Genomic DNA, 57,671 nt, shown 5'->3' with positions numbered 1-57,671 from the left:
TAATTTGCTTCGGACAAGGCTTGGGCGCGAGTCACAGCCAAGTCAAAGGGATGTAATTGACCGAAATGTTTTGAAAAATATGCTGCCACCAATCTCAAAACTTCGGCAGTAATCTCATCTTTTGGATAATCCAAGCGTTTTGGAAAAGAAGGGATGTGTTTTGCAGGATTACGATTTTGCGCATCATAATTCCAAGAACCCCCGATTGGACTTCCATTGTTATCAATTAAAATATGATATTTTTGACGCATCATCCGGTAAAAAAATTCCATGCGTAGTTGCTTTTTTCCTTTGGCCCAATCGTTAAATTCATTAATGGTGCATAAAAAGCGATGGTCCTCGTAAACCGTTAATGAGACCGGCAATTTACTTTTCAAATCTTCAAACATTTTAAGAACCCGCCATTCCCCTGGCTCAGTAAGGCATATTGCTGAAGGCCTTAGTTCTTCAACGGCTCGTATAAGTTCTTTGACTAGGCTGCCTTGATTGTCGGGATCATCAAATTTTGTGTAGCGGACGCGATATCCTTTTATCTTTAGTGTTTGAGCAAAATGGCGCATTGCAGAGAACAAAAATGCAATTTTTTTGGGATGATGACTGACATAAGTTGCTTCCTCTGTAACTTCACACATCAATACAACATCATCATGCATATTTATTTCACTAAGTGCAGACAAACTTTCACTCAATTGATCGCCTAAAATAAAACAGAGTTTTGCCATAAATTCGATTTTTATAAGTTAGTTAAATTTTCATCTTGGGACGAACACGGCTTAAGCCCCCATCCACCGCAAGAACTTGGCCGGTTATCCAGCTATTTTCTGGACTAAGTAAAAATACAATCGCTTGAGCAATATCGTCAGGTGTACCAATACGTCCTAAAGGGTGCATCGCTTTGGATGCATTATGAGCTAACTGATTATTTAGTAAAGGTGAGGTTAATGGGCTATTTACCATTCCTGGTGCTACCACATTGACTCTTAGATTATTGGGGGCATAAGTAGCTGCTGCTGCTTGAGCAAGACCTATAACTCCCGCTTTAGCTGCAGCAATCGCCTCATGATTTGCGAGTCCAACCAAGGCTGCTGCTGATGAAATCAAAACTACTGAGCCGCCATTTTTCATCATCAAACCAGCAGCACGAATTGTTGCAAATGCGGTAGTTAACGAAGCATTAATGCAGGTTTGAAACTCTTCAAATGTTGTCGAATGGGCACTTTTCAAGAGTAATGAACCCGCGCAATTAACAACACCATCAATGTTGCCAACCGTTCGAAACACATCGCTAACTGCATCAAAATCGCAGGCATCAATTAAAAAGTCTGGATTAATTTTATGTTTATCCCTTGCAGTGGTAAATACCGTGTCGCCGCGATTTTTCAACAAAGTAGTAACTGATTGTCCAATTGCACTACTTGCCGCAATAACCAAATAATTAGCCATAGTATGATTCGTTGAAGAGGAGTACGTTAAATATGATTGAAGCAAGTAAAAACTTCAATATTTTTGAATGAATTAACCCTCAGTCATCTAAACTTTAAAAAAAGTTGACCTCCATTTAAGCACATGAATCATTCTCACTACGAAAGCAGCTGTTTTTTAGGATTATGTTCGAAGAGCAAAGACTCATCAGTTGTGCTAATAAGTTGTCAGTCAAATATATTTGATAATTTATTGTACATATACGATAATTTCTAGTGGAGCAGTAATGCGGTCACGCTGCATTGCAAAACTCAGTTGGTTATAAACGGAGTGATGAAATGCTTGTGGAAATTCTATCACGTATCCAGTTTGGTTTTAGCATTGGGTTTCATATTCTATTTCCCACATTGAATTTAGGATTGGCTGTTTTTTTAGTCATCATGGAGCTATTTTGGCTAAAAACAAGAAAAACAGTTTATCTTGAAATATGTAAACTTTGGACTAAGATTTTTGCTCTTACTTTTGGAATGGGGGTCGTTTCGGGCATTGTGCTTGCCTATCAAATTGGAACGAATTTTGGTCCGTTTATCACTCAGTTTGGTAATGTTTTGGGGGCATTATTTGCTTATGAAACACTGACCGCCTTTTTCCTTGAGGCAGGTTTTTTAGGCGTGATGCTCTTTGGTTGGAAAAGGGTACCGCCGCTGCTGCATTTTATTGCAACTTTGCTTGTTGCTATTGGGACAACCATTTCTGCTTTTTGGATTATGTCGGCCAATTCATGGATGCAAACACCTAGTGGTTATGAGATGATTGATGGAAAGTACGTAGTCGCCAGTTGGTGGGCTGTAGTGATGAACCCATCGTTTATACCTCGTTTTATCCATATGGTCTTAGCATCTTATGTGACAACTTCTTTTGTCATTATGGGTGTGGCTTCTTATTATTTGCTTCGCAAAAAAGCAGTGGAGGCAGCAAAGAAAACCATGTCCTTTGCACTTTGGGCTGCTTTGATTCTTGTTCCTGTTCAAATTGGGGTAGGTGATGTTGTAGGGCTGATGGTTAAAGAGCATCAACCGCTTAAAACAGCGGCCATGGAGGGGCTTTGGCATACTCAGAACGGTGCGCCTTTGGTCTTATTTGCTTGGCCTTCTCAAGAACAACAACAAAATAAGTATGCTATTGAAATACCTAAACTAGCCAGTTTAATCAATACACATGATTGGAATGGAAAAATGGTTGGTTTGGATTCGGTACCAACTGACCAACAACCGAGAGTTGCTCCTGTTTTTTTCTCATTTAGAATTATGGTAGGCATTGGTCTTTTGATGTTCGCAACAGCAATTTTAGGTCTACTCCTCCGTTACAAAAACAAAGTTTATCAGGCAACATGGTTTCATTACTGGTGTTTTGCACTAACGCCACTCGGATTTATAGCTACTATTTCAGGATGGCTCACTGCCGAAATTGGACGACAGCCTTGGGTGGTGTACGGGTTATTAAAAACTCATGATGCGGTTTCAGCAATCAGTACTGAAGACGTGATTATCTCTTTTGTTCTCCTTGTTCTTGCCTATGGAATTGTTTTTGGTTTTTATCTGTATTATTTGTTGAAGCTTATCCGTTTGGGCCCCGAAGTGATTGAGCAAGACCATGTTGAACATCACGCTTTTCAGTACATGACTGATTTAAACGTGGAGAAAAAATAATGCTTCCACTTATTTTTGCTGTATTGCTTGCCTTCATTGTCATGATGTACGTCATTTTGGATGGTTTTGATTTGGGTATTGGAATTTTATTTCCTTTTACCAGCAGTGAGAATGAGCGGGATAAAATGATGAATTCAATTGCACCTGTATGGGATGGCAATGAAACTTGGTTGGTCTTTGGTGGTGCTATCCTTTATGGAGGATTCCCACTGGTTTATGGGGCTCTTCTACCTGTTCTCTACATGCCGTTAATGTTCATGCTTATTGCTTTGATTTTTCGCGGCGTCAGCTTTGAATTTCGATTTAAAGCGGATCGCTCAAAACCCGTTTGGAATTGGTTATTTGCGATAGGTTCAGTTGCTGCAGCTTTTTTTCAAGGAGTTATTTTAGGATGTTTTGTTCAAGGGTTCTCAATGGATCCCCAAACAATGACAATAAGTCAGGGTAGTTGGTTAACTCCATTTAGCTTATTTACCGGTGTTGCCTTAATTAGTGGTTATGGGCTTCTTGGCGCAACGTGGATGATTATCAAAAGTAGAGGTAGACTTCAACGAAAAATGGTTCATTATGCCCAGGGCTTATTAATTATTGTCAGTTTCTTTTTAGTCTTTGTTAGTATCTGGACTCCATTGCACAGTGCTGAAGTTTTTCATCGCTGGTATCAATTTCCTAATTTTTTATTGTTAAGCCCACTCCCTCTAAGTACTGCACTTGCGATTTATCTTACTTGGAGAAACTTATCTTTGAATTCTAATAATGAGCGCAAGCCGTTTATTTACAGCATTATCATATTCTTGTGTTCTTATGTAGGCATAGCCATCAGTGTTTATCCTTATTTGATTCCACATCAGATTACGATTTGGGAAGCGGCAGCGCCATCTTCGACACTCACATTCATATTAGTTGGTGTGGTTATTATGTTGCCGATCTTACTTGCATATACCTTGTATGCCTATTATCTTTTTAGAGGTAAAACAGAGGAGCATTACCATTAGGTGCCTAAATGGCAGCTATAATTTATCTAATATAGTTTCATGAGGAATTGAATCATGGCAAATCAAACACGTGAAGGTCTCATTAATCAGGCTAAGAATAGTTCTAAACCAATCGCTTTGATTTATTCACCAATCGAGCTGCATGAATATATAGTAGAAATTATTGCTAAAGATTCCGATGAATTTATTCATAAAGGAAAAGAACTTTTGCATTTCAACTCTATTGACGATGCTATGTCCCGAGCAGCTGAATATGGAGCAGAGGAATTTTTTCTGTGTGCTGATAATACGTACGATGAATGCGGCTCAGAAAGTGGACCACAATCTTTTGATTATATTCCTATTCATTCAAAATATAAGCAAAATAAAAATAATTAGTTTTAAATTGAATGAATGGTGATATAAGCTACTATTTGGGATTTGGTGAAGAATTAGGGATTAATTTGATGAAGTCTTTAGGATGCTTGATACGCAGTTGGATTGTAAGCGAAAATAATTATACTCCCGATGAATCATTGGGCAATAAAATTGATTGGATTCGAGTGATTCCTTTCGTGATGATTAACCTGAGCTGCCTGTTGGTTTTTTCTGTACGCTTTAGTTGGATTGCCATAGGTACAGCACTTATTCTGTACTTTTTTCGTCTATTCACAATCGGTGCTTTTTACCACCGTTATTTCTCACACAAGGCATTTAAAACAAGTCGCTTTTGGCAATTCATTTTTGCAGCCCTTGCAGGAACCTCTGCTCAACGGGGTCCTCTCTGGTGGGCTGCACATCACAGGCAGCACCATATGGTGTCTGATACTGCAGAAGACGCACATTCACCGGTACAACATGGATTTTGGTGGAGTCATGTAGGTTGGTTTTTAACAAAGAAACATTATCACTACAATCCGGAGCGAGTCAGGGATTTGGAGCAATATCCTGAACTCGTTTTTCTTGAACGCTATGATATTTTGATGCCAGCATTATTGTTTTTTGTCCTTTTCGTAATCGGCTGGGTGCTACAGACTTATGCGCCTCAATGGAATACCGGAATTGGTGAAATGCTCGTCTGGGGCTTTAGTATTTCCTTAGTGGCAACGTTTAATACAACCGTGATTATCAATTCACTGTGCCACGTCTATGGTACAAGACCTTATGAAACTTCAGATAACAGTAAAAACAATCTTTTCTTTGCCTTAATTACACTTGGCGAGGGTTGGCATAATAACCACCATCATTATCCCGCATCAGCCCGTCAAGGTTTTCGATGGTGGGAAATTGACATTACCTACTACCTAATCAAACTTTTAGAACTAATGGGTATCGTTTGGGATGTTAAACCGGTGCCTAAATCTGTATTAGAACAGAACTTGACCCAAAAGTAATTGTTGCTATTTATGGAGAACTATGATGAAACTTATAGGGCTTTTTTTCTTCACGATGATTTGTGTCTTTGTACTGGACATGATTTGGTTAGGCTTCATTGCCAAAAGTATTTATGCAGAACACATCGGCATGTTGTTACGTAAATCAACTGAGGGAATGGCGCCTATTTGGTGGGCAGCAGCAGTTGTTTATGTTTGCATCACCTTAGGCATTCTTTATTTTGTTCTTCCTGGCGCACAAGGTAATTACCTGCAAGCATTAGCTGGAGGAATAATCCTTGGTCTTGTGACCTATGGGATATATGATTTTACCAATTACTCAATCCTCGCAAGCTGGCCTTGGAAGATAACCCTAATCGATTTTATTTGGGGAATGGTGTTATGTGGTTTGAGTAGTCTATTTGCGGTCTTCATTCAGAATCGATTTTTTTCTTGAACCAAGGGAAAAACATTGAGGTTTGCTTTTGATATGCAATGTATTTTTGTCCTCTTGATTGTATGGAACCTCTTTCGGTCAAGGGACCTGTCATACGGGTAAAAATGACATAAAGCATTAAAGGAGAAAGTATGCTTAAGTACCCAATATTTGACTGTATCGCAAATAAGGCGAATCCCATCCAACTCAACCAATCAAAAAAATAATTGGGGTGACGAGAATAATTCCATAAGCCTTCGTTACAAACTTCCCCTTTGTGTCGAGTTTTGAAACGTTGCAGCTGCAAATCGGCCAAAGTCTCACCCATGATTCCGACTAAAATAATGCAAAATGCAATGCTATCTAATAAGGAAATATGAGTCAGTCCTGATTTGCTAATCAGAAAAAATACACTTGAAATAATTAGAATCAATAGTCCTTGGAGTTGGAAGTTAATAAAAAAACCGAGAGAGGGGCTTATTTTCCAATTTGAACTCAGTTCGAGATAGCGCTTATCAACATGTCCTTTTCTTATTCGGGTGTACCATAGATAGATTGCAAGGCGTAAGGCCCATAGAATGAGAAGACAACCAATAATCAAAGTACGAGTATTTAGCGTAGTTAAACTTAAATAAATTAAACCTGAAACCATTAACCCTAATGACCATGAAACATCAACAACGGAAGGATTTTTTAGAATTCGATATAATCCCCACATGAAACTCATTTGTAAAATAAGATAAATTACTACGGTACAGAGAGCATACATTATTTACTCTCCTTTACTTTTTGGTAACAGTAGACGCAAAATGGCAATAAAAGAGACCAAATTAACCCAATAAAAAGACAAGTTATATCGCTGCCATAAGGAAAAAAAGCAGCGCCCAAGCTTCCTCCAATGCGAAATGCCAACGAAAAGCCTGCACATGACAAAAGCCCGAGCAAAAGCAGGTGATCGAATAGGCTACTTAATGTGGCATATAAAACAACCGTAAAACTTATCCATATAGTCATCATCCAAGGAGAAGTAAAATAGGGAGAAAAGGGGTTTGCTGAATAAATTACAATTCCTTTATAAACCAGAGTGCTATCGACCAGAGTACTGATAGAGACGACTATCGCTAATAAAAGCCATAGCCCTTGTAGGGGCCTTCTCGTTTGATGTTGCCAGTACAATTGCAACAAAACACAAGCAACTACAATAAGAGGGCTTATCCATGCATATCCGCGAGCAGCAAGTAGGATGCATGCAAACCAAGCTACATAGTAAGCAATTGTATGAATCAGGTAATGTAATGTCTTCATCTTCTCTTTCGCCACAAGGCATGAATATCACTAATGTAATTGGTCTGGAAGCCCGCGGCACAATAAAAAAAATAGAATTCCCAGGTTCGAATAAAAGACTCAGTAAATCCTTGTGCAAGAATTTCTTGTTTATTTGCTAATAATTTTTTATGCCAATCATTCAAAGTAGAAACATAATGTTGTCCTATGTCTTCAAATGACAGCAATTGCAAGGTGGTTTTGCTGGCAATTGATTTATTTATCGAAAACACCGAGGGCAAGCAGCCGCCAGGGAAAATATATTTTTTAATAAAATCGACCTCATCTTTTGCTGCTTCATAGGCTTGATCATTAATTACGATTGCCTGTAAGAAGAATAAACCTTCAGGTTTAAGAAGCTGATTACATTGTTGAAAAAAGGTATCAAAATATTTATGTCCAACTGCCTCAATCATCTCGATTGAAACTACTTTATCGTATTGTCCAGAAAGCTTTCTGTAATCTTCTTTTAATAATTGAATCTGATTGTCTAAGCCCAATTGACTGATTTTTTCTTTGACATAAAGGTATTGTTTTTCTGAAATGGTCGTTGTGGTCACCTTACAGCCATACTCTTGCGCTGCATAACAAGCAAATCCACCCCATCCTGTGCCTATTTCCAATATATGATCACTGGGTTTAAGTTGCAATGCACTACATATAGCTTGAATTTTTTTCTTAGAAGCTTCCTCCAAGCTGATATCCGATGGTTTATAAAGCGCGCAAGAATACATCATTGAGGGGTCGAGAATTAATTTAAAGAAATCATTTCCTAAGTCGTAATGGGCCAGAATATTCTCTTTAGCGCGACGAACTGAATTATTTTTTAATTTATAGCTTATGGTTCTCATCAAATTAAAAAAACGAGCGATGGGACTTTCAATATTATTGAAGAGGGAGTCATTTTTAATAAAAAGTGTAATCAATTTTTGTAGGTCGTTTGTATCCCAATTTCCATCGATGTAACTTTTTCCAGCACCAACAGAGCCTCCAAGAAGGATTGCTCTATAAGCATTGGGATTATTTATATTGATTGTAGGAATTAAATCATTTTTTTCTTGTTCATGACCAAATACATAGCGGCTCTCATGATCATTGACTTCGACAGCCCCATGTGTGATGCCATTTAATAACTTAAAAAAGATTTTTTTGCAGAATCTTACACTCAGAGTGGATAAATAATTATTTTGGTTCATGCTATGTCCTTTTATTTGATCGTGGGTGGGCATGAAATGGAACACCCTTAATCCATAATTTTAATGCTTGCCAATAAATTGCAGCCGCAACTTTATAGGTCATTAACGGATGCTTCCAGAATACCTTTTTAATGGATGAGTTATCCTCGGCCTTTAATGTTAATGTCGCATCAAAATCCTTTTTTCCCTCACAATAATTTTCCATATGAACAACTATTTTTTGTTGATTTAATTTTAAATTGATTCGATAGGTATAATTCATAGACATGAATGGTGATACATGCAGCTCTTTTTGAAATTGATAAGAATAGATTTCATTCTTAGGTTTGGCTGAATGCTTAAGAATATAATTATGCCGCTCTCCCCAAGGGGTGTTCGTGACTTCCAAAATTAAATAGTCCAAATTTTGATTCGCTTCATCAAAGAGAAAATAAATACTGATGGGGTTAAAGCAATACCCTAAACAACTCAGTTGGGTTAATAAATAGATTTTTCCCTTTGGGTACGTTCCATACCGACTCATTATCAACTGACGAGCATATTCATCAAGAGGCATAGTCGATTCATTAAGATAATGTTTTCGTCTAAATGAAAACCAATTAAATTTCTCTATGGATACGTGTTTGATGTCTCTGAATGAAGTATTTATGTTAGCCAGATCAAAACAGAACATAAATAATTTATATGAAAATTGATGCCGTTTAGGAAAAAAACGGCGATGTCGCACATGACCCGTAAAAATTAGATGCTTCATCATCTAGGTTCCTAGCAGCTTACACGTATTTATCGCACTATTGACTCCATCTTCATGAAAGCCATAACCCCAATAACTTCCGACATAGTACGTATTATTCATTCCATTAATCAAAGCAATTTGCTGTTGCGCTTTTAAGGCAGACACATTCAAACAGGGATGCGCATATTTAAATGATTGGACTATTTGATTTTCAGCAATTTCATTTGCAAGATTAACCGATACAAAAAAATCATGATTGGATTTAATTGACTGCAATCGATTCATATAGTAGGTGAGTGTGGGCGCTGTGCCTTGGTTATCAAAGTAATTCCAACTTGCCCAAGCCCTTTTATTTTTTGGCATTATATTTCTGTCTTTATGAAGCACTACCTCGTTTTCAGTATATTTGATTGCTGACAAAATGCCGATTTCTTCATGAGTAGGTTTCTCAAGCATGGTTAGGGCTTGATCGCTATGAGTCGCGCATACAACAGCATCAAAAACGTGCTCTTGGGAGTTGGTTACTATCGCGATCTTATTATTTTCTCGTTTGATTAAATCTACTTTAGAATTTAAGTATATTTGATCTTTAAGTTTCTTAATCATAGGTACGATATAGTTTTTCGAACCATTCCTAATAACATACCACATAGGTCGGTTGTATAAATCAAGAAGCCCATGGTTATTGTAAAATTTTAGTATAAAACTAGCAGAACAATTTAGTGTATCTTCTTTATATTTAGACCAAATAGAAGCCATCATTGGAACTAGATAAGATTCTATAAATTGCTCCGAGTATTTGTTTTCTGTGATGAAGTCATTGATGGTTATTTCGAGATTATTAGTTCGATCTAAGAATTTTTTTGCGTCGGAATTAAATACAATAATGTCTTTGATTAGACGATAAAAGTCTAACTTAAATAGGTTTCGACGATCTGAAAAAAGTGTATTTAAATTATGGCCACTATACTCAAGACCGCGTCGATCCGAGCGATAGCTAAAACTCATTTCACTAGGTTGAATTGGAACATTTAACTCTTCGAGCAATTTACAAAAGTTAGGGTAGGTTCTTTTGTTAAACACAATGAATCCGGTATCGATTGAGTATGTCGCTTCTTCAGTTTCTACAGATAGGGTATTTGTATGACCACCAAGATAATTGTTGGCTTCAAATAATGAAACATCATAGTTTTTGCTTAAAATATAGGAGCTCGTTAAACCAGATATCCCTGAACCAATCACTGCAATCCGTTTCTTCAAAAATAATCCCTTATTTGTAAGTTTGGCTGTTAATTTATTTAAAGGAAGGTTCCTTGTAAAGGTAATTTAAATGTGTTTGTAAATCCTTACAATCCCAATAATCATTATTTTTATAGTTTCCATCAGTGAATTCTTCAAGCTTTTTGGCTATGAAGGGGGGCATCTACATAAGACAGCTTCAAAAGTTGGCACGTTTTCGTCACTGTTGTGTCAGGTAGTGCTAGTACTTTTAGATCTTAAAAATACTTCTTACAGTCTCCCATATTATGGTCTAACACGAATCTCTTGTGATGAAACATCGCTGGACTCAGCAAGATTTTCTGCATTTTCTTGCAAAGTACTACGAGCTGAAGAGTTCCTAATTGTGTTGAATGTCGAGCCTACAAAATCAATTGTATTTAATGGGATCGCTCCTAAAGTAAGTAGTAAATAGCCAAGAGATACACCACCTGCAAATATTGCTGGAACTGCCCCACGATCACTATCGAGTTCATTTAGGTGTAATATAGCTCCTACACATTTGAAGGCAAAATAGAAGGAATAGCCTGCAGTATATCCCATACCAGTAAATATGCCCGCAAAACGAGTTAATGCATCTAAGGATGAATGGAAAGGCTCAAAAGGCTTAACTTCATTATCATAGAAAAATGACTGTGAAATTAGTGCAGCAGAACCTTTAAAATTTGATTCTAGTGTACGTGATTTAGACATATTTGAGTGTCTCCAAAGAAATGTTGTGCATATTAAAGTACATTGATAAATAAAACAAATAATTGAAGACTCTCATAGAAAGATACGCATTGCCTCAAAATACCTGTTGCCGAAGCCATGTCCAAATAAGTATGTAAATTGCATCGTTGCCTCACTATTGCTGTTGCCGAAAGGAGGAACGCAAAAATGGGGGGCTCTTCAAAAGCTGAATTAATCGAAATGACGATTGATGAGTTAATTCTTTTGTAATTTTTTGCTACATTGATAGTCAGCTTCGTTTGAATCCTTATGGGACAATAACCGCCAATTCTCGAATTTTGTAAGTTGTTCTGCAATACGTTTTATCATTGATGGAGGCAATTTTTCATATAGTGAATTTAATGATGCCATATTAAAAAAAGCTGTTTTATCTCGCATTAATTTTATGGGCTCTGATTTTTCTAGGGCTGATGTTTTAAAACTATATTGCTCAATGGCGATATTTCTAGTCGGGATTGTTTACTAGCGAGCTATTGAAAAATCTTGCTTTAAGCTCAATGCATCCGGTTGTTGAGTTCCAATCATTTCATCACTAATGACTTTAACTTTGGTAAAATTCTCGCCAACAATCGCTTGAACGTTTTCAGGTGAAGACAATGTACTATCATTATATGACAATAATTGTTCAATAATTTTGAGATCGGTGACCTCTTCAATTACATTTTTAATGTGACCTAAAACCTCGTTGTCAGGAATGAGCCTACTAAATCGTTCTAATAATTCGCAATGTTTTGCCTTTTCTTGAGTTTCAGCTTTTGAATTCTCATGAAAATCACTCCATTTATTTGTCTTTTTCGTAGATTGAGATACTACTGGGATTGTAGGCTCTCTTTGCTCTGCCTGGGTTTTTGTGTTGAGTTTCAAATACTCTTCATGCGTTTTTTCAATGTGTTTTCTAACATTGGTAAGCTCTCCAGATGGAATTTCAACCCGTATAGATCTTTTGGTATACTCATGTCCGAATATTTTTTTTACCAGTTCTTTTTGTTGCTCAGTTTTTGCAGTGATTCGAAGTGACAAACTGTTGTCTTCTCTCCATAAAAAGCCAATAGAAACTTTAGGATTGCTGGGGGAATTATCTTGATTCAATAAAGTGACTAAATGTGGAAAAGTAATTAACTTATAGGTGGGTTTAATCAGTAAATCCTCCCTTTTTTTATCATATTTATCTTTAGCATCAATTATTAATTGTTCCAGTGCATTTTTACCTATATTGCAGCTTAATCCTGCATCATTTTGTTCACACGTGAGGCCAAACTCCTGGCTTAATTGATTAACAAGATCTTTGTTTGTTGTAGTTAAAGTATAAGTTCCATTCGTTTCTTTACTTAATTGAAATGGAATTCTGCTACTTTGCGGATCAAAGCGCATCTTCCTCAGAAAAACCTCGCCATCATGGGACATTACTGAAGTCGGTGAGAAATATTTTTCCAAGTGATCGAGGAGATCAATTTCTTGAGCAGTTAATAATCTTCGTTTTTCGAACGTGTCCAATATCTGTTGATTGCTGTTAGATGCAGTGACTTGCATTTCATTGATAAACTCAATATAGTCTGCGAGTTCTTGATAATTCATATTTTTATTAATCCCCATCTCGAGTAATTCCATTTTTACTTGAGCAAAATACAAATCAAAATTAGATTTTCCAGCGCATATTTCGAAGATTTGCGCATCGATTAAGTTCTGAAATGGACTTTCTTGATCACATTTGTTTTTGAGTCTCACTAATTGACCCAGTAAGTCTTGAGGGGACGGGGTGCGTTTTTCAATTCGTTCCAATTCTTCCCTTAACGTTGGATGACTTTCAATCACTTCTTCGCTGGGGTTTTCTCCAGTAATCATTTTTCTCAATAAATGAAATCCTTCCATACGCTCAGATAAAGCGGTATCGTAGAAAACACTGTAGTTTCGATACATAAAATGGCGGGCCAAACCGATGCTTGAAGAACCTCTAAATATAGCTGGGACTTTAGCAAACGTGTCTTCAAATGAAAAATCATCACTTAAAGTTGAAGCGACTCCTTTGCCTTCATAAGGCTTGCCGTAATCAAAACCATAAAATTCTTCATCTGCAAGACCTTTGTTTTGAGCTTTTTTACCCATACCATCTCGATCACCAAGTTCAATACCCAAAATTAAATTCTTGGCTAATCCTGGAACTTCTTTAGATTCTTTTACGGGAGCATCCTTGTCTTCAACCAGCACACCATTATAATCAGGCTCAGAACCACCATGCAGGAATTCGGAAAACTCTTTGAGATCATTTTTCCAACCACAAGCTAATAAGGCATGGACTCCGCCTTCCTTGTTAGTAACCCAGGCAATTTCCTGTTTTTGGTTTTGTTCACTAAAAATACCGGCAAAATGTGTACCGACGAATTCTCTTATTGCTTCTTTATTCGCTTTAACTCTGTCTTTTTGTCTTTCTGCATAATCCAGTTTATACATCCAGGCACTTAGTTGATTATTTCGGGCAACAGCCGTTTTCACTTCATCGCAAAGCCATTTGATTCCCGGGGCTAAATCACCTTGAGCATGAGGGCCTTGTACCTGGGAATTAATAAATTTTGCAAAAATAATTTTCTTTTGATTCAGGTCTTCCTCTTTACTCAAATTATCCCTCAATTTATTAAGTGCTTTCGCATCATAAGGTTGATTTTCAGAAGACAAGTTTTTTGGATCTAAGATCTGGATCAGCTCTTTAAAAAATAGTTCATTTATATCAATAGCCCTAAATCCAGGCTCTACACCACCAGGTTTTTCTCCATAACAAAATTGGTTTGCACCAAACATAGTTCCTAATCGCGTCAGTTTTGGGTCATCACGTAAAGTTAATTGACCTATTTTCTCGCCATCATTTTGGGCGTCATCTAGTGAATGGCTTACTTTGGCTATTACTTCCTCTGGCCTTTCCAACACGGGATCACTTTTTGAGGCAAACTCCACTTCATTTGCCCTTCTTGTATTGGTCTTTAATAAAGAGGCTTCCTCAGAGGGATTTTCATTAGAGGGTTTGATGCCAAACGAATTCAAAATTTGTAGAATCAGACTTCCTGGATCAAAATGATGGCTTAATGCTGGATCTAGAACGACACCAAAATTCTGGGCACAAAAATTTTTAATGTATTTACCTAAATTACTATTTGCACCACCAAATGATTTTACAATCCGATTATATTCCCTCACAAAAACACCGAAGAGGGCAATAATTTTTACATCATCAGACAATTCTTTATCTTTTTTTATTTCTATTATTCCTTGGTTTAATCTATCTATACTATCGGTTCGTTTCGTATTAATTTGGATACCCTTTAAAGACCCACTGATTGCAGAATATTTCTCTGATGAATCACTTTTTTTAGATGATTTTCTTCTATTCAACATATCACTTACCTCATAGTAATACATATTTAATTCACAAAGATTAAAGGGTAATCAAACAGTAATTCTATTGCGCTACTTTAAGTTAAGCACTTATTGGTCGAATTGTAAAAATAATGAGGGGTTGGGGGCATTGTAATGACTCGTTCTTCTTTCAAATAAAGCATCAGGACGCGCTAGAGCCCTGAGAGATCCTCACAAACTTAACCAAAGTGATGAAGCTCGAGTTGTGCTTGAACAGTGCAGCGACAAAGCATCATTAATGTATAGGTTAAGGGCTAAAGTTTTTTGTTCTTGATTAGTGCCCCCGGATTTGGGGATGAGCCAAAAATGGCTGGCGCGCTCGAAGGGACTCGAACCCCAGATACCTTGGTTCGAAGCCTGATGCACTGGTTTAAATTTTTTATAAATCAATTCATTGTGACGCTTCAAATTCACCAATTACTGCGTAAAAACTGCCTACTACAGTGTAGTCCTGTCACAGTTGAGACACGTTTTGGTCGCAGAATAATTTGAATCATTTTGTGTAAAATTGAACTTTAATATGTGCTATTCCTAAATCAGCAAACAAGGAATTTTTTAAGTTATAGATGTCTATTAAAATCCATAGGTTGATGCAATACTCGAATAATAGCGATGCCGTAATCGATGGTTTTGAAAAAAATAATATGAGAGCCAACATTAGATGCGCGTAATTTGGGGCGAATATAATCACACTTTCGAGCAATAAAGGGATCATCTGCTAGGCGCTGAAAACTTAAATCTATAGCTAAAATATAATCTTCTGTCCCTTTGAAGCCAAACTCACGTTTTTTAAATATCAATGGCTCTAGATAATTCAGTGACCAATTGATTGTTATTTTATGGCAATTTTCTTCAAACAATGTGGGCTGCTATCAGCCTAATTTTGGAGTTTTATTGATTAAATCCTGCAATATTTCAAATAGCATCGGTTCAATTACGGCAGTTTTTGATTTTCGATCATGAATTTCATAATCAATGTATCCTTGGATAATTTCTGGGGCAGATGCAAATTGATTCGCCTGTGACGTCAAATTATCTAAAGGACTATTTTGGGGACTCAATTGTTTCGTATTAAGGTATTCTAAAAACTGTTTATCTAATAATTTTTCATTTATAAGTGGAGTAAGATGTTCCTGGATATCTTGTATATTTTGAATTAATAAGGAATGGGCTTGTTCCCGGGTTACCCCAAGTCGTGCATAATCGTCCATACCATTATCATCATATAGACTCGATTTTTGAGGAGAACCAAAAAATGTTGGCACCCGATTTACAACGGTAGATTGCTCTTCATCGTCAAACTCGTCTGAAGGGAGAGCAATCAATGGTTGGTAAAAAGCGGACTCCAAAATATTTTTTTCTGGTCTGGTTTTTACTTTATCAAGATCTGCAAGAAGTAACTGCACCTGTTCTTCTTTTAATGGAATAAAGAGTGAATCTGATGTTCCATCAGAAAATTGGAAGGGGTTGATAATATCGGCTATTGCTGTATCAGTGAATCCTAATCGTTGTAATTTTACATCCACCTCAGCTCTCGCATTTACATCCCAGAGATCAGATTTACGCTGAATTTCTAAAGAGTTTGATGCCCAGTTATAACTAAAAACAATGTGACTATCGGCATTCAAATAAGGGAGAAGTTCCATTATTTTAAATTCAGGATAATAAGAGTGACTTAATTCCCTGATTAGCCTCTGATGTTGTCCTTGTATTGCAAGAAAATCAAACTCTTTTTGCCATTGGCTTCCTACCAGCATTGTAACCACTTGCAGGTATGTATCATGATGTCTTTCATCATAAAATTTTAGTGCTTCAATTAGGCGTCCTTTCTCATTATGTAGGCTAGCTTCACTCGATATACCAGTCCGCCTGTCTGGATTTTGTTTAAAAAAGGCCAGCATGTAATAAATGACGAGATCCTTTTGAGGATCAATTAACTTAAATTCCTCTAAGATCTTAATCAGATGTTCTACATCTTCAAAATTAGACCAATTCTTTATGACCCAAAACACTAATTCCTCTAAACTGTTGTGCACTTCATTGGGAGTATCTAAACTGATATTTTTTACAAGATTAATAAGATTTCGATAAGCATCTTCAAAATCTCGGGTATAAAATTTTAAAGATTCGATTACTCTGTCTTCTCTATTTTTGGTAGCTGAGATTGTTTTACAGATAAGGTCAGAGCTATAAATTCTCGACTGATACTGGTCTTGTTTAGATGCATTTAAAAGATAATATAATTCCGGCTCAGTTATGCTATTGATTAGATTCAAGCTCTCTAATATGTGAATTACTAATTCAAAATTAGAAGAATTGATTTCTTTTACGGCTGAATTAACTAACTCATTCCTTTTTTGAGCCGATGTATTATGAAATTTTTCATTCTTGATATGTTTTAGAACGTTTGTATTATTAAATACCCAATTTCCAAGCCCAAATACATTAGACAAATGAATTAAATTGTGTAAAACAGAACGTTCATTTTTACTGTTTAACAATAAATTTTTAATATAAAAATCGGAAAATTTTGACGACACAAAATGACCAGATAAATCAGAAAGATAAGGTTCAAAGGCGGAGTTAAACCACCGTGATGTCCCAAGGAAATGCTCATCTCTTGCATAATACAACGATTTAATGTTTTCTTCTGGAAATAGATCATAAAATTCTTGAAGCTGATCCATTTTATTATGCCAAAATATGAGTTTAACCTTAGGCTTCTCTTTAATAATTAATTGTATTCTGTTTATTAACTCAGGTGTTAATGTTGTAAATGAAAGATCGATATTGCTGTCATCAGCAAGGTGTTTTAATAATTGTTGATTAAGGAGCAATGCAGTAGGGTTGTGGTATAAGGACAAATCAAGCGTATTATATTGCTCGAGCTTTTTTAACTTTTGTTCAATCAATTCTTCCTGGGTCATTTTTTTACAAGAAAATAATTCACTAGCCGTAGTTGCGGAGGGTTCCATCCGGTATCCAATTTGCTTGGCAATATGTCGGTTAATCAATGGTTCACCAACACCACAACCCACTAAATAATCAGCAAAATCACTATTTGCAAAACCTTGTAATACCTTTAGTGCTTGAAAACCATCGGTTAATACAAGGCGTGTTAGCGAGCCCGATAACACCATAAAGGTTGGAGCATTCTTATCTAACACATGGGCGCATTGATCAAGGACCTCTTGGAATTTCAGCAAATCTCCTTTAATAAATGTTCCTTTATCTGAATATTTGGATTGTGCTTGCTCAATATTAGACTCGTTAAAATCAAAGCCAGCTAAGTGCACATCTGTTTCGTTAAATGTACTTGCTGCTGCATTAATGTACTTTCCGTTACCACAACCACCATCGATAATATTAATTGATTTCAGTGCTGGTTCTTTTGCTAGTATTCGTCTAATTTCGTTATTAATTTTTAGATGTTCGGCATCATAGAATTCATCAACCTTATCACGACGAGAAGCCTCTGAATTGTAGACAGTATCTACATTCGATTTAATCCAATCCACAGCAAGTGAAGATTTTCTTGAATAAATACGATCCAGGTTACATCCCTGAACTTTGAATAACTCTTTAAGGACTAAACAATTTGCGCAGTTAAGTGGTATAGCTAATTTGGTTTTATCCTTAAAGCTCAGCACAAGATATCCTTTAATACTTGGAATATCACTATCTTCAAATTCTAGCAAACGCATTTTTAGGAGAGATTTTTGGGTTCCATCAACCAGGAGTTCACATGGTTTTTCTGAATCAGCTGAAAATTTAGCTTGTTGTAAAATATACATATTGAAATTCAGGTAAGTTGGAAATGAATATCTACCTTTGGAATACGAATCAATAAGAGACTGGACTTCGAATAATAGGTTAGCTGATTCTTTTGATGAGGATTCTTTAGAGCTATTGAGTGGATGTTCTTGCCCCATAATAAGTATCTCTTGCATTTACTCATATGATCAAACATGGTGCATATATTCAGAGCATTTACACCAATTTAGTTTGGAGTTTCTCATTAGGAAGTATAGAACAACTTTGGTGTAATTTGTGTTTTTGATTAGTGCCCCGGATTTGGGGAAGAGCCAAATTGGCGCGCTCGGAGGGACTCGAACCCCCGACACCTTGGTTCGAAGCCAAGTACTCTATCCAGCTGAGCTACGAGCGCAATAAGGTATGAAATTAATATTTTGCCATTTTGCGTTCTGGTTGATATTGAATACTGGTAACCAGAATGGTGGGCCGTATAGGATTCGAACCTATGACACAGAGGTTAAAAGCCTCCTGCTCTACCACCTGAGCTAACGGCCCTTAAGGCAAAATATTTTTAAACTGTACTCTAAAACTGGTGGGCCGTATAGGATTCGAACCTATGACACAGAGGTTAAAAGCCTCCTGCTCTACCACCTGAGCTAACGGCCCTAAAGAGGCTGGAATAATACCGTATTAGCGAAGAATTTCAAGTCTTTTTATCATGTTTCTTATATTTTTGTTATTTTAAAGGGCATAAATGTTTTTTTTAGACAAAATTGGCGTTAAAAAAAGTGGGTTTGCTTGATTAATGGGGTATGAGTGTAAATATTTTTTTCTGTAGCCAATAGGGTGCAATGCCGCATTTTTAATTTATCAGCAAGGATTTGAGCATTATTTGTTGAACTAATGAGCAATAGAACATCTGCTCCTAAAGCGCCGCAACCCTTGATTGCGAGTATCTCCGAATATTTTTTAAATTCACTAATAAGTTTTAAGCTGTGTTCTGCAACTAAATTTAGCTCTGCGAGCTTTTGATGATAGCTGTTAATAGTCTGAATCAATTTTTGGGAATTAGCTTGCTCGAATGCTTGTTTTGCTTCATCTACTAAATGTGATAAATAATCAATCTGATCGGGCAGGGCCGTATCCTGTAAATGATGGTGGGTAGCAAGTTTTACACCTGTGTGGATAAGAAAGAAAGCCAGATCATGAAAGGGCCAGTCGTAGGATTTGATTACTTGGTGTTGTTTATTAATGTAAACACACCCTTGTTGAGATTGTGCTATTACATCATACCCACTGGGCCTTAAACCTTTTCCAGTCCATGATGACTCATAATATGCATGAAGCATCTGTTGTAAATCCGGGATCGTATTATTAACAGAGCAACTCGCTAAATAGCTTGCTAAAAACTGTGCACTGGAGGCACCTAAACCACCTCGACCTGCATAAGGATCATTCCATAAAAGACTTTGTTTCAAGCGTTGTTGTTGCCACCAACGCCCAGCCGGAGATTCCGGGTGAATTTCAGATGGTTTTTCTTGTATTGTCAGTGTGAGCTCAAAACATGGGGCGGTTGTGAGAAGAAATGCTGAAGCTTGAGCTACAGCAGCATACTCACCTAATAGAAAAGTTTTCGCAGGGATTAACCATTTCATACGGCAATCGGCGTTTGTCTTATTTTAGCTAATAATTCATGAGCATTATTAAGGCTAATTCTTTTGTGCAAATCCAACCATTTTTGTAAATGTTCTTTGAGTACGGGCATTTCATTTTCATTTGCTCCTGCAGCCAAGAGCAGATTATCAATATGTAATTTCATATGGCCCTGAATAATACCTTCAGTACATAATGCTTTAATCGCACCTAAATTTTGGACAAGGCCTACAGCAGCAATGACTTGAGCTAATTGATTTGCTGAAGAAATGTTCATCATTCGTAAACACATCTTTGCAGTAGGGTGCAATGAAGTAACGCCACCTATAGTTCCTACAATAATTGGGGCCGTGAGTTGTCCTGTAAGTACTCCGTCCTGATAACGCCAACGCGTAATCGCTCGATATTGCCCATCTCGAGCAGCATAAGCATGTACTCCAGCTTCAACTGCACGCCAGTCATTTCCTGTTGCAATTAACACGGGATCGATGCCATTCATTACTCCTTTATTATGGGTAGCGGCTCTATAAGGATCCATTTCTGCAAAGAGCGATGCTTCTTGCAGTTTTTGACCAAGTACTGGATCGATAGTATGTATCGTGACTTGAGCTGTTGTTAACTTTTGATCATTTAAATTGGACAAAATACACATGGTGACTTCTTCACCAGTTAACTGCTCTATAGGTGTTTTCAAGTATTCAAGGACTTGATTAATGATATTGGCTCCCATGGCATCACAGCTATTCATGGTCAAGTGTATGACGGCCATATCTTGATTATCTTCTCTTTTGAGCTGGCGTAATTGTAAATCCATGACACCGCCGCCGCGTTTTACCATATTTTCAGCGACATCTTTATTGGCTTTGCTAATCAGATAAGCACGGTTTTCATGGAAAATCTGAGAAAACTTGGAGAAGTCTTTTACGTTCGCTAATTGAATTTGTCCTAAAATGCATTCGCCTTGAATCCAGGTCTTTATTTCGCCACATTGTCTAATCCATTTTGCGGATTTTGATAAAGCTGCGATAATTGATGTTTCTTCAACAGCCATCGGAATAACATAGTCTTGACCGTTAATGTTGAAATTAGTTGCAACACCTAAAGGAAGTTGAAAATAACCAATGACGTTTTCAATCAGTTTATCTGCTAAGTTCAAATCCTTTATGCCACCATTTTTAAGAAATGTAATGTCTTCTGGTGTTATGACCTCTAAGGCTAACAAGCGCTTAAAACGTTCTTCGCGAGAGAGTTTGGAAAATCCACGGAATAGCTCATCATTGTTAGAAGTTAAAGGCATGCTTTCTCCTTTGAGTAGCCGGCATTAACGCAAGTTTTGTAATGCCATGTTTGCGTTGTTCAAATTGGCTGTAATTTTCTTGCATACCTGATTTTAGTGTCTTGAAAAAAATGAAAGCAATTTTATCATAAAATAGGGCAGCAAACTACCTGAAAATCTTAGGTTATATATGATTTAGTTTTATTTTTTTACGCTCTCATACGCCATAGAGTATGGGTTCTTTCTGAATGAGCATTTAATTCATGAAAATAAAGTGATTTATCTTTAATGATCATTTTATTGCATATTCTAATTTACCGCATCAATAGAGAGACTAATTGACTCAAATAAGGTAGCCGAATGTTTTTTATAACCATTTAGTGTTTCTTAATCTAATTTCTCTGGTGTTTTTTGGGCGTGAAGTGTAAATTAAGCGCACTTAATTGGAGTTAACTGTTGGAGATGTTATGGGAAAACAGAATAAAGAAATGAATGCTTTTAGCGTGGCTAAAAAATTAAGAGAAACACTTATCGACCAATTGAAAAGATGTAATTCCCCAGAAGACTTGGAGCGATTTTTAAAAAAATATAATGAAAACCTGAAGAAAAGAAATTCTTCGATTACTTTAACTGCTTATCATCAAGAAGAGATCAACAGGTTGGATATACAAATCAACGAGCTGATCGGCAATTTAAGAAAACGTTTCTCACCAGTCGTTGAAATTGAATTAAACCCTATCGCTCGTGAGCGGCATGAAGAACAGCGTATTCAAGTAGATGAAAGTGCAAGTTTAACTACGACTCCTGTATTACCGACCGAGTCTATGAAAGAACATCATCCTCTTGAACAACAGAATGAGCATAAAGTTGAGGTTCCTTTTGAGAAAGAGAAAGGAGTGACTCGTGTCTCCGCTCAGGATAAAACGTCACTTGAATCCCCTCCAAAAAGAGTCGAGTTGGAAAGAGAAAAGGGTGGAGTATTAAAGCACCCTAAAACAAAACATAGTGTAAGATTTGCAACTTTAGAAGAGGAGCAGAAACCTAACAAGGATTTCAGGGATGATAAGCGGCTCCAGGAAACTCATGTCGATCCCAGAATCATAAAACAACGACAGGTTCATATTTTCGATGTAAGGATCAAATTAAGAGCTATTCAGGCAAAACAGACAATATATGAAGAAAAAGTTAAAAAATATCAGAACGAAAAAAATCGGAAAGAATTATTGAAATATTCAAAAGCTGCAAACGCTGCAAAAAGCATTCATGTCCAAATATCTGAATTGATTGATCAATATGTTCGAAATGGCGATTTGGTTTCTTTTAAATCAAAAAGCCAAGATGTTCTAAGCGAAAAGTCAAATAACGTAAAAACATTAAGGACACATCGTGGATGGTGGGAAAAATTTTTAGATGATCTGGTGGACCTCATTAATACGGGATTGAATCGTGTTGGTTCTTCCGCTCGTATGTCTCAGCTATCAATATTTAAGCCCCTGGCCGATGGAGGAAAGAAAGTTACTGAACTAAATAATGCAATTAGTTCGTTAAAAGCAACGGTTTAATTTTTTTCGCAAAAAAATAGGTAGCCTGAGTTTTAATTTGATTCACTCAGGCTTTATTTTTTACCTACCCGAATAATACCTTATTGTGGTATTATGTTTCATTGTTTTTGCTCTTCCGGAATATTCCTATTATTCTTGAGGCTATTTTTCAATAAATATGACTATGGTACAAAACAGCGCGCAAATCATGTTCGACAAGGAACTTGCCAGAGTTCACTGTACAGGGCCATGGTCTGTTCTGAACATTGGGAATTTATTGGCAAAATTCGGTGAAGTTGAGTTACCAAAAAAACAAAAAGTAATTATTAGCGGCAAAGACATCAGTCATTTCGACAGTGCAGGAGCCTTGGCTCTAATTAAATGTGTTGATATGCTCGAACAACGAGAAAATCAAGTTGAACTGGATGATTTTACCGAAACGCAACACCAGCTTATCGATTTAATTAAATCAAAAAAAGATGTTCTAGATTATCACATTCCCTCTCCAGATAAAAAAAATGTATTTTATCAATTGGGCAAAGAATCAGAGCGTAAATTTCAACAAGTAGATGGTCTTATTGTTTTAATTGGTGATTTGACTACCAAATTATTCCAGGCATTTGGTAATTGGCGACGATTTCAATTACCTAGCATTATTTCGAATGTTCATACTACAGGTGTTACCGCTTTACCCATCCTGGCTTTGCTCTCTTTTTTAATTGGTGTGGTTTTGGCTTATCAAATGGGATTGCAATTACAAACATATGGGGCCAACAGCTTCATTGCCTATTTATCAGGTATGGCTATTTTTCGTGAATTTGCTCCCCTTATTACAGCTATTATTGTTGCTGGGCGCACCAGCTCTGCATTTACGGCACAAATTGGCAGCATGAAACTGAATGAAGAAGTGGATGCACTTTTAACTATGGGACTTTCTCCCACCGAATTGTTAGTACTTCCTAAAGTTCTAGGATTATTGCTCGCATTCCCTTTATTGATTTTTTGGTCTGATGTTTTTAGTATTTTAGGGGCAATGATTATGGCCAATAATATGCTGGGCATCAGCTTCATTGATTTTTTACAACGACTGAAGGATTCCGTTGGAATTTCACAGTTGAATTTAGGCTTATATAAAGCACCCGCATTTGCTTTGTTAATTGCCCTGGTCGGTTGTTTTCAGGGATTTAGAGTAGAAGCCGGTACGGAAAAAAATATTGGCAGCCAAACTACTAAAAGTGTAGTGCAAGCCTTATTTTTAATTATCATTGCAGACGCTATTTATTCAATTATTTACAGTCGGATGCATTTATAGATGAGTGAACCCATTATCGAAATTAAAGGGCTAAAAAATTATCTAGGTGGTCAATGGGTACACTCTGATGTCAATTTGACTGTCGAAAAAGGGGAGATTTTAGCCATTATTGGTGGTTCGGGAAGCGGAAAAACAACGATATTACGTAGTTTACTGATGTTATTAAAGCCTACGGCAGGCGACATTAAGATATTTGGCCAAGACATTAGCCATCTCAATATGGAACAATCATTTCTGCTTCGTCGCCGTTGGGGAATGCTTTTTCAGCATAGTGCCTTATTTTCATCAATGAATGTGGTGGAAAATGTTATGTTTCCCATGCAAGAGTTCACTAAGCTGGATCATCAATTCATGTATGAATTGGCTTTGCTAAAAATCGCTTTAGTTGGATTACCTAAGGAAGCCGCTGGCAAATTACCTTCAGAATTGAGTGGGGGAATGCAAAGAAGAGCAGCTGCTGCGCGTGCAATTGCTATGGATCCGGAGTTGTTGTTTTTGGATGAGCCAACTACAGGTTTAGACCCATTGAGTGCAAGGCTTTTTGATGAGTTGATTATTTTTTTAAGAGATTCTTTAAAACTCACTATAGTCATGGTGAGTCATGATATAGAATCCTTAAAACGGACGACAGATCGAGTAGCCTTTGTCGGTGATGGAAGAATTTTAAGTATTGAGCCGATTAATGATTTGATGAAAAATAAGAATAAAATAATTGCTGGATATTTTAGTAAAATGTAATCTAGAGCCTGTCAACATTGAATGTATGCGACGGCACTATGCCTAACTGGAGACAGAATACTTGGAAGCGAAAACCAATTACACTATCGTAGGGGTAGTCGTACTTATATTACTGGTAGGGTTAGTGGCTACAATGCTGTGGTTGTCTGTTGGCTTCAGTCAAAAAAAATACATTACTTATACCGTTTTTATGCACGAAGCGGCTTCTGGTCTGACTCAGGATGCTCCTGTGAAATACAATGGAGTACAAGTGGGGCACGTAAAGGAAATAAAGTTAAATCAAAGTGACCCGAGGCAAGTGGAAATCTTGTTGGATATTGAAGAAGGAACACCTATTACAACAAGCACATATGCAACATTAAATTCCCAAGGGATCACTGGTGTTACTTATATTGGTTTGAGCGCAAGTACGTCAGATCTGGCGCCAATTCAAAAAATGCCTGGTGAACCATACCCAGTTATTCCATCAAAACCTTCTGTTTTTACTCAATTGGACGGTATTTTAAAGAGAGTCTCTGAAGATGTGGACTCGGTAAGTACTGAAGCAAAACGTATATTTAACGAAGAAAATGCAAGGCATGTAAGTCATATTTTAGCTAATATTGATCATTTTTCTAAAGATCTTGCGCGTAATGGTAAGAATGTTAATGTTTTAATGGATAATCTTGCCAAAACAAGTCGTGATTTCCCGCATATGCTTGAGGAATTAAGAGTGGGAATATCTAAATTTAATACGATGGCGGAAAGTTTGAGTAAAGCTGGTAACAGCGTATCAAAAACCATGGGTACAGGAAAAAATGCCATAGATAAAATATCTGAGGAAGCTCTTCCACCTGCAGTGATCTTATTACGACGACTGAATGCAATTTCTGCAAATTTGGAAAAAGTAAGTAGTGAGATGCGACAAAATCCTGCAGTGGTTGTTCGTGGAAGCAAACCGCCAAAACCAGGGCCTGGAGAATAAAAGATGAAAAAGTTGATTGTGTTTCTCGTGGGTTTAAGTACAGCGGTACTGACTGCATGCTCACCTGTTAAAGTCTCTGTAAAAAATCAATATCAATTAAGTGCATACAGCAAGAAACTGTTGGTTAAAGAGCCGATGCCTATTACTTTGCTGGTTACTGCGCCTGATGCTGCTGCAGGGTATCAAACTGAGCAAATGCTTTATATTAAAAAACCTTATGAACTTGAACCATTTGCAAAAAATGCATGGGTAAATCCACCAGCAGATATGCTTTATCCTCTAATCCTGCAAAGCTTGCAACGGACAAATCTTTTTAAAGCCGTTACATCGAATGCTTATACTTTAGGTGTAAATTATCGATTAGATACCCAATTGCTGGCGCTAGAACAGAATTTCCTTAAAAAACCGAGTGTACTTGAATTTTCAGTCAAAATTGTTTTAACCCATGTTAGTGATAATAAAGTATTGGCCTCGAACATTATCAATTTACAAATCCCATGTCCTAGTGATACTCCCTACGGCGGTGTAATCGCAGCGAATAAAGCAACTCAACAGTTTACTGCGAGCTTAGCCCATTTTGTCGTGTCTCATATTGAGCACTAGAGGATGAGTTTCGAGTAAATTGTATCTATAAAATCGTAGCCTGATTGCAGCATAGCGAAACCCGAGTATGGACTTTGAATAAAATTTTTCAACGCCATGCTGCAGATTAGGATTGAATGGGTTTAATGAGTTACTGTAGCCAAAAAATAAAAAGAATTGTACAATGTGCCCCCATGAGCCCTGTATGGGATTTTTAAAATTTGTTAATAATAAAAAGAACGAAGGAGATTGAGGATGAAAGCCGGATCATTATGTAAATTAGGTCTGCTTGTAGCGAGTGCTGTTTTAGTTGCAGCGTGCTCCAAAGCACCAGGTAGTGCTGACGGAGTAGGGGTGACTGAAGCTGAAGCTTCTGCTCAAGGTTTAGGTCAATTTACTCATTTTGCTGGTCAAGAACCAGGTGAATCTTATACAACGAAGGCACCTCATAATCAATTGTATCTGTTCTCTTATGATGACAGTAACTTGGCTCCCAAATATTTACCATCCGTTAATGCTCAGGCCGAATACTTGAAGACCCATCCTGGTGCTCGAGTGTTATTAGCTGGACATACTGATGAGCGTGGTAGTCGTGAATATAACGTAGCTCTTGGTGAGCGTCGTGCAAATACTGTAGCAGACATTTTACGTATGGCTGGTGTTAACAGACAACAAATGCGAGTTGTGAGTTACGGTAAAGAGCGTCCAATTAATTTAGGACATGATGAAGCGTCGCACGCACAAAATCGACGTGTAGAATTTACATATGAGGCAACAAGATGATAAATTGCAAAAAACACATTATCGCTACAGGTTTTATGTTCATGCTTCCTTTGGCCTGTTGGTCAGTGGCGCCTGTAGTTGATGAGAGTGAAAATTTTGCAATGATTGACCAACAGGCGTATGAAGCGCCTGTTGGCTCTAAATACGATGAACCACAAATTGAAAATGGTCAGTTCGATGTAGCGCGGAATGAGAATTATACAGATGATGAACCTGCGCTTGCTAAAGATGACCAATCAAATGATTCAAATAATAATATTACTGACAGCGCCAAGCTGATTGATAAAATTCAAAGTTTGCAACAAGAAATCCAAGAGTTGCGTGGACAACTCGAAGTGCAGGCTCATGATTTAAAATTATTACAGCAACAGCAAGTTGCTTTTTATAAAGATTTAGATTCGCGTTTAAGTGGGACTGCTTCTGCTAAAGCATCGTCAAATAAACCTTCATTGGATCTTTCTGTAGGTTCTAAGCAACCTACCGCACCACAAAAAACTGTATCTGCACCTGATGTTCAAGCAAACAAATCGGTTACCACATCAGTAACGGTTCCGGCAGTATCTACTTCCAGAGCAAATCCTGCGGACGAACAAATCAGCTATTTAGCTGCATATGAATTAGTAAAAAATAAGCGATATGATGATGCCATAAGCGCAATGAATATATTTGTTCAAAAATATCCACGGGGAGGTTACACTGCTAATGCTCAATATTGGTTGGGCGAGCTTTATTTAGTAAAAAAAGATTATTCACAAGCCATAGCGCATTTTAACGTTGTATTACAACAATTTCCTACTTCAAGTAAATCGGCTGCAAGCATGTTAAAAGTTGGCTACGCTTATGCTGAACAAGGTGATAAACAAGAGGCTAAGAAGTTCCTGCAACAAGTAGTAAGAGCTTATCCTGGTACACCTACAGCACAATTGGCTAATTCAAAATTACGTACGATATAATTAATGATTTTTTTTATACGTGACTCTGAAGTTTGTAAAAATTGTAGCCTGGGTGAAGTTCAGCATACCCCGGTTTTTCTATGACAAATTTCTCAAGTTACGTCTGTGCCTTCACCAGGCTACATTCAACTAGTTTATGGATCCCAAGGAGAAATTATGTATTGGCTAGCTCATGCCCCAGCTAATATTGCTTTGATCAAATATATGGGAAAAAAGGATGATAGCTCTAATAGTCCTGATAATCCTTCATTGTCCTATACGTTAAATGAACTTAAAACTACAGTAAGACTTGAAAAAGCAAGTTCAAAAAAAGATATTTGGGAACCCTTGCTTATACCGGGTGGCATTGAAAATTTTATTCTTTCCTCAGAAGGGCAAAAAAGATTTCTTAATCATCTCGCTCGCATAAAAGCATATTTTGATTATGATGGTGGTTTTTTAGTACAGTCTTGTAATAATTTTCCACACAGTAGTGGTATGGCGAGTTCTGCTTCAAGCTTCGCTGCGTTAACTCGTTGTGCTGTAGTTGCTTTGAGTGAATTAACTAATAAACCTACGCCTTCTGTTAATGAACAAGCACAGTTAAGCCGATTGGGCTCAGGATCATCTTGTCGATCTTTTTATTCTCCCTGGGCTTTATGGGATGACAATGAAGTTAAAGCAGTGGACTTGCCTTATCCTGAATTAATTTATCAAGGTGTAATCATTAGCAATAAGAAGAAGGAAGTTCCCTCCAGTGAAGCTCATCAACGAGTAAAGAGCAGTCCTTTCTATGAAACACGTAGTCAAAGGGCCAGGGAAAATTTAAAGCAATTAATAGATGCATTTATGAGTCAAAATTGGACTTCGGCATATCAGGTATGCTGGCGTGAATTTCAAGATATGCATCGTTTGTTTAGTACTTGCGAGCAACCCTTTTCATATATGACAGATAATTGTATTGATCTATTGCACCATTTGGAGAATTTTTGGAATAAAAAAGGCGATGGCCCTATAGTGACTATGGATGCTGGACCGAATATTCATTTGTTGTATCGTTCTGACCAATTAGAATTGGCACGTGAGTTCAAACGTGATTATTTAATAGGCAATTATGATGTTTTATGATTTTGAAACTACAACTTTTGGCAAATGGATTTTAGCTGGTGAACACGCTGTAGTAAGGGGGCATCCTGCTCTTGTATTTCCGATCAAGGAAAAGAAATTAACTCTAACTTATTCTGCTGCTGCAACTTCCTTAGGAGCTGATTATACGGGAAGCAGTGGTGCGGATATGCAGCTTTTATTTTGGAGTGTTTTGGAACATGGCATGCAATTATTGGGACGCTCCTTAAATCAATTGGTTGGTTTTTTTCATTTAGATAGCACAATCCCTGTGGGGGCTGGAATGGGGGCTTCAGCAGCTCTATGTGTGGCAATGAGTCGCTGGTTTTGTGCGCAACAAATGATAGAACTAAGTCAATGTAATGATTTTGCAAAAGAATTGGAACATTTGTTTCATGGAAAGAGTAGTGGTCTTGATGTTGCAGGAGTTGCTATGGAAGAAGGAGTTTATTTTAAATCCGGGACAATTACCCCACTTCAACAAAAAATTCGTCCTCAGTTTTTTTTATCTTCATGTAAGCAAATAGGAATTACGTCACATTGTATTCAACAGGTCCAAAATTTATGGACTGAACGTCCTGAATTGGCTGAACAAATTGATAAACAAATGGTGGCAGCAGTTGAAGAGGCTAGAACTGCCCTGGAATTAGGGGGCGCGGACGCAATTTCCTCTCTGGCACAGGCAATTAATAAAGCCGCTGATTGTTTCTATCAATGGAACCTGGTTAGCGAGAGTTTGCAGCAACATATGAATCGATTGGCTGAAGAAGGTGCTCTGGCTGTGAAACCTACAGGCTCTGGAGGAGGGGGATTTGTGCTAAGTCTTTGGGACAAGCAACCACCTGAGTCTCTTGAATTACTGATTGCTTGATAGCGAATTATCAGTCTACAAATTGATAATAGACCTCAGTTCCTTTGACCATTCCAAGTTCGTAGCGTGCTTGTTCCTCTAGAGCTTGCTCGCCGCTTTTCAACTCTCTAATATCTGCTTCAAGTGCTCGATTACGAGTTGCAAGTTTATTGTTTTCTTGTTCGTGAGCTGCCAGTTTTTTTTCAAGATTTTGCCATTGAATCAAATTTCCATCGCCCAGCCAAAGTTTATGCTGTAAAACAACTAAGGAAACAATCAAAATTATAAACAAAGGGCGCATAGGTTTTGCTTAATTAAAAGGTATCCTTTAGCCATTGTATTACCAGATCACAATGTGTAGCAATATCTGCTTGAGTAATTTTTTACATTGAATAAGCAAAATTTAAAATTCCAGAAAAAAGAGTAAGGTTGAGGAGATGAATTACCGTGTACAAGCTCCAGTAAGCCCTGGTTCTACTGAGATATACCAAGGCTACTGGATAAGCTAATCAATCAGAAATGTTTACGTAAAATATTAAGCTCTTCATTTAATTGATCTATTTTTTCCAATAATTCTAATGCAAGTGCAACTCCCGGTAGATTAATTCCCAAATCTCGGTGTAGGCGGAATGCCGATTCAATTTTGCGAAGATCTTCTGGATTTAATTTAAGATGCTCTGTTTTTGCTGTTTTGGTAGAAAATAAACCATACTCCACCATTTCATGTAATAATTCTTCAGGTATATGATATTTTTGACATACTTCATCAAATGAGATGGTCATCGTTTCTTCAATAAGCACGCCAATTATTGTATTCTCTTGCTTCATGCTTATACTCCCATTTTGTCACGTGGATTAAAAGGCATTACTTGCTCCATTTTTTTATAGAGCTCTGTTGCTGCCTCAGTTGTTGGTGGCGGCGTAATAATTTTTAAAAGAACGTATTGGTGTCCTGGTGTTTTTCCAGGTAACCCACGATTTTTAAGCCTTAATTTTTGTCCTCCTTGAGAAGCCGGGGGAATTTTTAAATCGATTTTTCCTCCCAATGTAGGGACTTCAACCGTTGCACCTAATGCAGCTTCCCATGGGGTAATAGGGAGTGTGAGGTAGATGTCACCATCCATTAAATCAAAAAGAGGGTGTTTATCAATATGAATCGTTAAATAAATATCACCGCGAGGACCTCCATGGATTCCCGGAGCGCCTTGTCCTGCAAGGCGAATTTGTTGACCTGATTTTACTCCTGGTGGTATTTTCACTTTCAGGGTTTGCATGGTGACTTGTGATTCTTGTGCCATCGGAATCTGGATGTTTTTAACTGTTCCTTTAAATGCATCTTCCAGGCTGATGTTTATTTTTCCATGATAATCTTGTCCAGCCATGGGTTGCTGGCGGTAGCGCGAATGACCGAATAGATTTTCAAATAAGTCCTCATTAAATTGACTACTGTAAATATGTTCGGATTCTTCAGGGCGCCAATGTGTCGATGCTCCTTGTTGGTGATATGCTTTGCCTTTTCGATATCTATCATACTCAGCTTTTTTAACCGGGTCCCTTAAAACCTCGTATGCTTCCCCCATTTCTTTAAAGTGCTCTTCTGCATTTGGTTCCTTACTTATATCCGGGTGATACTTCCGAGCCAATTTTCGATATGCCATCTTAATGTCTTTCTCAGAGGCATCTTCACTTATTCCCATTATTTTGTAATAGTCTTTGTCCATATTTTTATACTCAAATTAAAGATCATTTATTTTTGTAACACATATTTTCCTGGAGCGTCAGCTAACGTTTTATCTATTTTAGGTGGTGAGCTCATTCCACTGCTTGATTGTCTCACTAGCCAATCATGCCAGGCAATCCACCATGAACCTTTTCGCGATTCGGCAATTTCGAGCCAATGTTCAGGAGAAATATATGTTTCTTCTTTTTTTTGTTCACGAATTAAATAACTTCGCCCTGAATGTCCTGGCTCACTTACTATACCTGCATTATGGCCTCCATTCGTCAGAACAAACGTGATATCTTCTCGTTTAATCAGCGAATGAGTTTTATAAACAGACTTCCATGGACTCACATGATCTTTCTCGGTGCTGACTACGAATGCAGGCAGTTTAATATTTTCTGGTGCTATATGCTTGCCTTCAACAGTAAATTGTCCTTCGGAGAATTCATTTTTGAGGAACAATTTTTCAAGATATTCGCTGTGCATTTTATAAGGCATACGAGTTGTATCCGCATTCCAGGCAAGTAAGGGGATCATTCCTCTTTGTGTTCCATGCATGTAGTCTTGGACCATTTTAGACCAAATCAGATCATAGGATCGCAGCATTTGAAAACTTCCAGCCATGAGTTTAGTATCTAAATAGCCTTGCTCCCACATAATGTTTTCCAAAAAGGATACCTGACTGTTATTAATGAAAATTAATAGCTCACCTGCTTCGGTAAAATCTCCCTGAGCAGCGAGCAGAGAAAGACTTTTCAGGCGAACGTCATGGTCTTTAGCCATAGTTGCTGCGGTAATCATCGCTAAAGTTCCACCAATGCAATACCCCATTAAATGAATTTTTGTGTCAGGTATTATGGTTGATATTTTATCAATCGCAGCCATAGCTCCTTGTCGATAATAATCATCAAATGCTAGATTTCGGTCTTTAGTAGAGGGGTTGAGCCAGGAAACTATGAATACCGTATGGCCTTGTTGAACCAGCCAATTCACTAGTGAGTTTTCCGGAAGAAGATCAAGAATATAATATTTCATAATCCAGGCGGGAAGGATTAATATGGGTTCTTTATACACTCTTTGAGTTTGTGCTTCATATTGAATGAGTTCAATCAGGTGGTTTTTAAACACTACCTTGCCCTTTGTTAAGGCAACATGCTTGCCTGGAACGAAGTGCTCAACTCCTGATGGAGGAGTGCCCGTTAATTTTTCAACCAGGTCCTGCAAGCCCAATTGTGTCCCACGAATTAGATTTTCTCCATATGTATTTAATGTTTCTTGCAATAAATCAGGATTAGTCAAAACAAAATTGGAAGGGGATAGTGCATCAAGGAGTTGCTTTATTGTGAATGAAATAATTCGTTGGTTAGGTTCATTCAATCCCGGGATTTCACGTGCTGCTTTTAGAGTCCATTCTTCAATTTGTAAAAATTGTTCTGCCCATAAACGCCATGGATAGAGACTCCATTTATCCGTATGAAAACGCACATCGTTACCATTGCCAGGTTTGTCGTGATGTATGAGTCGTTCAACAAAATCAGAGAAATTCAATAATGGATGAAGACTTAATTTTAAGAAAGTCCCCGGGGCTTGTAATAGTTGCGTTCCCCATGAAAAGTATGAGGTTGCTACTGAGGCTGGGCTAATACTTGCAGTAAATTTTCCCAAATTAGCTTGATAAAACTTATCGATTAGATTAAAAAAGTCGCAAGCAACAGCGGAGGCATTTTCTTTGGTGTCTGGGCCCGCAGTTCGTCCTTTTATTTCTTTAATTTTTTTTGATGGATTTTTTTTGTTCAGAACAACCTTAGCCATTTTTTTCATGGTTTCAGTTCTTATCGCCGTCATTGTTATGAAATAGTATAGTCTTTTGGATATTTATTTGTATATTAATCAGTTAAAGTACATACTATCACACTTTACTTGTGTGTCTGTTGTCATTAGTTGTATCCTGTAAATTCAGGACTCTTTCCTATGTTGACTTGGTTTATTTTAGCTACGGTTTCTTATTGCTGAGAACTGTAGATAGATTTTAACAGCTACATGAAGTATCAGTACCGTTTGAATTTATATTGGAGACCTTTATGCAAAAGTACTTATTAAATACTCTGGTTGTTTTTGTTTTATTTTCATTAATTGGTTGTCAGTCGAACCAGACAACTTCGAATATGTTTAGGTCTTTTACACCTTTGGCTGCTCCAAGCGCAGATTTAACGCAAACAGTACAAGAAGCGTTAATGCGTAATGATGATCTTGCTGTTTCCCAAGTGCATGTTCAAACTAGGCAAGATGTTGTGATTCTTAGTGGGTATGTCAAAAAAATCAGGCTCAGTGATACTGCAGAACAAATAGCGCGTCAGGTTCCAGGTGTACGTGTTGTAGAAAATCATATAATTGTAAGACCATAGACTTTAATGTTCTCCATTTGTACTATATTTAAAGAATAGGTTAAGTGTATTCAAATGGAGAATCAAATGGCTGACCTAATTCACAATGCCTTACCAGTACCAAAACGAAAAATTATTTTTATCCATCCAGAAGATTCTGTAAGAAAAAGCATTGATATGATGACGGAATATGATATCGGTGCATTGGTTGTAGTCGATAATGACAATCAATTAGTAGGCATACTAAGTGAGCGAGATATAGTGCGCTCTTGTTTGCACAAATGCATTAATCTTGATACAGGGAAAGTTGCAGATGTGGTGCATAGAGATGTCACCATACTTAGCACTAATGATGTTGTAGAAAAAGCAATGCAAGCTATGACCGCAACTAAAAGAAGGCATGTGTTAATTCGTGATGAAAATAATGAATTTGTTGCAATTTTATCAATAGGTGATTTGCTCTATCATATACTTGAAGATAAGACTAGAGTGATAGAGCAATTAGAAAATTATATTCATACCTATTAACAGAGTTTTTTAGGATGATATAGTATCCTTTTCAATGCACTTATGAATTCTATGAAAACTTTTTTCAAGTTGCTTGTAATTTTTTTTGTATTTCATGCCACTGTGTGGGCTGCTGAATTATCGCCCACATGGTATTCCAAGACAGATAATAAAGTGGTCATCAATGTAGAAATGTTTCTGTCGTCCACCTGCCCCCATTGTCAAAAGGCTGATGCATTTTTCCACGAAATAGAAGCAAAATATCCAGATCTGCAGGTTCAACGGTATTATATTAATCAGAACAGAGATTCATTGCGTCGTTTTTATCAATTATTGAGCGATCAGCAAATGGATGATTTTGCTGTTCCCTCTATTTATATTTGTAATTCGCGTTGGGTTGGTTTTGCCTCAGCAGAAACCACTGGCAAGGATTTATTGCATGCGATTAATTATTGTAAGAAGCAAATTGAAAGTAAAGGTAAATTAACCCTTGAAACAGTTAATACCTTGCGGCATTTAGCTAATGCAAATCGATTTATTACGGGATTGACAGAAAAGCCGTCAAGGATTCATTTTACAACTACAATCGCCTTTATGGATTCTTTTAGTCCTTGTTCCTTTTTTTGCTTTGCAGGATTTCTTGCTTTTCTTTTAATTGAAACACAGAGAAAAAAGCAACTTATTGCCGGTCTTTTATTTGCCTCTTCTGTGGCAATAGTCCACTATTTTCAACAAGTATATACCAGTACATTTTTTGAGTTGTTGCCTTGGATGCATGTTCCCGCCGTGTTACTAGGTTTAATGACTATTTATTTTGTCGGACAATATTATAAAAAACAGTATTCCAATACTTTGTATTTTTTATTGGCCTTTTTGTTAGGGTTGATCACTACAATTTATCAGCAAACCTGTGTGATGAATTGGTCTACAATTTTTGAGCAATGGCTAAATGATCAACATTTTTCCAGCTTGCAGGCAAGTTTGTACCAATTGCTATACCAGGGAGTGTACATACTACCTTTAATCTTGATTTTACTTATTTATTTTATCTTGGTTAAGATCGAGCGCTTTGCTGCATTACGAACAAAACTAGCCACTATTGGCTTACTGTTTTTGCTTGCTATTGCTGTAAGTTTGGTTGTCTATCCATTTGTATTGTCCTACTTTGGAATCTCAATCGTGCTTTTATTTATCTTGATGATTATTGGTTACTTTTTAAATTTGACTTGATCTTGCCTTGATGATTTGGGATTATCATCTCTCTTTGTTTGTAATAGCTCAATCCGGATGGTTGGATTTGTCTGCAAGATGCGCCAAATACCACCTTCCCTTGCTAGGAGCTGAGCACTTACCTTTGTTTTTCAGGTGATAACATGAGCAAGCCCATTAATATTCCCGTTGTTGTCGAGAGCGGAAAGAAATATAAAACGTCTCATGGCGTAACAGCAATTAAAGATGGAGTAAAACCAACAGGGTTAGTGTATGAGCGGTTACCTAAACCTAAATGGTTGCGTGTCGTGAATCATACTACTCCTGAGTATCACCAAGTAAAAGAGCAGGTGCAAAAACACCGTTTGGCTACTGTTTGTGAGGAAGCAAAGTGTCCTAATATTGCTGAATGCTGGTCGCATGGTACTGCTACAATTATGCTAATGGGAGCAGTATGTACACGAGCATGTCGTTTCTGCTCAGTAGATACTGGCAATCCTCATGGTTGGTTGGATCTGCAAGAACCAGAAAATACAGCAAATACAGTAGCATTAATGAATTTGGATTATGTCGTGTTAACCTCAGTAAACCGAGATGATTTACCTGATGGTGGCGCAAATCATTATGCACAAACTATACGTGCAATTAAGCAACGCTCTCCAAAAACTAAGGTAGAGGCATTAACGCCTGATTTTCAAGGTGTAGAAAGAGATATTGCAGTATTATTGGATAGTGGTGTTGATGTATTTGCACAAAATGTTGAAACGGTGGAGCGTTTAACTCATCCAGTGCGTGATAATAGAGCAGGCTATGGTCAAACACTAAACGTCCTCGCATTTGCAAAACGCTATAGACCAGATGTCTTGACCAAAACCAGCTTGATGTTAGGTTTAGGTGAAACAGATGAAGAAATTGTACAAACAATGGATGATTTGCGTGCCCATAATGTAGATATTCTTACTCTGGGACAATATTTACAACCAACAAAAAACCATTTACCTATCGCGCGTTATGTAACTCCCGAAACTTTTGCTGAACTCAGACAGATCGGATTAAAAAAAGGATTTTTTGAAGTAGCTTCCGGGCCTTTAGTCCGCTCAAGTTATCGGGCAGACCGAATATTTAAACAAGATAATTTAGGTTTAGATAATTAACCGCATATTTTTTGGCCCGGGCGAGTTGAAACCCGGGGGAATAATTTCTCCCAGGTTACAGTTGTTCAATGACGTATATCCAATTATAGCTTAATGGACATCGAGCTGGAGGTTAATGAGTCATTTTCATTAGGTTGATATTCCTGCAATTGATGACTCATGAAACCGACTACTTTATCAGCAATCGCTTGACTATAAGCAGTTACCTTTTTCTCCTCTTTAGGATGCTTGAGTTTAACTTCTGCTAATTCAACAGCTAATTTATCAGCCCAGTCCTTGCATAAGTAAAAATTACTATCTATCTTGGATAATGGAGCAATATATTGGCTATTTGTCATTTTATAAGTTTTAATAATTTGGTTTATTGTTTCTTTTGTTACTTTAGTAACAATATCAGGTATTAATTCTTTCTTACTGCTGCTCGTTATTTGTTGATCCAATAGAGCGTGTAATAGACTTTGGAATGAATGAAAATCCATGATCACAGGTGCATTAATCGCTAATGAATGATTTAATTGTGTGCTTAATTCTGCATTAGATTCTTCAACAATCCCAGACTCAATAATCAATAGAGAAATCTTTTTTAATCGTGTACTTATATCTTCAAGGATTTCAATAGGTTGTTTGAAAACAAGCTTGCGCAATGAATTGATTTCAGGCAGGGTTTTTATTTCTTTATCGCTGAGTGAAAGCTCAGGAGGTAATTCCGGGTTAATTAATATATTGAACTTCATCAACATTAATTCTGCACGTAAAGCACGAGCCTTTTCTATTGCATATGTTCGTAGAGCTTTATTTAACTTTGGTGGTTCTTCAGTTTCAAATTCTGTTGGTTTGTTGTTAAGATTACCGTTCAGCATTGCTTCTGATACTGCATTTTGAAAATAATAAAAAACCAGTTCTCTGTTAGCTTGAATACTTTCTTTGGTATACCAATTCACATAGATTGGGTCAAGAACTTCCAACAAGGCTCGGATTTCTTTGATCACATTTGCTTTTAAAGGATAAAGTCGACGATTTTTTTCATACTGCACCATGATATTAAATGCTAATGAAGACTTCAGGAATATGGCGCCACGTGCTTTAGCATCATTGCTTGTCTTTTCCTCGAAATAGGTTTCATACGCAACTGTATCACCCCATAAAGAACACGTAATGTGATCATTTTTGATTAATTCATTTAAAGTAATATGCGTAAAAAGGGGGAGGTTAGTACTGCTTAAACTTAAGCTGCGTCTGGGGGGCTTTGACGTGGAAGCAACTTCATCAAGTGCTTTATCTTTCTGATATTGGAAAAAAGAACTTTTTTGTCTTGAAATAGTTGCTTTAGGTCCCGCGATTTTATCTTTTAGTTCGCGAAGGTGATCTAAGATTTGATAAACCTTATCAAAAATTTTGACGTCCCTAATGATAATTTCGTCCTTATCATAGGTTATACCAGGAAATTTTTTGAATAGATCAAGCGACATTTTAGGTACAAATTGAACTTGAGTATCTTTTTTAATGCAATACATTAGGCAAGTGGCTTGATTGGTTGTTTCATTCAATTCCCAAACGAATGGGTTGCCTTCAAATGTAATATCTGGAAAATAAATCTTCATGAGAAATGTACTCTAGTTAAAAAATTGCATGGTACGAATTACCTACTTAACAAGCAAGTACATCTCTATATTTTTAAATTAAGAACAAAAAAATATATGTCAGCAAAGGAGGGCGATCGTTTCGATTGCTTTAATTAATCAAAGTGAACATCTTACAAGCGTACTTTCCTCGAGCGCATTCTATTCTATGATAGTAATAAACTACAGAACATGTAATTATCATTGATGAGTATTCACTTGTTAGTTTTGATTTTGAAATACACACATTCCAAGTTGCCTCATTCCTCTCTCATACTAAGCAATTGAACAATAGGGGGCAAGCAAATATCTTATTCTAACTTTACTATTTTAGTCATCCGTATTAATTTATAAATCTTAATTTGCAAAGAGCTACACTCCATCATAAGCAAATTAAGCATCAAAGATAACAAATTTTTATCTTCTTTTGAGCCCATATCCTCAATAGCCATTAATTTACGCTTACGTTTTAATTGAGAAAGATTTTCTTTTAACTCGTTTAAAGTAGTACTTAAAAAAACAAGGCTCTCTCCATCTTGCTTATTGATTTTAACCTCTTCATAAAGGATTAATGCGATTATTGATGCATAATAACGGAAAATATGGCGGAGTGATTGTAGAATATCCGCTGCAGCTTGCGTATATTGAGAGTCCTTTCCAATTTCGACTCGTGCTTCATTAATTAATGTTTGAAAACGCAGGATAAGTGCTGCGATATTGGATTCACATTGTTCTAAATATTGGCGTAAATCTGTTTTTGAATTATCCAAGTTTGCCAGGTAAACAGATAAAGTTGCATATTCAGTTAAAAATTTTTGTATTTCTAAAATGAGAACTTTAGTTGCGCGAGTTGGGAAAAAAAAACGTAATGTAAAAATGCCGATTAATATACCAATAATAACATTTGTAGGTCGCATAAACACATAGGTAAAATTATTATAGTTCATAAGGCAAATGGCAAGAGTTACGGTACCTAAAATACCAATATAACTTTTTTTAGTTCCTAAAAATAAATAGGTATATAAAAAGATTCCAATAATGAATCCAATAAGATTCATAAGATAAGCATTATGAAAAAGTAAAATAATAATCAGGCTATATAATGCGCTACTAATGGTTGCGATGGCTCGCATTGAACATCGAGTCAACGAAGCCCCAATAGTATGTTGCTCAAACAAAACGATAAATAAAGAAATATAAACCCAGGTTGGCTCAACTATATTGAAATATGTCGTAATAATTAAAGCGATAACCATGCTGATGGCCATACGTGCAGCCATTATTGTTTTTTCGGATGTTACTTCCATAAGAAAATTATACCTTAATAATCACATAACATGTTGCTCCAACAGGCAGCGGATAACGCTTGGAGTCATAATCATCGATCTTAATCTGCACTGGAAAACGCTGAGGCAGAAGTAACCAATTATTAGTATCATTGGTTACAGTTTGTAGCTGCGTCTTGGGGTTTGTAATTTGACGGTTAGCAGCCCAAGCCCTTGATACTACTGTTCCATGGTACAATTTCGTTGCAAAGTACATTCGAGGAATAATATAGACTTTGGCTCCCGTTTTTACCATCCGTAAATCGAGCTCAGTGAAATTGGCTTGAATGAAAAAATCATCCGTATCAACAAAAGAAAAGATAGGTTTATTAATTTCAATGGGGGTGCCCAAAGATAGATACATATTTTGAATGCGACCATTACTTTGTGCATAAACTGTAGTGTGTTCTAAGTTAACCTTGGCATAACGTGTTTTATAAATTAACGATTTGATTTTGTGTTGTATGCTCTGAATATTTCTTTCATCTAAACTTATTTGTTGTTTTTGCATGTTCACTTTGGCCAAACTGCCACGATCTTCATATTGCAAATCCTTAACATTAATTTCAGATATTGCTCCAGATTTTAAAACAGCCCTATTTCGAAGATAATTTAGGTGAATTCTATTATATTCTTGTTGGTATTGTATGAGTAATTGCTTATCTTTTTGTAGTTGATATTCCAAGCTTTGAAGATCCTCCTTTGCCGTAAAAGTCTCCTCAACTAGCCTGTTATAAATGAGCTTATAAGGTTCTTGGAAAACGGTAAACAAAGGCTGTCCCTTATGGACATATTGCTCATTTCTAACGTATAAATCAGTAATGTATCCACTGACAATAGCAGCTACGGGACGAATATTTGCAACAACAAATGCATTATTAGTAAACGGAATTAAAAAGGAAAAAAAGTAATATAAAACTGCAAGTAAGGCTAAGGAAAACACAACTGTATAAGGTTTTAACTTTCGAATTTTTTGTGTTACCATTTTTTAATGTCAGTCATATTATTTTTATGGAAATCGTTTAATTGCGCAGCACCGCCACACTAATTATTTTAGTCATGACAAGTGCGCTGGTTGCATGCATGCCAAGCACAAAAAATTCACGTCTTACATCGATTCCTATTCCTGATTATCTGAAAGACTCAAGCAATCATCATGCATTAAATCAGCTTCCTTATCAAGCTTGGTGGCAAGATTTTAAATCCCCTCTTCTCAATCAACTTGTAGATAAAGCACTTCTTTACAATAATAATGTAGTGATAGCCAAACGATCGATTCACGTTGCCCATACTGAGCTGCAAACGATTCGTTTAAATTGGCTGCCGGGTCTGAATATTTTAATGGGTTTCTCCCAAGATCCTGCTTTAGGCAACCCGGGAGTGTTTTATGGTGTTCTACCCAGCTATTACCAAAATTTTGTTGCTCTTTATTTTCAGCAAAAAAAAGCGGAATTTGTCTTGCAACGCGCTAAAGCATATTATCTTGGTGTGCGTTTGACGGTTATTGGAGAAGTTATAAGTAGCTATTTTTCTCTACTCGCATGGAATCATCAATTGACACTACTTAAGCAAATTGAACAGGATTATAAAGAGCTTTTAGCATCGTTAGAAATAGCAAAGAAACAAGGATTAGCAAATAATCTGCAATTATTAACTTTAACAAGTCAATTACAAAGCATTCTAGGACAGCAAAAACAAGTACAAAATAATATTATCGCAAGTGAGAATGCCTTACGTTACTTAATTAATCAGCCTCCAGGAAAGATAAAGTCAAGCCAATTATTTATTAACTTACCAAGTAAGGCAGTACCACTAAATAAGATTAATACTCAAGTAATGCTAAGACGTCCAGATGTAATGGTGGCTTTAACGTCTCTTCTTGCAGCATGTAGCGGGATAAATGTTGCAGAATCTCAACTCCTTCCAGCCCTAACCCTAGATTATTTTTGGGGGAAAGCGAGCTTAAATGGCACATTTAAGAGTCCTACGCATTCAGCACCTTATGGTGATATGTATGCAACATTTAACTTATCTCCCTCTATATTTGGACAAATTATCACAAGTAAGGCGACTTTTAATAGAAGTTTGGCGGAATACAACAAAATCATACAAAATGCATTACGTCTGATTGCAAATAGTATCGCTGCCAATCAAAAGCTTATGGCCAAATACCATGAAGATTCTCTTTCTTTAATTTCATTGAGGAAAAGATATCAACTACAACAGGATCTCTATCGTAAGGGGCTTATAAGTCATAATGATTTGTTATATAGTAGAATAGAAATAAACCAACAAGATTACAGATTAACCATAAGCAAGTTAGAACAGTTATTTAGTGTTATCAGCCTTTATGAAGAATTAGCTGCCGGTATATTCTATCATGAGCGAGGCCTCACAGATTATGATCCAAAAGTGCCTTTGACGCGCTTTCTCAAATTATAATTTTCAATTTTGCTGCACCTGCTGGCCTTATGGATAATCGTTCTGAGTACTGAAAAATGTATTTCTCTGTAGAAGACTGACTAATTTATCAGTAATTACTTGGCTATAAGTGCTCCATTTTTCTTATTATTAGGGTGTTTGAGTTTGTTTTCAGCTGCTACTGTGTCAGTAACTTTTGAAATTTAGCCTAAAATAACGCCTCTTTTTTTCATTATTTTTTGTAAAATATAGGCGAAAAGATACATGACAATACCTAAACTCATAGCACAGACCCCTAGAACAAAATAATAGTTTTGGTAATAAGGCAGACTTTCTATGGGAGAATGAATTGTATTTGGAATTGCAACCCAAGCAGCAATTCTTCCGGAGATGGCATGTGCTAACGAACTGGCGAGATACCATACCCCCATAGCAAAGGCAATTGAGGTTTTATCACAATATAGACCTACCATACTTAAACCAATCGCACTGACCCATAATTCGGCAATAGAAATGAGTATATAGGTTAAAGCAATATAGTTGCCATTAATTATCCCGGTGGTAGTAGTCGTAGCAGCAAATGACATCATTAAAAGAGCAATACCTGCAAGCGCAGTACCGGCGGCAAATTGATAGGGGATGGTAAAGTGTGGAAATATTTTATAGAAACGCGGTAATTGGCTGCCAATAGCTAAAATAAGTAATGGATTCAATATTTGATAATGAGCTGGTGACACAGTTAATCCAAACAAATTATGGTCGGAATTATTTTCAGCAAATAAAATTAATGTGCTATTCATTTGGTTGTAGATAACAAAAAAAACTACGGCCTCTACGATGAGCAGTAAAGCGACCATTTGTTTGTCACGTACAAGACCTTTAAGTGTGAGCGTTTTTCTTAAAAACCATACAATTCCTATACCACACCCTGTGGCGATGATCGTGCTGGCAATGTAAACATGAGAGTAAGCAAATAAAGTCAGTGTATAAATAGTCACTATATAAGCAATCAAACGAAATATACCTGATTTGGATAATTTAGATTGATCTTTACCCCAAATGACATTTTCATAAATGGAATAGCGCTTTGCAAAATTTAAAGCGGCAATTGATTTGCCGACAAAGGTCAAGGTAAGAATAGAAAGAGGGCCATAACGGCTTTCAAAGAGTACTGGAGCAATTAAAGTAGCTAATAATGCACCCACATTAATTGCTATGTAATAGTACGTCATGGCTGATTTTGCTTTGACGGCATCATCCGAATATATATGCGATACCATGCTTGAAGAGGTTCCCATCAAAAGAGAGTTGGTGGCAGGAATAAATGCATAAGCAGCAATAAAAAAAGTATCTCCCAGAGAATTTACGGTGTATCCGCTAATCATGACGAGCAAATAAGCACAGGCTAATAGAATACTTCCAATAAGTATGGATCTTCTGATCCCCACTACAGTATCAGCCATATACCCACCTAACATGGGCATTAAATACCCCATTGCATGAGCTACTCCAATAAAAGCATATGCTTTGGCCTGGCTATATCCTAAACCTTGAGACCATACAGGGCGTGTTAAAAATAAAACCAATATGGTGTTTAGTGCATATACAGAGAATTGGCTCCAGAAGGTAATAAATATGATGTTATTGGCTTGTTTTTGTCGGAGAGCCAATTCAGGTAAATAATTCTTCACTTCTTGAGAAATCATTTTTCCTACCTCACTACCCAAAGATAATTACCAGATTATCATTTTCTGGCAAGAACAACATCAATTATGTGAGTATCATGATAGGGAAAAGTAAATATTTTGCTAAAAAGGCGTTTAAGTCGTTGAATTAAAAATACTTTTGGCAGCATTCTAATAGATAAACTATTGAGAAACCAGGTTCCTTCAATACCGAAAAGGGCCAACTCATCAATAGTATTTAGAGTGATTGGTATTTCTAAGCGTTGATGCGCAATGACTTCAAATTGATGTTGTGTGAATGCCTGCATCAATTCATTATTATTCGCAGCAACGGTAGTATTTTTTACAATCGATTTGTAATAATGGCCGACAACACTACTTAAAATTGAGTCTTCTGTAATAAATTCGGCTAACCGCTGTTGAGCGACTGGAAATGAATCATACGTTGTAGTAATCATAGAAAAATGACCATTTGCTCGCGTCAGTAATTTGGCCTCATGAAATAAAACTTTAATCGGAATATAAGCGTTAATAAAGTGAGCCAGAATTAAATCTTGACTATGCGGGGGTAAGAATTTGCTTGCTTGTGCTGCGCTACCCTCTATGGTGATCAGGGGTAATGTTTCACGGGCATGTTTCAACATCTCTGTAGAAACATCAATTCCTGTGAATTCTGCCTGCGGCATAACTTGTTGTAGTTTTTTTAGGAATGCGCCATCGCCAACCCCCAAATCAAGAATTTTATAATGAGGTTTCATTCCCAAATAAAAACGCTTCATTTGCTCAATTGCTACTTGATGACTCTGGCTAATTGCTCCAAAACGATTAGCCGTTGCATAGTTTTCAGCGATGTTGTTGTACATGGCCTTCAAGGACATGCATAATTTCCTGTTTAATAAGGTTTGGTAAGTATATCTCTAAATGAAGGAAATTTGCGACTGGTGATCAAGGAAAAATTAACTAATTCATTTTTTTTGACTTACTAATATTTATTTTGGGGTTATATTTTCATATGTTTTTCCAAAAATAGTACATGAACAGATAAGTTCATAGTTGCTGCGCAATTTATGGATAATTTGGTGATATTAAAGCTTTTAGACGAAGCCGATTAAAATTTTTTTGCATGAAATTGCATAAAAAGAGATAATTTAACCGTTTTCTTAATACTCTGTTAATAATCACAGTGTAAAATTAAATTCGTATAACAAATATTTATTTTGTTTTTAGTCGTTTTTTTGGCTATCAAGAACACCATGGATAGCGTTCTGTGGAGGAATAGGTAGCTGCTTTGTTAGGGAGATTTTTATGTTAATTTTGACTCGGCGTATCGGTGAAACCTTAATTATTGGTGATGATGTTAATATTACCGTGCTAGGTGTAAAAGGTAACCAAGTTCGCCTAGGTATTAATGCACCTAAAGATGTATCTGTCCATCGTGAAGAAATTTATTTGCGCATACAACAAGAAAAACAATCAGACGAGTCTGAAGAAGCAGTATAATCGATTTCCTCGCAGTTCATCCAGTTCCGAGCACATAAAAATGCTCGGGACGAACCCTTTAATTTATATTTAATTTCTTTATTGTAACTCCTTATCATTTTTCATGAAGCGATGTATCTCCTGATGAGAGAAAATGTTTTGTTCCAGACTTATCTTGAAGTATTAATTGTCCTAGCTGATTAATTCCACAAGCAACTCCAGATAGAGTATCTAAAGATTGAGTTACATTAATTTTTTTTCCAAATAGATAATCCGATTTATTCCATTCATCCAGAAAGGAGCTTAGGTCTTGATGTATAAATTTGGTTAAATAGCGCTCTAAATTGATAATCAACTTTGCAATAAGTACATTACGATCAAAATATTGTTTGGTTATTTCATATAATGAGCACCAGGGTTTATCTGGAAGAGGGTGGTTTTGAGTATCGGTATTGACATTCAAGCCAATACCTATGATGACTTGAATATTGCCGTTCGATTCAGCCAATATTTCAATCAAACTACCGCATAATTTTTTGTGATTCCACAAAATATCATTTGGCCATTTAATTTTGATATTGGGTGATATATCTAATTCATTCAGCGTCGCCAAAATGGCCAAACTGGTTACTAAGCTTAATCCTGAAAGTTTGGTAAAATCGTAGTTTAGATTCCAACGACTCGAGCAATAAATATTTTCACCAAATGGTGAGTGCCAGTGGCGGCCAAATCGACCTCTCCCCTGGGTTTGAATCTCAGCGCAACAAATATCCACAGTATTTGAAGGAGGCAACTCTTTGAGATAGCGATTTGTAGAGTCAATGGAGGTAACAACATGCATATTGAATGGAGCCAATTGTGTTTGCAACGGGAGATGCCCCATAATTTTTTCTTTATTTAATAAAATCAGTGGGTTAGGTAGCTGATACCCTTGATGTCTTATCCTTTTGACAGGGATCCCTGAATCAATTAATTGATTAATTTGCTTCCATATTGCTGAGCGCGTTATACCTATAGCTGCTCCTAATTCAGAACCACTATGGCAGCCCCCATCACCAAGTAACTGTAATAATATGAGTTGTGAAGAAGTGAAGTGCATTGATGTAAACCTAAAAAATCAAGTTGTTATTTTGCTCTAGATGAATAAATCCATGTCTTATCTCCCTTACAGTAGGATGATGGCATAACGCGCCACTGCACGCTATTTCAGGCATGAAAGAGCGTAATTGCCAGGTCATGTTATGCAATGGATCATTCACCAATTGCTTGGTTGGCATGGATATGGGAACACTAAAATGTTTGGTCGGGTACGAAAGGCCTAAGCCGCAAGCTTTAATAAAGGCTTCTTTTTGCGCCCAAACATGAAAGAAAATAGCAGGTTTTAGAGCAAGAGGTACTTTAATAAATTCTTCATATTCCTGATTAGAAAATAAATTTTTCGCAATCCCTTCATAAGGTCGAGCGGAGTATTTTTCGATGTCTACTCCCATGGGAAAGTTTTTTCCTACTGCAAGTAGCGCCAAATCACCGGTATGACTGATATTAAATTGCAGCTTTGTTGCATTAATGACTTCAGGCTTGCCATGAGCATTATAGGTAAATTCCAGTTGGTCTGCTGACGTATTTAGATAATTTGCCAGGATAACTCTCATAGTTGCTCTCGCAGTAGAGAAGCGGCGTTTGTGTCTGCTGAAATAAAATCGTTCTGCACGCGCTTGCTCGTCACGATTTAAGAGTTCGTATGCATTTTTAAATTCATGTGCTAAAGAAAATTGCCAAAGATCAATTCGAGCTTCGTTTAAGACGCAGTTTTCTGTATTTAAAGGGTTGAATCCAGTAATGATCATATGCTTTGTTTGAATCTGGCATCAATTGTCGGTTAAGGTTATCATATACCATGATATTTAATTCACCAAAGAGTATTCAATGAGCCGACAATTTTTGGATTTTGAGCAACCCATCGAAGAGTTGAATCAAAAAATTGAAGCACTTCGCATGATAGGTCATGATAACGAAGTGAATTTAAGTGATGAAATAGCGCGACTTCAAGCAAAATGTTCTGAACTAACCTCACAAGTTTTTTCAAACCTGGAACCTTGGCAAGTTGCACAAATGGCAAGGCATCCGCTTAGACCACAAACGACAGATTATATTGAACGTATTTTTACAGACTTCCAGGAACTGCACGGCGACAGAAGTTGTTCTTCAGCCCCTGCAATTATTGGCGGCTTGGCGCGTTTGAATGGTGAGCCTGTGATGGTACTTGGCCATCAGAAAGGTAAACGAACTAAAGAAAAAGTATACCGTAATTTTGGTATGGCTCGCCCAGAGGAGTATCGAAAAGCCTTACGTTTGATGAATATGGCTGAAAAATTCAAATTGCCTGTTTTTACATTTATTGATACAGCTGGAGCATATCCTGGGATTGGTGCTGAGGAACGCAATCAATCTGAAGCGATCGCTCGAAATCTTTTTGTGATGTCACGTCTTAAAACGCCAATTATCTGTGTGGTAACTGGCGAAGCAGGATCTGGAGGTGCATTAGCAATTGGGGTTGGTGATCGTATATTAATGCTCCAGTTTGGTATTTACTCAGTAATTTCCCCTGAAGGGTGTGCTTCAATTCTTTGGAAAGATGCATCCAAAGCAAGTGAAGCAGCACGTGCGATGAGGATCACTGCAGATAAAATTCTGGAAAATAAGTTAATTGATATGATAGTCCCTGAACCATTAGGTGGTGCTCATCGTAATGTCGATGAGATGGCCGCACGATTAAAGGATATTTTAGTGAGCGAATTACGTACTTTAAAGAAATTATCTTTAGATCAGTTGGTCGAAAATCGATATCAAAAATTTATGGCTATGGGAGCAATAGATTAAACCTTTATTAAGTGCCGAGTGGTTTTCTCGCCTGAGTCATTTTAATAAATTAATTGTAGGTTTTAGTGGTGGGCTTGACTCAACAGTGCTTTTGCACGTTCTTGCTTCCCACCCGGCTTTACTTGCTAAATTGATCGCAGTGCATGTTAATCATGGCATTAGTGCTAATGCATCTCTTTGGCAAGTACACTGCCAACAGTTTTGCCAGGATTTGAGCATTTCTTTAATTGCTGAGTCAGTGCAATTTGATCGCTCTTCTAATGTTGAAGAAGGTGCGCGTATTGCACGTTATGCCGTTTTTTCTTCTCTGATGTCGGAACAAGATTGCTTGATTTTAGGGCATCATCTAGACGATCAAGCAGAAACAGTACTTCTACAACTATTTAGGGGGGCTGGAATAGACGGGTTGGCTGCCATGACTGATTTTAGCCAACTTGAAATAGGAAAAATTGCCAGACCTTTTTTAAACCATTCCCGTGAGCAATTGAAAGATTATGCTGCTTTGCATCAATTAAGTTGGATTGAAGATGAGAGCAATCAAGATATCAGCTATTCCCGCAATTATCTTCGTCAAGAAATTATACCTTTGTTGCAAAGAAAATGGCCTGGAATTGTCGGTAATATTGCAAGAACAGCGCTTCATTGCCAACAGGCGAAACGCAATCTAGACATACTGGCATCACAAGATATGATTATGGAAGATAATCAAGAAGCATTAACAAACAATATTTTATTTATCGATCCATTAAACAAACTCAGCCGTGATCGCATTGCGAATATACTTAGAGTTTGGTTGAAGAATAATCAGAGCCAATTGCCTTCTACTGCTACTTTTGAGCGATTGATTGATGAAGTGATCTTTGCTAGTCAAGATGCGGTACCTGAAGTGAGTTGGGGGGAAGTAACCGTACGTCGTTATCAAAAATATTTATATTTAGATAAAAAAAATGTGATCTCTTTAACCTCATCTGTTGAATGGTCTGCCTTTCCTTTGCCTTTACTACTCCCAGATGTCGGCATTAATTTATTGGCAAAAAAGAACAGACAGGGATTAGTGATTCCTCCAGATACAAAAATATTTGTCCGATTTAGACAAGGAGGTGAAGAGTTTTTTTGGCATGGCCAGACCAAACGGTTAAAAAAATTATTCCAGGAATGGGGGATTCCACCTTGGATGAGAGAGCAAATTCCCTTGGTTTATTTTAATGATAAACTTGCAGCGGTAGTAGGTTATGCAATGAGTGATTTGTTCTATTCTAAAGAACATCCTGACGCCTGGATTTTCGTTAATTGATATCATTGTGCCAGGGTGGGGTATAGAGACTTGAGTTGTGCCTCAAGCCTCTATTTGGATCTAAATTAGAAGCCGAGACGATTATTTTCAATATCAAATCGTTCGTTTGGGGCAAAGTCAGTATCTCTCTCGTATGCAATTTCCATAGCATTATTCACGTTGTTCCTAATTTCTTGTGCGCTTGTTGCCAAGCCATTTTCCTTGAAGAAGCGATATTGCGATAAAACGCGTTGTGCTGTTGGGCTTTGTGCTAATTTTTTTTGAGTTTCGGAAATAAGATCAAGTTCCCCATCTTCGTTCATCCACTCGTGTGCTCTAACTTTCATTACTCACCTCTGTTTTAAAAAAGAGCGCCATGATACATCATAAAGCACAAAACTCAAGTATCAATCAATTGAAATTTATAAAAAATTTTTCTTGCGTTTAAAAAATTATTTCGATTTTAGTTAATCTCATTTAGATTAATAAAATAACTAAAATCTCAAAGTGTTCATTATGAAAAGCATCTCAGAAGTGAAAGAACTGCTAGCCCTTTGTGATAACCCGGCCAATATTTCAGCAGACCTTATGGCATTTTTCTTATATTTAAAACAAATGAAACGAGAAAAAAATTGTAACTTTAAAGCATTCGCAATGAGCAGCGATGAAATAGATTCATTATATGAACTTATTGAACATATGATTGAACATTGCAACAAAGATCTACGATTTCAAATCGCTATTTCAAAATGGGATGGAAGTGAGCAATTAAATCATTGGTCCTTTATAGAGTTTAATTTTAAGGTAACCAAGAATGGTCCCACATTAGATATTCTGATTTGCGATCCTTTAGGGTTTGAGCAATCGCTTGTTTTAACTAATTTATTAAGTAGCAAGATGAAGTTTGGCAGCTTAAGTAAAGTATGCTCATTGACAGTTTATATCCCTACGGATATTTTGCAAATTAAAGGCCGCATTTGTGCTTACTTTGTTACCGATAGTATATCAATGTTGGCGAATCAAGATAGGTTCTGCCCAATTTATGATTATATGAACTCCAATCAACAAAAGGAAAAAACACGATCGGCAGTTGATATGATGTATCGGTTTCGAATGTCTATGGTTTGTTGTTATTTGGAAGATGAACTTGATAGTATGTACCAATTTAATATGATTATTGGTTCTCTACCTGTTCGGATCTTACGCACAAAACAATCGATTAGTGATTTAGAACGCGAAGTTCGAGACTCCGAATTTAAAGACGAAATTGTGAACAGCAAAGGAGAGACGGCATGGGGTTCTATTGGTAGAAACCTCTTTTTTGTCAAAGATCGCGAGGGCAGAGAGGAATATAGAAATATGAGGGTCAATAAAAAAATGGAGAAGTTGGTAGGAATGGCCGTTGAAGCATCCTCCTTATTAAGTTCCTCAGAGGATGTCCAACAGATCAATGAAGGAATACAAAGACATCGTATATATGGTCTAGAAAAACTAATAAAACAAAACAGTGAGCAATGTGATTTCAGTTGTTCTTAGCACTCTGGTAAATTCACTGCCAAACCTCCCATAGAGGTTTCCTTATAAATGCTTTGCATGTCCATGCCAGTTTGTTTCATCGTCTTGATTACTTTATCTAAAGAAATTTGATGTTGACCATCACCAATGAGCGCCATACGCGTTGCATTCACTGCTTTTACTGCGCCCATAGCGTTCCGCTCAATACAAGGTATTTGTACTAAACCTAGTACTGGATCACAGGTCATACCTAAATGATGCTCCATTGCAATTTCCGCGGCATTTTCTACTTGAGCTACGGTTCCACCAAGAACAGCAGTAAGGCCTGCCGCAGCCATAGAAGAGGCAACGCCCACTTCGCCTTGGCATCCTACTTCAGCACCAGAAATGGATGCGCCCTTTTTATAAAGTATGCCTATCGCTGCGGCAGTTAGGAAATAGGTGTATATATCATCATGGTTCATTTTATCGTGCGCACGTTGGCAATATTTAAGTACGGCAGGAATAATGCCTGCCGCACCATTGGTAGGTGCGGTCACGATACGCCCGCCTGCTGCATTTTCTTCGTTCACGGCCATGGCATAAAGATTTAACAAGTTCATTATATCTGATTGTTCGAAAACGCTTTTTACTCCTTTTTCGCTCATAAGTTTTTTATATAAATCAGGAGCACGTCTTTTTAAATTCAGCCCTCCAGGTAATATACCCTCATGCTGGCATCCATTGGTAATGCAATCATCCATAACTTTGGCAATTGCTAAAATACCAGTATGGATTTCTTCTGTGCTACGCCATGTTTTTTCATTAATAAGCATTAACTCAGCGATGCTTAAATTATTTTTCTGGCACAGTTCCAGGAGTTGAGTTGCTGTAGAAAAAGGATAAGGTGGAGGGTTTGTATCTTCAGTAGCTTTGGAAAAATCTTCTTCAGTAGTGATAAATCCACCACCAATTGAGTAATAAACTTGTGCAACTAATAAATTATCTTGAGCATCAAAAGCAGAAAAGCGCATACCATTGGAGTGTTTGGGCAAGAGTTCTTTTTGTAAAAAAAGAAAATCAGTGGATTCGTTAAATTTAATGCTCTTTTTGCCCGCCAGATTTAACGTATGAGAACCAAGTATTTCATGCATACGAGGTACCATAGATTCAGGGGCTACAGTCTCGGGTGTTTTATTTTCCAAGCCATTTAAAATCGCCTTATCTGTACCATGGCCTTTTCCGGTTAAAGCGAGTGATCCATAGAGTTCTATTTTCACTCGTTGAACCTCATTCATAATTTGTTTGTCTTCAAGTAATTTTAAAAAGGCATTAGCAGCAAGCATAGGGCCGACAGTATGAGAGCTTGAAGGGCCAATTCCAATGGAAAATAAATCAAATACACTGATGTTCATGTGTGTTCATCTCTAGTTACAATTAGTGCAAAGTGTAGAGGGATCTTAATTATTTGTCTATTTTAATTATAGTGAACTATTGACTTTGTGATTTGTCATCTATTTTTTATCTGTGACTCATTCCATACCGGGATATGTATTAAGAGTCTCTAATGTGCTGAACTTTATAATATAGTTACAATTAATCATGCTTAAATGCTGGTAATTTCATGCGATTTTAGGCAGAATTATGTTGCATTTTAGTTAATGCAATATCTTTCTATATGAATTAGGAAGATATGCACAATAGAAAGACTACAAGGGGATTCTTTATGAAGATGAAATTGGTCACTGCGGCCATTATGGGGCTGGCAATGTCTACTGCAATGGCTGCTACTGATGCTACATCGCTTGTTACGGATAAAGATAAATTATCTTATAGTATTGGTGCTGATTTAGGAAAAAATTTCAAAAATCAAGGTATTGATATTAATCCGGAAGCATTGGCTAAAGGAATGCAAGATGGTATGTCTGGTGCCCAATTGATTTTGACCGAACAACAAATGAAAGATGTTCTGAATAAATTTCAGAAAGATCTGATGGCAAAACGCAGCGCAGAGTTTAACAAGAAAGCTGAAGAGAACAAATCTAAAGGCGAAGCTTTTTTGTCAACTAACAAGTCAAAATCTGGTGTAGTTGTATTGCCAAGTGGTTTGCAATATAAAGTTATTGAAGCAGGTACAGGCAGTAAACCAGGTAAATCTGATACAGTAACTGTTGAATACACGGGTACTCTAATTGATGGGACTGTATTTGATAGCACTGAAAAAACAGGAAAACCCGCTACATTCCAAGTATCACAAGTGATTCCAGGTTGGACAGAAGCATTACAATTAATGCCGGCTGGTTCTACATGGGAGATTTATGTGCCTTCAGACTTAGCTTATGGCCCACGTAGTGTAGGTGGTCCTATAGGTCCAAATGAAACTTTGATTTTCAAAATTCATTTGATCTCTGTAAAAAAAGCCTAATCAATGAGAAGGGATTTCCCTCCTTATCGTATCCTACTCCTAAAAACCAGGAGTAGGATTCTCTTTTAGAAAAGAATTCTACTGCCTTTAAGAGATCTGCAAGATGAATAAACGCCTATTTATTGTTTTCATTTTAGGGTTTTCCTCTGGCTTGCCAATGGCATTAATCAGCAGTACCTTGCAGGCATGGTTTGCCTACAGTGGAATTTCAGTCTTTACTACCGGAACATTAAGTCTAATTAGTTTGCCCTATGCCTATCGTATTTTTTGGGGGCCTATTCTGGACCGTTATTCTTTATTCAGCATGGGTAAAAGGCGAAGTTGGATATTAAGCATGCAATGTTTATTGTTGCTTGGATTTAATTTGATGGCCTGGTTTACTCCAGAACAATATCCTAAATTGATGGCTTTCCTTGCTTTAATTTTGGCTTGCTTTTCTGCTACTCAGGATATAGCGATCGATGCGCATCGAGCAGAATATTTGCCCGATAGTGAACATGGTTTAGGTGCTTCTCTCGCGGTATTAGGGTACCGGATTGCTTTATTGTTATCAGGTGGTTTGGCTTTGGTTATGGCGCAGAAGTTCGGATGGGCTTTTACCTATCGCTTTATGGGTATTATGATGGTTGCCGGTATTTTTGCTGTCGTCTTTAGTCAAGAGCCTAGCGTTGAAATCCAGGAAAAGAATAATTTTGCTTTATCTTTTTTAGCTCCGATTAAGGAATTGATATTACGCCCAGGAGTAGTTCCGCTTTTGTTGTTTATTTTTTGTTATAAGTTGGGTGAAGCATTTACAACCACTACAAGTGGCATTGTCATGCCTTTTTTAATACAAGGGCTTGGTTTTTCTTTAGATACCATTGGTTACATCAATAAAATGCTAGGAGTTGGTGCCATCTTGCTTGGAGGTTTGTGTGCAGGATTTTTATTGATGCGTTTTTCTTTATATCGTTCATTACTTTTCTTTGGCTTCTTGCAAGCATTAACCAATGTTCTATTTCTTGTTTTAGCCATAATAGGAAAGGACGTTACATTATTAGCAATCGCAGTATTTTTTGACAATTTCGCAGCAGGAATGGGGTCTACGGCCCTGGTTGCTTTATTTATGCGTTTGGTGGACAAACAATATACTGGAACTCAATTTTCGATGCTTGTGGCCTTATCGACGATACCTCGCATTATTTCTGGACCTGTTGCTGCAAGCATTCAAATGGCGATAGGGTGGGTTGGTTTGTATCAACTCTCTATTTTATTTGCTTTGGCATTTATACCCTTTTTGATTTTGATCAAAGAGCAAACTAAAGAAAATCGACAAGACCTTAATTCAGTAGAAAAAGAAGGCCAATTGAATCCAATACAGTAGAGTTGGATTACATATATTTTTTATTTAATTTAATCACAATACCACTGACTCCAATTAACAGGAATCCGATTATAATCAAAGTAATTGGCCAGCCTATAGCGTGAGGGAAATACTGGCTGGAAAAATATAGAATAAAGCACAGAGTTGCCATGCTGGCATTTATAAGTAGGATGCGGCTGCTTTCTATAATGGCCATATAAATTAAACCACAAGCTAATCCCAAATAGAGTATTTCATAGTACTGATTTTTAACAATGTCGAAGCTTACTAAGAGTAGGACTAATGAGGATATAAAAAAGAGTATTCCCGCGATACCTTGGTATTTAGAATGATTTATAAATGAGCTTACAGCGAGTAGGGAACTACTTAGAATAAACCATTTTAAGCGCTCGGATACACCAAGTAATTCAAATGCTGCCAGAAAAAATGAATAAAAGAAAAATAAAGTAATAAAAGCCAGTACCGTATGCTTGTTACTTATAAACGCAAGGCCATATTGCAAAAAGAGAATGAGACTGACTATGAGTACACCCCAATTAGGCATCAATATGGAAGTATATTGCGACAAGAGGGTAAGCAAGCCACAGGCTTCAAGAATTGCACCAATAGGAAATAACGGGGCTGTGATTTTATATTGCTTATCTTGATAGTAAAGACCGAGTAGGAAGAACACAAATCCAAAGCCCAGGTTTAAAATAATGCGACTATTACTGGCTGTATAAGCAAAAAGAATCCATCCAAATACAAACGTAGTGACTGTAAGAACAAGAGCCTTGTCCGATAAAATAGCAAAGCGTTGATGCACGAAGTAAATAATCCCTATGATTAATACCCACCATATGGGTAACATCAAATTATATTCCTGCAATAAAATCACTAGTCCTGTTGGTTCAAGAAATAGGGCAATCAAAAATAAAGGTGTCGAAGCTTTTTGATAATTAGGATGTTTCAAGCATAGAAATGACAAAATAAATGATGAAAAACCAAAACCAAGGGTTAAGGTAACCCGTTCATAGATATTAAAGTCTTGCCACTTCATGACAATCAAGGCACAAATGCCTGCAAAGATGAGTATGCCGCCTATATAGCTATAGAGTTTATTTAACCAATTTGTTTGATCTGCAGGACATGCATCTTGAGTTGGTTTTAATGCCAATGCTATTTCTCTAATATCGATTTGATAACGTTTGGCGAGATCAATAATTTTTTGTAATGCATCTTCTTTATTCATGGCTTAACCCAGCCGATAAATTGGACATTGTTAGGTGTAAAATAACGTCCTGTACCCAAGTTGGACAGTTTAACGCAGGTGGCATTTTTTTTGAGACAGATCGCATTATTTCCATAAATACTACCGCGAAAAAGCTCTGCCAGTAATCCTGTATTAAAATTATCATTATCTGTATACAAAACATAGCCATCAGGAGATTCTAGTCCAGTATCCAGTTTAAATAGTTTGGCTGACTGTACCATTTCCTCTTTAAAGTTTGAGTTATTGCTAAGACTCGGAAAATCTAAAGGAAGTTCCCGTACTTTTTGTGTTTTAGCATCAAATAAATAAAGTTTTCTTATTCCCCAATAGGAATTATTTTGCACTTTGCTATATTGAGCGACCAACTGATCATTTTTAATGACTAGATTAACTTGTACCGGAAAAGGGGAGGAGGAAGAATCCAAGATAGAAAATAGCAGACTATAACGCGGTGGATCTGTTTTAAAAAATGGCATGGTTGAAATAACGAAAACAAGTATGAGCAGAATTGGCAATGACAGCCCAGCAAGCAAAGTTAGATGACTCTTAATCCACTTGGTCGACATCTCAATTCCTTAGCTCATATTGTGCTTCTCTATAGTATAGGCAGATTTTATTTTTATGATTTAAAACAAATAATCAGAAAACTTGAAGAGTGCTTATCAATGCTGAAAAAGCTGACTTTTTGAATTTGCTTTAGTTTATATGAAATTTTTTGAATTTAGTTAAGAATATTCTAAAATGATTTATGGTACCTAGGGTGGGACTCGAACCCACACGGTGTCACCACCACCGGATTTTGAATCCGGCGCGTCTACCAATTCCGCCACCCAGGCATTTGAGCGGCCATTATAACAAAGAAATAAATTCTCACAATGGGTTTTTGTATATTATTATTGAAAAAATAGCTAATGATTTAAGAGGGGCTTATGAAAAAATATCATTTTATCATTTTTAGTTTTTTTCTTGTACACTTTGCTACTTTTGGTCATGCCACGAACTGTCCTGATCCAGAAACCACATCTTTAAAATGGGGCGTTCCCCCAGACCCTTGGATAGTGAATCCTTATTCACCTAATCGTCCACAAGGCGATAAAGATACCCATTTTGTACGGGCAAATATTTTAGTTGCTGGATATGGACAAGGAGTGGTTTGCACTTATAGGAATTCGGCAGGTGAATATTCAATTTGGTGGCAAGTTCGTACCAAAATTCCATCTCGCATTGATTATAATTGGATTGATACTTTAGGTGGTTTTGTCTGCACTCAAGGATTAGAGCAATGTCAGTTTTATACAGCATGAGCTAGAACTCACATACACTAAAAATGATAATCATAACTCCCCACGTCATCCCGAACCCGAGCGCAGCGAGGGTGAGGG

General features: G+C 37.0%; 55 protein-coding genes and 4 tRNA genes (1 of these 59 running past the window's edge). 27 read left to right on the top strand and 32 right to left on the bottom strand.

Annotation, left to right across the window (positions count from 1 at the left end; all coding sequences use genetic code 11):
- On the bottom strand, positions 1-722 hold the 5' portion of the coding sequence (locus BW930_RS11445) for a cryptochrome/photolyase family protein (RefSeq protein ID WP_058466876.1). The gene continues 817 nt to the left of window position 1, outside the view; only the first 722 of its 1,539 coding nucleotides appear in the window; it begins with the start codon at positions 720-722; its stop codon lies beyond the left edge, outside the window.
- A 22-nt stretch (positions 723-744) separates the two neighbouring features.
- The gene (locus BW930_RS11440; RefSeq protein ID WP_058466877.1) at positions 745-1,443 is read right to left on the bottom strand and encodes an SDR family NAD(P)-dependent oxidoreductase; all 699 of its coding nucleotides are present in this window, start codon (positions 1,441-1,443) and stop codon (positions 745-747) included.
- 317 nt (positions 1,444-1,760) lie between these two features.
- Here BW930_RS11440 and BW930_RS11435 point away from each other — a divergent pair, with 317 nt between their 5' ends.
- The 5 genes from BW930_RS11435 to BW930_RS11415 all read left to right on the top strand — a co-directional run bounded on the left by BW930_RS11435 (position 1,761) and on the right by BW930_RS11415 (position 5,935).
- Complete coding sequence (locus BW930_RS11435) at positions 1,761-3,131, top strand: cytochrome ubiquinol oxidase subunit I (protein WP_058466878.1); 1,371 nt, start codon at positions 1,761-1,763, stop codon at positions 3,129-3,131.
- On the top strand, positions 3,131-4,126 hold the full coding sequence (cydB, locus tag BW930_RS11430; RefSeq protein WP_058466879.1) for a cytochrome d ubiquinol oxidase subunit II: 996 nt from the start codon (positions 3,131-3,133) through the stop codon (positions 4,124-4,126). The genes BW930_RS11435 and cydB overlap by 1 nt, the downstream gene beginning before the upstream one ends.
- A 54-nt stretch (positions 4,127-4,180) precedes the next feature.
- Positions 4,181-4,504, top strand: a complete 324-nt coding sequence (locus tag BW930_RS11425) for a DUF6482 family protein (protein WP_058466880.1) — start codon at positions 4,181-4,183, stop codon at positions 4,502-4,504.
- A gap of 68 nt (positions 4,505-4,572) precedes the next feature.
- Positions 4,573-5,499 (top strand): acyl-CoA desaturase, encoded by a 927-nt coding sequence (locus BW930_RS11420; RefSeq protein ID WP_058466929.1) that lies wholly within the window; start codon positions 4,573-4,575, stop codon positions 5,497-5,499.
- A 22-nt stretch (positions 5,500-5,521) separates the two neighbouring features.
- The gene (locus BW930_RS11415) at positions 5,522-5,935 is read left to right on the top strand and encodes a DUF2177 family protein (protein WP_238587819.1); all 414 of its coding nucleotides are present in this window, start codon (positions 5,522-5,524) and stop codon (positions 5,933-5,935) included.
- Here the strand turns inward: BW930_RS11415 and BW930_RS11410 are convergent.
- The 6 genes from BW930_RS11410 to BW930_RS11385 form a co-directional block, all read right to left on the bottom strand.
- Positions 5,910-6,683, bottom strand: coding sequence for a DUF1295 domain-containing protein (locus BW930_RS11410; protein ID WP_058466882.1), 774 nt, complete (start codon positions 6,681-6,683; stop codon positions 5,910-5,912). The genes BW930_RS11415 and BW930_RS11410 overlap by 26 nt on opposite strands.
- On the bottom strand, positions 6,683-7,219 hold the full coding sequence (locus BW930_RS11405) for a DUF2878 domain-containing protein (protein WP_058466883.1): 537 nt from the start codon (positions 7,217-7,219) through the stop codon (positions 6,683-6,685). The genes BW930_RS11410 and BW930_RS11405 overlap by 1 nt, the downstream gene beginning before the upstream one ends.
- On the bottom strand, positions 7,216-8,433 hold the full coding sequence (locus BW930_RS11400) for an SAM-dependent methyltransferase (RefSeq protein WP_058466884.1): 1,218 nt from the start codon (positions 8,431-8,433) through the stop codon (positions 7,216-7,218). The genes BW930_RS11405 and BW930_RS11400 overlap by 4 nt, the downstream gene beginning before the upstream one ends.
- A 1-nt stretch (position 8,434) precedes the next feature.
- The gene (locus BW930_RS11395; protein ID WP_058466885.1) at positions 8,435-9,190 is read right to left on the bottom strand and encodes a DUF1365 domain-containing protein; all 756 of its coding nucleotides are present in this window, start codon (positions 9,188-9,190) and stop codon (positions 8,435-8,437) included.
- Positions 9,191-10,429, bottom strand: a complete 1,239-nt coding sequence (locus BW930_RS11390; protein WP_058466886.1) for an NAD(P)/FAD-dependent oxidoreductase — start codon at positions 10,427-10,429, stop codon at positions 9,191-9,193.
- Positions 10,430-10,693: 264 nt separating this feature from the next.
- Positions 10,694-11,140, bottom strand: a complete 447-nt coding sequence (locus BW930_RS11385; protein ID WP_058466887.1) for a hypothetical protein — start codon at positions 11,138-11,140, stop codon at positions 10,694-10,696.
- 334 nt (positions 11,141-11,474) lie between these two features.
- Between BW930_RS11385 and BW930_RS17530 the strand changes: the two genes are divergently transcribed.
- Positions 11,475-11,645 carry a pentapeptide repeat-containing protein gene (locus tag BW930_RS17530; RefSeq protein ID WP_082647055.1) on the top strand — a complete coding sequence of 57 codons (171 nt, stop codon included), beginning with the start codon at positions 11,475-11,477 and terminating at the stop codon, positions 11,643-11,645.
- Here the strand turns inward: BW930_RS17530 and BW930_RS11375 are convergent.
- The 8 genes from BW930_RS11375 to BW930_RS11335 form a co-directional block, all read right to left on the bottom strand.
- Complete coding sequence (locus BW930_RS11375; RefSeq protein ID WP_131756862.1) at positions 11,642-14,587, bottom strand: hypothetical protein; 2,946 nt, start codon at positions 14,585-14,587, stop codon at positions 11,642-11,644. The two genes, BW930_RS17530 and BW930_RS11375, sit on opposite strands and share 4 nt — an antisense overlap.
- A 557-nt stretch (positions 14,588-15,144) precedes the next feature.
- Positions 15,145-15,444 (bottom strand): type II toxin-antitoxin system RelE/ParE family toxin, encoded by a 300-nt coding sequence (locus BW930_RS11365; protein ID WP_058466891.1) that lies wholly within the window; start codon positions 15,442-15,444, stop codon positions 15,145-15,147.
- Between the two features lie 12 nt (positions 15,445-15,456).
- Positions 15,457-18,534: a methyltransferase domain-containing protein gene (locus BW930_RS11360; RefSeq protein ID WP_058466892.1), complete on the bottom strand. Its 3,078-nt coding sequence runs from the start codon at positions 18,532-18,534 to the stop codon at positions 15,457-15,459.
- Positions 18,535-18,675: 141 nt separating this feature from the next.
- A tRNA-Arg gene (locus BW930_RS11355) sits at positions 18,676-18,752 on the bottom strand.
- Between the two features lie 67 nt (positions 18,753-18,819).
- Positions 18,820-18,895, bottom strand: a tRNA-Lys gene (locus tag BW930_RS11350).
- 35 nt (positions 18,896-18,930) lie between these two features.
- Positions 18,931-19,006, bottom strand: a tRNA-Lys gene (locus BW930_RS11345).
- Between the two features lie 113 nt (positions 19,007-19,119).
- Positions 19,120-19,995, bottom strand: a complete 876-nt coding sequence (locus BW930_RS11340) for a mevalonate kinase family protein (RefSeq protein ID WP_058466893.1) — start codon at positions 19,993-19,995, stop codon at positions 19,120-19,122.
- Entirely contained in the window at positions 19,992-21,290 is a 1,299-nt protein-coding gene (locus tag BW930_RS11335) for a hydroxymethylglutaryl-CoA reductase, degradative (RefSeq protein ID WP_058466894.1), read from the bottom strand. The genes BW930_RS11340 and BW930_RS11335 overlap by 4 nt, the downstream gene beginning before the upstream one ends.
- A gap of 446 nt (positions 21,291-21,736) precedes the next feature.
- Between BW930_RS11335 and BW930_RS11330 the strand changes: the two genes are divergently transcribed.
- From BW930_RS11330 to BW930_RS11290, 9 genes are all read left to right on the top strand, one after another.
- Complete coding sequence (locus BW930_RS11330) at positions 21,737-22,831, top strand: hypothetical protein (protein ID WP_058466895.1); 1,095 nt, start codon at positions 21,737-21,739, stop codon at positions 22,829-22,831.
- 163 nt (positions 22,832-22,994) lie between these two features.
- Complete coding sequence (locus tag BW930_RS11325; RefSeq protein WP_058466930.1) at positions 22,995-24,122, top strand: MlaE family ABC transporter permease; 1,128 nt, start codon at positions 22,995-22,997, stop codon at positions 24,120-24,122.
- Positions 24,123-24,860 carry an ABC transporter ATP-binding protein gene (locus BW930_RS11320; RefSeq protein ID WP_058466896.1) on the top strand — a complete coding sequence of 246 codons (738 nt, stop codon included), beginning with the start codon at positions 24,123-24,125 and terminating at the stop codon, positions 24,858-24,860.
- Positions 24,861-24,921: 61 nt separating this feature from the next.
- Entirely contained in the window at positions 24,922-25,824 is a 903-nt protein-coding gene (locus BW930_RS11315; protein ID WP_172461592.1) for an MlaD family protein, read from the top strand.
- 3 nt (positions 25,825-25,827) lie between these two features.
- On the top strand, positions 25,828-26,427 hold the full coding sequence (locus tag BW930_RS11310; RefSeq protein WP_058466897.1) for an ABC-type transport auxiliary lipoprotein family protein: 600 nt from the start codon (positions 25,828-25,830) through the stop codon (positions 26,425-26,427).
- A 234-nt stretch (positions 26,428-26,661) separates the two neighbouring features.
- A complete protein-coding gene (gene pal / locus BW930_RS11305) occupies positions 26,662-27,189 on the top strand; it encodes a peptidoglycan-associated lipoprotein Pal (protein ID WP_058466898.1) in 528 nt (175 codons plus the stop codon).
- Positions 27,186-28,142: a tol-pal system protein YbgF gene (gene ybgF / locus BW930_RS11300; RefSeq protein WP_058466899.1), complete on the top strand. Its 957-nt coding sequence runs from the start codon at positions 27,186-27,188 to the stop codon at positions 28,140-28,142. The genes pal and ybgF overlap by 4 nt, the downstream gene beginning before the upstream one ends.
- 156 nt (positions 28,143-28,298) lie before the next feature.
- Positions 28,299-29,249: a diphosphomevalonate decarboxylase gene (locus BW930_RS11295; protein ID WP_058466900.1), complete on the top strand. Its 951-nt coding sequence runs from the start codon at positions 28,299-28,301 to the stop codon at positions 29,247-29,249.
- Entirely contained in the window at positions 29,239-30,117 is an 879-nt protein-coding gene (locus BW930_RS11290) for a mevalonate kinase family protein (protein WP_058466901.1), read from the top strand. The genes BW930_RS11295 and BW930_RS11290 overlap by 11 nt, the downstream gene beginning before the upstream one ends.
- Positions 30,118-30,127: 10 nt before the next feature.
- Here BW930_RS11290 and ftsB read toward each other — a convergent pair whose 3' ends face one another.
- From ftsB to BW930_RS11270, 4 genes are all read right to left on the bottom strand, one after another.
- Positions 30,128-30,397 carry a cell division protein FtsB gene (ftsB, locus tag BW930_RS11285; protein ID WP_058466902.1) on the bottom strand — a complete coding sequence of 90 codons (270 nt, stop codon included), beginning with the start codon at positions 30,395-30,397 and terminating at the stop codon, positions 30,128-30,130.
- A 212-nt stretch (positions 30,398-30,609) separates the two neighbouring features.
- Positions 30,610-30,924, bottom strand: a complete 315-nt coding sequence (locus BW930_RS11280; protein WP_058466903.1) for a chaperone modulator CbpM — start codon at positions 30,922-30,924, stop codon at positions 30,610-30,612.
- Positions 30,925-30,926: 2 nt separating this feature from the next.
- Positions 30,927-31,817, bottom strand: a complete 891-nt coding sequence (locus tag BW930_RS11275) for a DnaJ C-terminal domain-containing protein (RefSeq protein WP_058466904.1) — start codon at positions 31,815-31,817, stop codon at positions 30,927-30,929.
- Positions 31,818-31,843: 26 nt separating this feature from the next.
- Positions 31,844-33,640: an alpha/beta fold hydrolase gene (locus BW930_RS11270; RefSeq protein WP_058466905.1), complete on the bottom strand. Its 1,797-nt coding sequence runs from the start codon at positions 33,638-33,640 to the stop codon at positions 31,844-31,846.
- Between the two features lie 260 nt (positions 33,641-33,900).
- On the opposite strand from BW930_RS11270, the gene BW930_RS11265 reads away from it, so the two are divergent.
- From BW930_RS11265 to lipA, 4 genes are all read left to right on the top strand, one after another.
- Entirely contained in the window at positions 33,901-34,224 is a 324-nt protein-coding gene (locus tag BW930_RS11265; RefSeq protein WP_058466906.1) for a BON domain-containing protein, read from the top strand.
- Between the two features lie 66 nt (positions 34,225-34,290).
- A complete protein-coding gene (locus BW930_RS11260; RefSeq protein ID WP_058466907.1) occupies positions 34,291-34,731 on the top strand; it encodes a CBS domain-containing protein in 441 nt (146 codons plus the stop codon).
- 51 nt (positions 34,732-34,782) lie between these two features.
- Entirely contained in the window at positions 34,783-35,940 is a 1,158-nt protein-coding gene (locus tag BW930_RS11255; protein ID WP_238587820.1) for a TlpA family protein disulfide reductase, read from the top strand.
- 143 nt (positions 35,941-36,083) lie between these two features.
- On the top strand, positions 36,084-37,073 hold the full coding sequence (gene lipA, locus BW930_RS11250) for a lipoyl synthase (RefSeq protein ID WP_058466909.1): 990 nt from the start codon (positions 36,084-36,086) through the stop codon (positions 37,071-37,073).
- Between the two features lie 83 nt (positions 37,074-37,156).
- Here lipA and BW930_RS11245 read toward each other — a convergent pair whose 3' ends face one another.
- The 3 genes from BW930_RS11245 to BW930_RS11235 all read right to left on the bottom strand — a co-directional run bounded on the left by BW930_RS11245 (position 37,157) and on the right by BW930_RS11235 (position 41,002).
- Positions 37,157-38,674: a hypothetical protein gene (locus BW930_RS11245; RefSeq protein ID WP_058466910.1), complete on the bottom strand. Its 1,518-nt coding sequence runs from the start codon at positions 38,672-38,674 to the stop codon at positions 37,157-37,159.
- Between the two features lie 329 nt (positions 38,675-39,003).
- Positions 39,004-39,999, bottom strand: coding sequence for an FUSC family protein (locus BW930_RS11240; RefSeq protein WP_058466911.1), 996 nt, complete (start codon positions 39,997-39,999; stop codon positions 39,004-39,006).
- 7 nt (positions 40,000-40,006) lie between these two features.
- Positions 40,007-41,002, bottom strand: a complete 996-nt coding sequence (locus tag BW930_RS11235; RefSeq protein ID WP_058466912.1) for an HlyD family secretion protein — start codon at positions 41,000-41,002, stop codon at positions 40,007-40,009.
- 98 nt (positions 41,003-41,100) lie between these two features.
- Here BW930_RS11235 and BW930_RS11230 point away from each other — a divergent pair, with 98 nt between their 5' ends.
- Positions 41,101-42,459 carry a TolC family protein gene (locus BW930_RS11230; RefSeq protein WP_058466932.1) on the top strand — a complete coding sequence of 453 codons (1,359 nt, stop codon included), beginning with the start codon at positions 41,101-41,103 and terminating at the stop codon, positions 42,457-42,459.
- Positions 42,460-42,641: 182 nt separating this feature from the next.
- Here BW930_RS11230 and BW930_RS11225 read toward each other — a convergent pair whose 3' ends face one another.
- Positions 42,642-44,144 (bottom strand): peptide MFS transporter, encoded by a 1,503-nt coding sequence (locus BW930_RS11225; RefSeq protein WP_058466913.1) that lies wholly within the window; start codon positions 44,142-44,144, stop codon positions 42,642-42,644.
- 38 nt (positions 44,145-44,182) lie between these two features.
- The gene (locus tag BW930_RS11220; protein ID WP_058466914.1) at positions 44,183-45,001 is read right to left on the bottom strand and encodes a class I SAM-dependent methyltransferase; all 819 of its coding nucleotides are present in this window, start codon (positions 44,999-45,001) and stop codon (positions 44,183-44,185) included.
- Between the two features lie 427 nt (positions 45,002-45,428).
- Here BW930_RS11220 and csrA point away from each other — a divergent pair, with 427 nt between their 5' ends.
- Entirely contained in the window at positions 45,429-45,623 is a 195-nt protein-coding gene (gene csrA / locus BW930_RS11215; protein WP_010654169.1) for a carbon storage regulator CsrA, read from the top strand.
- Positions 45,624-45,717: 94 nt separating this feature from the next.
- On the opposite strand, the gene BW930_RS11210 is transcribed toward csrA, so the two are convergent.
- The gene (locus BW930_RS11210) at positions 45,718-46,701 is read right to left on the bottom strand and encodes a biotin--[acetyl-CoA-carboxylase] ligase (RefSeq protein WP_058466915.1); all 984 of its coding nucleotides are present in this window, start codon (positions 46,699-46,701) and stop codon (positions 45,718-45,720) included.
- A gap of 10 nt (positions 46,702-46,711) precedes the next feature.
- Complete coding sequence (locus tag BW930_RS11205; RefSeq protein ID WP_058466916.1) at positions 46,712-47,449, bottom strand: 4'-phosphopantetheinyl transferase family protein; 738 nt, start codon at positions 47,447-47,449, stop codon at positions 46,712-46,714.
- A gap of 79 nt (positions 47,450-47,528) precedes the next feature.
- Between BW930_RS11205 and BW930_RS11200 the strand changes: the two genes are divergently transcribed.
- Positions 47,529-48,482: an acetyl-CoA carboxylase carboxyltransferase subunit alpha gene (locus BW930_RS11200; RefSeq protein ID WP_058466917.1), complete on the top strand. Its 954-nt coding sequence runs from the start codon at positions 47,529-47,531 to the stop codon at positions 48,480-48,482.
- Entirely contained in the window at positions 48,478-49,776 is a 1,299-nt protein-coding gene (gene tilS, locus BW930_RS11195; RefSeq protein ID WP_058466918.1) for a tRNA lysidine(34) synthetase TilS, read from the top strand. The genes BW930_RS11200 and tilS overlap by 5 nt, the downstream gene beginning before the upstream one ends.
- A gap of 65 nt (positions 49,777-49,841) precedes the next feature.
- On the opposite strand, the gene BW930_RS11190 is transcribed toward tilS, so the two are convergent.
- A complete protein-coding gene (locus BW930_RS11190; RefSeq protein ID WP_058466919.1) occupies positions 49,842-50,102 on the bottom strand; it encodes a hypothetical protein in 261 nt (86 codons plus the stop codon).
- Between the two features lie 169 nt (positions 50,103-50,271).
- Here BW930_RS11190 and BW930_RS11185 point away from each other — a divergent pair, with 169 nt between their 5' ends.
- The gene (locus BW930_RS11185) at positions 50,272-51,291 is read left to right on the top strand and encodes a hypothetical protein (RefSeq protein WP_058466920.1); all 1,020 of its coding nucleotides are present in this window, start codon (positions 50,272-50,274) and stop codon (positions 51,289-51,291) included.
- Here the strand turns inward: BW930_RS11185 and BW930_RS11180 are convergent.
- Positions 51,288-52,664, bottom strand: coding sequence for an L-serine ammonia-lyase (locus BW930_RS11180; RefSeq protein ID WP_058466921.1), 1,377 nt, complete (start codon positions 52,662-52,664; stop codon positions 51,288-51,290). The genes BW930_RS11185 and BW930_RS11180 overlap by 4 nt on opposite strands.
- 311 nt (positions 52,665-52,975) lie before the next feature.
- On the opposite strand from BW930_RS11180, the gene bamJ reads away from it, so the two are divergent.
- Together bamJ and BW930_RS11170 are read left to right on the top strand one after the other, a co-directional pair.
- Entirely contained in the window at positions 52,976-53,674 is a 699-nt protein-coding gene (gene bamJ / locus BW930_RS11175) for a BamJ family beta-barrel-assembly machinery protein (protein WP_058466922.1), read from the top strand.
- Positions 53,675-53,777: 103 nt separating this feature from the next.
- On the top strand, positions 53,778-55,037 hold the full coding sequence (locus BW930_RS11170; protein ID WP_058466923.1) for an AmpG family muropeptide MFS transporter: 1,260 nt from the start codon (positions 53,778-53,780) through the stop codon (positions 55,035-55,037).
- Between the two features lie 7 nt (positions 55,038-55,044).
- On the opposite strand, the gene BW930_RS11165 is transcribed toward BW930_RS11170, so the two are convergent.
- From BW930_RS11165 to BW930_RS11155, 3 genes are all read right to left on the bottom strand, one after another.
- The gene (locus BW930_RS11165) at positions 55,045-56,268 is read right to left on the bottom strand and encodes a hypothetical protein (protein WP_058466924.1); all 1,224 of its coding nucleotides are present in this window, start codon (positions 56,266-56,268) and stop codon (positions 55,045-55,047) included.
- Positions 56,265-56,855: a hypothetical protein gene (locus tag BW930_RS11160; RefSeq protein ID WP_058466925.1), complete on the bottom strand. Its 591-nt coding sequence runs from the start codon at positions 56,853-56,855 to the stop codon at positions 56,265-56,267. Before BW930_RS11160 ends, BW930_RS11165 begins: the two co-directional genes overlap by 4 nt.
- A gap of 183 nt (positions 56,856-57,038) precedes the next feature.
- A tRNA-Leu gene (locus BW930_RS11155) sits at positions 57,039-57,125 on the bottom strand.
- Positions 57,126-57,218: 93 nt separating this feature from the next.
- Between BW930_RS11155 and BW930_RS11150 the strand changes: the two genes are divergently transcribed.
- A complete protein-coding gene (locus BW930_RS11150; protein WP_058466926.1) occupies positions 57,219-57,593 on the top strand; it encodes a DUF3757 domain-containing protein in 375 nt (124 codons plus the stop codon).
- Positions 57,594-57,671 lie beyond the last annotated feature (78 nt).

Source organism: Fluoribacter gormanii, assembly GCF_900156395.1.
Taxonomy (GTDB): domain Bacteria; phylum Pseudomonadota; class Gammaproteobacteria; order Legionellales; family Legionellaceae; genus Legionella; species Legionella gormanii.
The sequence above is the reverse complement of the archived record's forward strand: the minus strand, read 5'-3'. Positions and strand labels throughout refer to the sequence as shown.

What these genes read in the sequence shown, in the direction of transcription:
- BW930_RS11410 (WP_058466882.1), bottom strand. Translation starts at nt 6,683, where the DNA reads ATGTATGCTCTCTGTACCGTAGTAATTTATCTTATTTTACAAATGAGT.
- BW930_RS11210 (WP_058466915.1), bottom strand. Translation starts at nt 46,701, where the DNA reads ATGCACTTCACTTCTTCACAACTCATATTATTACAGTTACTTGGTGAT.
- BW930_RS11180 (WP_058466921.1), bottom strand. Translation starts at nt 52,664, where the DNA reads ATGAACATCAGTGTATTTGATTTATTTTCCATTGGAATTGGCCCTTCA.
- BW930_RS11325 (WP_058466930.1), top strand. Translation starts at nt 22,995, where the DNA reads ATGGTACAAAACAGCGCGCAAATCATGTTCGACAAGGAACTTGCCAGA.
- BW930_RS11360 (WP_058466892.1), bottom strand. Translation starts at nt 18,534, where the DNA reads ATGCAAGAGATACTTATTATGGGGCAAGAACATCCACTCAATAGCTCT.
- BW930_RS11235 (WP_058466912.1), bottom strand. Translation starts at nt 41,002, where the DNA reads ATGGTAACACAAAAAATTCGAAAGTTAAAACCTTATACAGTTGTGTTT.
- BW930_RS11170 (WP_058466923.1), top strand. Translation starts at nt 53,778, where the DNA reads ATGAATAAACGCCTATTTATTGTTTTCATTTTAGGGTTTTCCTCTGGC.
- BW930_RS11190 (WP_058466919.1), bottom strand. Translation starts at nt 50,102, where the DNA reads ATGAAAGTTAGAGCACACGAGTGGATGAACGAAGATGGGGAACTTGAT.
- BW930_RS11440 (WP_058466877.1), bottom strand. Translation starts at nt 1,443, where the DNA reads ATGGCTAATTATTTGGTTATTGCGGCAAGTAGTGCAATTGGACAATCA.
- BW930_RS11230 (WP_058466932.1), top strand. Translation starts at nt 41,101, where the DNA reads ATGCCAAGCACAAAAAATTCACGTCTTACATCGATTCCTATTCCTGAT.
- BW930_RS11280 (WP_058466903.1), bottom strand. Translation starts at nt 30,924, where the DNA reads ATGAAGCAAGAGAATACAATAATTGGCGTGCTTATTGAAGAAACGATG.
- BW930_RS11245 (WP_058466910.1), bottom strand. Translation starts at nt 38,674, where the DNA reads ATGAAGATTTATTTTCCAGATATTACATTTGAAGGCAACCCATTCGTT.
- bamJ (WP_058466922.1), top strand. Translation starts at nt 52,976, where the DNA reads ATGAAGATGAAATTGGTCACTGCGGCCATTATGGGGCTGGCAATGTCT.
- BW930_RS11225 (WP_058466913.1), bottom strand. Translation starts at nt 44,144, where the DNA reads ATGATTTCTCAAGAAGTGAAGAATTATTTACCTGAATTGGCTCTCCGA.
- BW930_RS11165 (WP_058466924.1), bottom strand. Translation starts at nt 56,268, where the DNA reads ATGAATAAAGAAGATGCATTACAAAAAATTATTGATCTCGCCAAACGT.
- BW930_RS11435 (WP_058466878.1), top strand. Translation starts at nt 1,761, where the DNA reads ATGCTTGTGGAAATTCTATCACGTATCCAGTTTGGTTTTAGCATTGGG.
- BW930_RS11205 (WP_058466916.1), bottom strand. Translation starts at nt 47,449, where the DNA reads ATGATCATTACTGGATTCAACCCTTTAAATACAGAAAACTGCGTCTTA.
- pal (WP_058466898.1), top strand. Translation starts at nt 26,662, where the DNA reads ATGAAAGCCGGATCATTATGTAAATTAGGTCTGCTTGTAGCGAGTGCT.
- BW930_RS11340 (WP_058466893.1), bottom strand. Translation starts at nt 19,995, where the DNA reads ATGAAATGGTTAATCCCTGCGAAAACTTTTCTATTAGGTGAGTATGCT.
- BW930_RS11185 (WP_058466920.1), top strand. Translation starts at nt 50,272, where the DNA reads ATGAAAAGCATCTCAGAAGTGAAAGAACTGCTAGCCCTTTGTGATAAC.
- BW930_RS11260 (WP_058466907.1), top strand. Translation starts at nt 34,291, where the DNA reads ATGGCTGACCTAATTCACAATGCCTTACCAGTACCAAAACGAAAAATT.
- BW930_RS11330 (WP_058466895.1), top strand. Translation starts at nt 21,737, where the DNA reads ATGGGAAAACAGAATAAAGAAATGAATGCTTTTAGCGTGGCTAAAAAA.
- BW930_RS11240 (WP_058466911.1), bottom strand. Translation starts at nt 39,999, where the DNA reads ATGGAAGTAACATCCGAAAAAACAATAATGGCTGCACGTATGGCCATC.
- BW930_RS11255 (WP_238587820.1), top strand. Translation starts at nt 34,783, where the DNA reads ATGAAAACTTTTTTCAAGTTGCTTGTAATTTTTTTTGTATTTCATGCC.
- BW930_RS11375 (WP_131756862.1), bottom strand. Translation starts at nt 14,587, where the DNA reads ATGTATTACTATGAGGTAAGTGATATGTTGAATAGAAGAAAATCATCT.
- ybgF (WP_058466899.1), top strand. Translation starts at nt 27,186, where the DNA reads ATGATAAATTGCAAAAAACACATTATCGCTACAGGTTTTATGTTCATG.
- BW930_RS11310 (WP_058466897.1), top strand. Translation starts at nt 25,828, where the DNA reads ATGAAAAAGTTGATTGTGTTTCTCGTGGGTTTAAGTACAGCGGTACTG.
- BW930_RS11200 (WP_058466917.1), top strand. Translation starts at nt 47,529, where the DNA reads ATGAGCCGACAATTTTTGGATTTTGAGCAACCCATCGAAGAGTTGAAT.
- ftsB (WP_058466902.1), bottom strand. Translation starts at nt 30,397, where the DNA reads ATGCGCCCTTTGTTTATAATTTTGATTGTTTCCTTAGTTGTTTTACAG.
- BW930_RS11265 (WP_058466906.1), top strand. Translation starts at nt 33,901, where the DNA reads ATGCAAAAGTACTTATTAAATACTCTGGTTGTTTTTGTTTTATTTTCA.
- BW930_RS11335 (WP_058466894.1), bottom strand. Translation starts at nt 21,290, where the DNA reads ATGCCTTTAACTTCTAACAATGATGAGCTATTCCGTGGATTTTCCAAA.
- BW930_RS11275 (WP_058466904.1), bottom strand. Translation starts at nt 31,817, where the DNA reads ATGGACAAAGACTATTACAAAATAATGGGAATAAGTGAAGATGCCTCT.
- BW930_RS11290 (WP_058466901.1), top strand. Translation starts at nt 29,239, where the DNA reads ATGTTTTATGATTTTGAAACTACAACTTTTGGCAAATGGATTTTAGCT.
- BW930_RS11295 (WP_058466900.1), top strand. Translation starts at nt 28,299, where the DNA reads ATGTATTGGCTAGCTCATGCCCCAGCTAATATTGCTTTGATCAAATAT.
- lipA (WP_058466909.1), top strand. Translation starts at nt 36,084, where the DNA reads ATGAGCAAGCCCATTAATATTCCCGTTGTTGTCGAGAGCGGAAAGAAA.
- BW930_RS11220 (WP_058466914.1), bottom strand. Translation starts at nt 45,001, where the DNA reads ATGTCCTTGAAGGCCATGTACAACAACATCGCTGAAAACTATGCAACG.
- BW930_RS11400 (WP_058466884.1), bottom strand. Translation starts at nt 8,433, where the DNA reads ATGAACCAAAATAATTATTTATCCACTCTGAGTGTAAGATTCTGCAAA.
- BW930_RS11385 (WP_058466887.1), bottom strand. Translation starts at nt 11,140, where the DNA reads ATGTCTAAATCACGTACACTAGAATCAAATTTTAAAGGTTCTGCTGCA.
- cydB (WP_058466879.1), top strand. Translation starts at nt 3,131, where the DNA reads ATGCTTCCACTTATTTTTGCTGTATTGCTTGCCTTCATTGTCATGATG.
- BW930_RS11405 (WP_058466883.1), bottom strand. Translation starts at nt 7,219, where the DNA reads ATGAAGACATTACATTACCTGATTCATACAATTGCTTACTATGTAGCT.
- BW930_RS11150 (WP_058466926.1), top strand. Translation starts at nt 57,219, where the DNA reads ATGAAAAAATATCATTTTATCATTTTTAGTTTTTTTCTTGTACACTTT.
- BW930_RS11395 (WP_058466885.1), bottom strand. Translation starts at nt 9,190, where the DNA reads ATGATGAAGCATCTAATTTTTACGGGTCATGTGCGACATCGCCGTTTT.
- BW930_RS11420 (WP_058466929.1), top strand. Translation starts at nt 4,573, where the DNA reads ATGAAGTCTTTAGGATGCTTGATACGCAGTTGGATTGTAAGCGAAAAT.
- BW930_RS11320 (WP_058466896.1), top strand. Translation starts at nt 24,123, where the DNA reads ATGAGTGAACCCATTATCGAAATTAAAGGGCTAAAAAATTATCTAGGT.
- csrA (WP_010654169.1), top strand. Translation starts at nt 45,429, where the DNA reads ATGTTAATTTTGACTCGGCGTATCGGTGAAACCTTAATTATTGGTGAT.
- BW930_RS11415 (WP_238587819.1), top strand. Translation starts at nt 5,522, where the DNA reads ATGATGAAACTTATAGGGCTTTTTTTCTTCACGATGATTTGTGTCTTT.
- BW930_RS11425 (WP_058466880.1), top strand. Translation starts at nt 4,181, where the DNA reads ATGGCAAATCAAACACGTGAAGGTCTCATTAATCAGGCTAAGAATAGT.
- BW930_RS11160 (WP_058466925.1), bottom strand. Translation starts at nt 56,855, where the DNA reads ATGTCGACCAAGTGGATTAAGAGTCATCTAACTTTGCTTGCTGGGCTG.
- BW930_RS11270 (WP_058466905.1), bottom strand. Translation starts at nt 33,640, where the DNA reads ATGAAAAAAATGGCTAAGGTTGTTCTGAACAAAAAAAATCCATCAAAA.